Below are 57671 nucleotides of genomic sequence, written 5' to 3'. Positions count from 1 at the left end.
TCGTCACTTAGCAGTACTAATTCCTGTTGAATGGTTTCATTGGGATCATTTGGGTTTTGATCGGTTTGATAGTGCTGAGGCATACGGTTTGCGCCCTTAATGTGTATTTGGAAGTGTTGATTCAAGGCGGTCAATTGATTTAGTTGTGTGTTACTCAAAGGCCCTTATAAAACAATCTATTATAGAGTCATAGTGTTTTAAAGTAATAGTTAGTCTGTAGTGTTTCTACGACAAGCAAGAAGTTTGTAAAAGTAAATGGTCGATTCTTTGGCGACGCGTTTTTATGTTAAGCTTGGCGTACTTATTGCTCCGCTCTGGAGCCTGTATTTTACCTGATTTATTTTTATCTAACTTATAGTAACAGGATGGATGTGTTTTGGCTGAAGAAGTGAGTGAGTCTGGACGATCACCGGTTTGGAATGTGTTTGCCAAACAGGCGGCGTTCATTGCCGCTTTGTTGTTTTTGCTTTTCTTTGGTTTGGCAACGTACACATACAGTCCAGATGACCCCGGCTGGTTTTATTCTGGTAGCGGTGGGCCGATACATAATTCGATGGGGCCAATTGGTGCGCTTATCGCCGATTTGTTTTCAAGTTTTTTTGGCTCTTTGTTTTATTCATTACCGCCCTTGTTTTTGTGGGTAGTGATCATTTTATGGCGCAACCCTCATAAGTTGTTGGCGATTAATAATGCGCTGTTATGCACGATTGGCTCCATCCTGTATTTGTCTTTTGGTTCGATGCTTTGTTATTTACATACCGTGGGCAACACCTCGTTGCAGTATGGTACGGGAGGAATATTAGGGCGCGGACTGGGAAACCTGTTATATCGCTTTATTGGCTATGATGGGGCAACGCTAGTTGGGCTAGCTTTGGTTATTTTGGCGTTTACTCTGTTAACCCAGGTACATTGGATGGCAGTGATCGATGGCTTAGGGGCGAGAGTGTATAATCTGATCGTCAGGCTGAACGATTACCGACTGGCTAGAAAAGCGGCCAAAGCAGAGAGGCTCGCTCAAGAAGCACTGTTAACGCCAGATGAAACAGAGGTGAAAGCTTCCACCCCAAGTGCTTCCAAAGGGAAGAAGGCGACGCTGGATGTGCTTGATGATGAATTAGATGAGCCCGCTATTCTGCGCAAGCGAAGATTGGCCCGTGACAGCAAGGCGAAAGCTGGCGCTGAAAAGTCTTATGCGTCTCCTGTTGAGCCGGTTGAGGAAGAAGAGACGGAATCCACTGTTAAGAAGCGGTTTTCGTTGGCTAGGCTGTTCTCTCGTTCTAAATCATCAAAAGCCAAAGAAGAACATGATATATCCCATGAAGAGCCTGTTTTTGATGGCCTTGATGAACTATCTTGGGATGATGCAGATGTGCCTGTTGGCGACACCTTGTATATCGAAGATGACGAATCACAGGTGTTGCAAAGCGCTGAGCAGAAAAAGCGGGCAGATGAGGCGAAATACTCTCGAAATGATCAGGCTAAGAACTTGGCATTAGACGAGGAGATGGAAGAGCCACTTGATTTTACGTCTGCGCCCAAAGCCAGCCCGGGTGCTTCGGTGGCGATGACTCAAGAGAAAGCATCCAGTGTAGAGTCGGCTGCAGAAGAGCCTATATCACAGAAACGTGGTCAAGAGGCCGTTGTTGTCGAAGGGGCTAGTTCAACGCATCGTCCTGCGTTTCGCACTTTGTCTGAAGCCAAGCAGCTAGACAACATTAATGGGCCTTATTCGGAAGAAGAGTCCTCTCGTTCTCAACCAACCTACTCTTTGCCGGATCGTTCTGTATTGGCGAAACCCAGACCCAAACAGGGCGGATACACGGAAGATGAGCTGGTGGGCTTGTCTGAGTTGTTAGAACGTCGCTTGCAAGACTTTGGTGTAAAAGCTGAAGTGGTTGAAGTTAATCCCGGCCCTGTGGTTACGCGATTTGAAATACAGCCAGCTCCGGGGGTAAAAGTCTCACGGATTACGAATCTTGCTAAAGATTTAGCCCGTTCGATGAGTGTCATGAGTGTGCGGGTGGTTGAGGTCATTGCGGGTAAATCGACTATCGGCATCGAGATTCCTAACCAAGTGCGCGACACTGTGTATTTTTCTGAGGTGATTAATTGCGAGATGTACGATAAAGCCACCTCGCCTTTAACCTTGTCCCTTGGTCATGACATTTCTGGTGAGCCTGTGGTGGTGGATTTGGCAAAAATGCCCCATGTGCTGGTGGCAGGGACAACCGGCTCAGGTAAATCTGTTGGGGTAAACGCGATGATCCTGAGCATGCTACTGAAGTCTACCCCAGACGAAGTGCGCATGATCATGGTTGACCCTAAAATGTTGGAGCTATCGATCTATGAGGGGATTCCCCACCTGCTGACGCCCGTTATCACGGATATGAAAGATGCCGCTAATGGCTTGCGTTGGTCCGTTGATGAAATGGAGCGTCGCTATAAGCTGATGTCGAAATTGGGTGTACGAAATATCGCAGGTTATAACAAGAAAGTGCGTGAGGCCATTGAAGCGGGTAAACCGATTGAGGATCCGTTATGGCAGCCTGAGATGGCCATGTTCTCAGAGGATGGCGTGGCGAGAACCGTGCCGCACCTAGAGCCATTACCTTACATTGTCATCATAGTGGATGAGTTTGCCGACATGATGATGATCGTAGGTAAAAAAGTGGAAGAGCTAATCGCACGTATTGCACAAAAAGCACGAGCGGCTGGTATTCACTTGATTCTAGCGACTCAGCGACCTTCAGTGGACGTAATCACTGGATTGATCAAAGCGAACATTCCGACACGCATGGCGTTCCAAGTATCATCAAAAATTGACTCTAGAACCATTCTGGATCAAGGTGGGGCGGATCAACTGTTGGGGATGGGGGACATGCTCTATTTACCAGCAGGTTTGCCTACTCCGATTCGTGTGCATGGTGCATTTGTGTCTGACGAAGAAGTCCACGCCGTAGTGGAGGAGTGGAAAGAGCGCGGGGAGCCTGACTACATTAATGATGTGGTTGTAAACCCAGAAGATTTGATGTCCGGTGAGGGGACAGAAGACAAAGATGCTCTTTACGATGAGGCGGTGAAAATAGTCATTGAAACACGTAAAGCGTCCATTTCGTCCATACAACGGCGCTTAAAAATTGGTTATAACCGAGCTGCAAATCTCGTTGAAGCCATGGAGGCAGCAGGATTGGTGGGTCCAATGGGCACCAACGGACAACGTGATATTTTGATTCCTGAGTGACGGCTCAGGAAAAAATTCCAGGAGAGTATTTTGATTTATAGAATGATGCTAGTAATGGCAGTTGTGTTAACAGGATTCAGTAATCTTGCTTTCGCTGCCAGCAACAACGACAGTGCTGTGGCGCAATTGAGCCAACTTTTGGAGCATAACCGTAATTTAAAGGGCGCATTTCACCAAGAAACCTATGATGGGTCGGGTAAAAAAGTTCAGGAAAGTGAAGGTGTGTTTATCCTTGCCAAGCCTAATCGCTTTCTGTGGAAAAGTGTTGCACCTTATCCTCAGCGGATTATTTCTAACGGTAAAACCGTGATGATCTGGGATGTGGATTTACAACAAGCCACCAAAAAACCATTGTCTGGTGAAGTTGGGCGTTCTCCTGCTGCTTTGTTGGGAATGCCTGCGGCGAAAATTTTGCCAAATTACAAGGTGACGAAGCTCGATGCTAACCGTTTTCGTTTAGAGCCGAAAAACCAAGATGACAACATGTTTAAACAGCTCACCTTGTCGTTTAAAGATGGCAAAATTTCTGATATGAGTATTTTGGATGGCTTGGGGCAGACGACCATTATTCACTTTAAAGACGTGGAATTTCATACCGGTGAGCCTGCGAAGACATTTTCTTTAGCCGTTCCTGATGACGTGGACGTGATTCAAGAAGGGCAATAATGGAAGACCTCTTTGCCGATCAACAGGCGGGGTCTTATCAGCCTTTAGCCGCTCGAATGCGCCCCAGACAATTGAGTGATTATATTGGTCAATCTCATCTTGTGGGTGAGGGACGACCGTTGCGTCGCATGGTGGAAACAGGGCATTGCCACTCTTTTATTTTGTGGGGGCCGCCAGGCGTTGGTAAAACCACTTTTGCTCAGTTATTGTCCCATGCGTTAGATGCTCAGTTTATTGAACTATCGGCGGTGATGTCCGGCGTGAAAGATATTCGAGCCGCAGTAGATCAGGCGAAGCAAATGCGGATGATGCGTGATGTGCAAACGGTGCTGTTTGTTGACGAAGTGCATCGCTTTAATAAGTCCCAGCAAGATGCTTTTTTACCGTACATCGAAGATGGCACTTTCTTGTTTATTGGTGCTACAACGGAAAACCCTGCATTTGAACTAAACTCAGCGCTTTTGTCTCGTGCCCGTGTGTATCGGCTGAAAACCCCCTCTGTTGAAGATATCAAAGCGGTTTTGCTGCGAGCCTTGGCGGACTCAGAAAGAGGCATTGCACAAGCTGGTTTGCAACTGAGCGATAATGACTTGTCGATTCTGGCGCAAGCGGCGGATGGTGATATTCGTCGGGGACTGAATTTTCTGGAAATATTGTCGGATTTTGTTGAACCTGATGTGCCAGTCACCCATGAACATCTTGAGGATGTGTTGGGGGGCAGTGTGCGGCGCTTTGATCGTGGCGGCGATGCCTTTTATGATCAAATATCGGCGTTTCACAAGTCTGTCCGTGGCTCGTCACCAGATGGCGCATTATATTGGATGGCACGTATGCTAGATGGTGGCTGCGATCCTTTGTATATTGCACGTCGTCTATTGGCCATTGCCTCTGAAGATATCGGTAATGCCGATCCTAGAGCCTTGCAAATTGGTTTGAATGCTTGGGATGTTTTTGAGCGTGTTGGCCCCGGAGAGGGCAATCGAGCGATTGCTCAAGCCGCCGTATATATGGCATGCGCACCTAAAAGTAATGCTGTGTATAAAGCGTTTAACCAAGCCATGTCGGATGTTTCATCACAACCAAGTTATGAGGTGCCTGTTCACCTGCGTAATGCCCCAACGTCTCTAGCAAAAAGTATGGGGCATGGAGAGTCCTACCGTTATGCTCATAATGAAGAGCATGCCTATGCAGCAGGTGAAAATTATCTTCCTGAAGAAGTGTCTCAGGTCCGATATTATTACCCGACAGAACGTGGCCTTGAAAAGAAAATTGGGGATAAATTAGAATGGCTGTCGGATTTAGATGCGAGCAGTTTAATGAAACGTTATTCAGAAGATCATTAAGTGAGTGGCTTGGGTAGTACGCATTTTTAGACCCATTAACCACTTTTTTTTGTCTTTTCTTTAGAAATTGTCTCCTTGATTAATATGGACGCTTGGCTTAGTGCCGTAAGCTATTTATCATTGAGCTGCTTATTTAAAGATTGCCGCCATTGCTGGGGGATCTTTTTAGCGCATTGCTTTTGAATAGAGAGCTTTTCAATAGAGCATGTTTAAATAGAACGTTTTTAAGCAGGTTGAGATTGATCCCGTTATTTCGCTGATTGGTTTTCAATCAGGTTTTCGATCGTTATTGTTGATCATTTTTGTTAGAGGACGTAGTTGCACCGATGTTAGATATTAAAGCGCTTCGCGCTGATCCAGAAGCCATTGCGGCACAGCTTAAGAAAAAAGGTTATGAGCTGGATGTCGCTCATTTTTCTTCTTTAGAAGAGCGCCGTAAATCGATTCAGGTTGAAACAGAGCAACTGCAACAGTCCCGTAACTCCGTGTCTAAAGAAATCGGCCAAGCGATGAAAGCAGGCGATAAAGACAAAGCGGCAGAGTTAAAAGCACAGACGGCCAGTTTAGGCGATGATCTTGAAAGTGCGAAGGCACAGTTAAATCAAATTCAGGAAGAACTGGAGAGTCTGTTAGAGGGAATTCCAAATATTCCCCATGAGTCGGTTCCTGAAGGCACCTCTGAAGACGATAACGTTGAGATTCGCCGTTGGGGAGAGCCGACAACATTCGACTTTCAGCCTAAAGATCATGTGGATCTAGGGGCCGCTTTAGAGCAATTAGATCTTGAAACCGCCGTTAAAATAACGGGTTCCCGTTTTGTGGTTCTGTATCGCGAACTAGCGCGTCTTCATCGAGCCTTAACACAGTTTATGATCAATACTCATGCGGACCTTCACGGCTATTCAGAAGTATATGTGCCTTACTTGGTCAATGCCCATTCTTTAAAAGGAACGGGGCAGCTGCCTAAGTTTGAAGAAGATTTGTTCAAAGTGCCTGTGGATAAAGACAGTGGAAACAATGATTTGTACTTGATTCCAACTGCCGAAGTGCCAGTCACTAACCTAGTGCGTGATGAGATCCTCAACGATGTGGATCTGCATAGAAAGTTTGTTGCTCATACACCGTGCTTCCGGAGTGAAGCGGGCAGTTATGGCCGCGACACACGTGGTATGATTCGCCAGCACCAGTTTGAAAAAGTCGAATTAGTGCACGTCTGCCGCCCTGACCGTTCCGAGGCAGCACTTGAAGAACTTGTTGGTCATGCAGAAGTGATTTTGCAAAAGCTAGAGCTTCCTTATCGTACCGTCATTTTATGTGGTGGCGATTTAGGTTTCTCTGCTCATAAAACCTATGACATAGAAGTATGGTTACCGGGTCAAGATAAGTATCGTGAGATCTCTTCTTGTTCAAATATGTGGGACTTCCAAGCGCGTCGTATGCAGGCTCGCTGGCGTAACCCTGAAACAGGCCGTCCTGAGTTGGTTCATACCTTAAATGGATCTGCTTTGGCCGTGGGTCGTACTCTGGTAGCGGTTCTTGAAAACTACCAAAATGAAGATGGTTCAGTGCGTGTTCCTGATGTACTGGTGCCTTATATGGGCGGTAAAACAGTGATTGGCAAAGCATAAGCTTGATTTGCCAATATCGTACTCAGTGATCATGCATTGAGTGACATTGAATTGATAATGCAAAAAGCCTCTTTCTAAGGAGGCTTTTTTGTAAACGATAACAAGAGAAGAAATATGGCTGGTAAAGTCTATCTAGTCGGTGCAGGTCCAGGGGATCCCGATTTATTAACCATCAAGGCACATCGTTTGATTACCACTGCGGAAGTGGTGCTCTACGACCGTTTAGTGGGAGCGGATATTGTTGCGTTGATCCCAGACAGTGCTGAAAAAATGTATGTGGGTAAGGCGAAATCCTTGCATAGCCTCCCTCAAGAAGAGATTAATAGCCTGTTAGCGAAAAAGGCCAAAGAGGGTAAGGTGGTGGTTCGTCTTAAAGGCGGTGATCCTTTTATTTTCGGGCGTGGTGGCGAAGAGCTAGAAGAACTTGTAGAAGAGGGAGTGCCGTTTGAAGTGGTGCCTGGTGTAACAGCCGCAGCAGGTTGTGCGGCGTATGCGGGGGTTCCACTTACCCATCGAGACTACGCGCAATCAGTACGCTTTTTAACGGGGCATCTAAAAGACGGTACGACGGAGTTGCCTTGGGATGAATTGGTTCATCCAGCGCAAACCTTGGTCATTTATATGGGGCTAACAGGGCTTGAAGAAATCAGCCAATCGTTGATTCGATTTGGCATGAAACCTTCTATGCCGGTTGCGGTTGTTGAAAAAGGCACCACGTCAGAGCAACGGGTGTTTACCTCGACGATTCGCAGTATCCACCAAGTGGTAACCGATAATGGCGTGAAATCGCCAGCTTTGTTGATTATTGGAGAGGTGGTGACATTGCAAAGCAAGCTTGAGTGGCATGGAAAGTATTGATTAAGCAGGCTTTTTAAAAAGCCGTTTAACAAATAAGAAAAAGGCGCAAATAGCGCCTTTTTCTTATTGTTTTCTTGTTTTATAGACAGTTTGCTGGTTTGGGTAAACCTGCAATTTTAGCGGCTAGCTTGGGTGGGCTGCCAGGAAATAGCTTCATCAGATAAATGCTCTTGCCTTTTTCTGGGCCAAGCTCTTTTGTGACGGCTTTCACTAAGGGGCGCATGGCAGGAGAGACCTCAAATTGTTGATAAAAGTGTCGTAATAAATGGATGATCTCCCAATGCTCCGAGGACAGTGTTAGGTCTTCTTTGGCAGCGAGTTCTTTGGCGAGTTCGGGAGTCCAGTCGTCTAAATTAAGTAAATAGCCTTCTTCATCTAAGGCAAGATGATCAGAGTGATGTGTCATGTCTTTTACCAGCTAATGTTTGAATCAGCGCACAGTGTTATGTCCACCCATTGGGTATCGTCCAGAGCATTGCCAATATCGGGCGTGAGGCCATAAGCCTGAGCATCTGCTTGCAGATAATAAAGCGAGATACCTTGCTTTTCTATCAGTGACGTTAGCATTTTTTTCTGGTGGATGGTTCGCAAGATAGCTTCTTCGATGAGTACCAAGGCGTCGCCTTTTTGCAAACTATGTTGCCAAGTCTCTTCGATGGTTTCAGAGTAAATGTGCTGGTTAAGCTGATGCAGTTGCATGATTAAAACCTGAATACATGTTCATATTTGGAAAATAACGAGTGCCATTCTTCTTTGTTAAGTGCTTGAGTGTTTGGCCAAATCTCAGTTTTGTTGGTGAGTTTGTTATTTTCAATGAATACATTGTTGATGTCGTAGAATTCTAGGCCATCAAGTAGCTTATGGAGCTGTTTACCATGCTCGCTACTTGGATCCTGATTGACAAACAATAGGGCTGTAGCGGCATCGGAAAGACAAATATCGACCTGTTGCTCAAAGGTGCCTAGAACAAGAGCGAGATCTAACCCTTCCTTACAGGCGAGTCCTGTATAAGGTGAGGTGGTTAGGTGAATAAGTGTTTTTTTCATTGGATCACCGAAACTGAATCACTTTGTGGGTGGTGTTGATGAGCTCAACAAGTCTGCCAAGACCCTCTAGCTGAAAGCCGTCCGCTAGAGAGCTTTCAGTCAGCTCATAACGCTGGCTTTCTTTCTCATCAATAATGCCACGACGCACAGAAGCCGCTATACAGAGCGAAAGGGGGAGTTGGTGTTCTTTTGCGAGGCTTTGCCATGCTGCCGTTAAATTCAGCTCATCTCGGGGAGGTTGTGCCAGTTTATTGCCAATAAGCACTGCATCTTGATAGAAGAAAACACCTTCTAGAACATGATCTGAGTTGCTCAGTGCGGCTTTTAAAAACCGTAATGCGCTGTGGCAAGCCTTGCTTTGATAGGGCGAGCCAGTAATGAGGAGAGCATAACGCATGGTTGCGACCTTGGATAAATTTACTGGAATTTCGTCATAGGCAAGTTTAACAATAAAAAAGGCCGCATGCAGCGGCCTTTCCTAAAGTGTTTGACTAGCAAATTAATTAGTCGTCACTTGCCATGCCAAGCAATGATAGAACACTCAAGAACATGTTATACAAAGAGACGTAAAGGTTAACGGTTGCAATGATGTAGTTCGTTTCACCACCACGAATGATTTGACTTGTCTGTAACAAGATCACAGCAGCAGAGAACAGGGCAAAGCCTGCTGAAATAAAGATCTGCAGTGCGGGCATATGGATGAAAAAGCCAGCGATCATCGCGAATAACAAGACAAAGAAACCAACGGTTAAGAACCCGCCGAGGAAGCTAAAGTCTTTTTTCGATACAATGGCGTAGCCAGACAAGCCTAGAAAAGACAGGCCTGTGATGCCTAAGGCGCTCATGATTAAGCTTTCACCGTTTGCCATGCTTAGATAAGCGTTCAGAATAGGACCAAGGGTGATCCCCATAAAGCCCGTTAAGGCGAATACACACAAAAGACCAGCAGGGCTGTTCTTAAATTTATAGGTTAGGAAAAGCAAGCCGTAAAAGCCTACCAACGTGATAATAATGCCAGGATGCGGAAGGTTAAAAGCCAAGCTCATTCCCGCAGTAAAGGCGCTGAACAGTAAGGTTAACGATAGCAAACCATAAGTGTTGCGGAGCGTCTTATTGGCCGATTTTGACGAATGTGTCGAAAGGGCATCTGTGTAACGCATGAGTGGTACTCCTTCAAAGTTAATATACCTTACGACTCAATATGAGGCTGTTAGTTCCAAATTTCAAGTGGGGTTTTGTAGTGCATTCGTTAACGCATACAAAAAACACCGAGAAGTACCTCGGTGTTTTGATATGTCTTACTCTTAACAGAATGAGCTGCGAGAATGGAAGGCTAAGACGCTAAGAAACGACTGCCGCTTTGTGGGTGGCAGCGCTTTGTTTGGTTTTGTGCTTATCAATTTGTTTTGTTAGCTTGTCTATCATGGCATCTATTGCATGAAAGAGCCTATCTTCAGAGGAGGCGGCAGCGAATATCTCTTTGCCTGGAAGATGAAGAGTTGCTTCGGCTTTTTGCTTTTTATTGTCTTTTTGTAGCGTGACGTTCACCGTAGTGATTTGGTCTGTCAGCTTGGAGACTTTGCTAAATTTTTCAGTGATATGTTCTTTTATTGCAGGGGTGACATCAATGTGGTGCCCAGTAATGTTTATTGTATGCATACAACTTTTCTCCTCAGTAAAGTTGACTTTGGGGTGAAGACATTTGCTCTCCACATTTTCAGCATAGAAGTGGGTGAAGGGGCTGTCAATGGGAATTAATCTAATCGTCACACTCCTGTCATGATTCTATGTATGAAAGAAAAATCTATTGATTGCGGCCTGCCTTATGCGCAGGTTATCGTGCTTATATAATCAGCTTTTGCTAGACTGTCATGCTAAACGTATGAAGCGAGAATTATGTTAAATAACGATTATTCATTGCCGATTTCATTTTCTTTGGCTGCCCAGATCGGTCTGGAAGAAACGGTGTTGTTGACTTTTTTAAGGCAGCAAGCCTATATGTTCAATGCGCCTGCATTACGCATGGAGATTAGTCATCTTAATAAACAGCTGCCGTTCTGGACAGTGCCCATTTTGATGCGCTTGCTAAACAATTTACAAATGAGTCAGTTATTGCATTTTAGGCAGCAAGACCAAATCTTAGAGATTCAACTGACCCCTAAGAGTGCAGCAGGTTCTTCCAATACGAATTCTAGTGGGGTTGCCTTATCCGATTCGGTTAAACATGATGCTGCTCCTAGTTCTAATGCTCAGTCAGATGATAGATTAATGGAAAAAATGAATCGTCTGCATCAGGCATCCCGTGAAAAAGCCTCTTCTGGCTATTCCAATGGGACTTTAAGTCATCCGGCGGGGGGGAATTCTCCGCAGTCGCATTTTACGCCTAAACAGCAGACGACGTCTTATCCGGCTAGGAGTGCATCACGAGATCCTAACGCTCGATCACAACCACCTGTGGTGAATGATCGTCGTGGTGTAACCGATTTTGATTTGTATTTAGAGCAAAAAGAACGTGCTCGACAGCCAGATCAATGGCAACCTGAGGAGGCGACACTCGAACAGATTGCCCAATCGGGTATTTCGCGTGAGTTTGCTTTGTCTTTACAAGCAGAGTTTTTGTTGAGAATCAAAGAGCAGCGAAAGAATGTAAGAACCTGGAACAGTGAGTTTTTTAAATACGTAAAACGTCAGTGGCAATATAAACAATCGGATCGGTCTTCATATGAAGGAACCTCAAGCAGTTCAAAATTTAGTAAAACCTCTCGAGAACAAGTTAGCGACGCCCTCAGCAACATCCACGACACAGACTGGTGAGCAAGCGTCTTACCAATCTCAGCAGCAAGATGAGGCACAGCAACAAACGCGAGTCTTGGTGAATATGCTGTTTGCTCGGTTTAAAGCGATTTATACTCATAAATTCGCTTCGGCCTATAGCACCCCTGATGAAGTAAAGTTAGCAAAGCGTGAATGGGCGGTCGCATTAAAAGGTTTTCAAGAGCCGTTATTGGCGTATGCTGTAGAACGAACGAAAGAGGTTTATGCTTGGCCACCGACTATTTCTGAGTTTTTAAAGCTGATTCATACTGCCTATAAAGCATATGGCTTGCTGGAGCCTCGCTCAGCCTATTATGAGGCATGTCAATGTCGAAGCGATCCATTATCATATAAATGGACACATCCTGCCGTTTACTTTGCAGGTGCGCAAACAGGCTGGTATAAATTAAAAAATGAGGAAGAGCGCATTTCTTGGCCGCTTTTTGAGGCGAATTATCTTAAAATCGTAGACCGTGTTATATCTGGGGAGCGTTTAAGTATCCCTAAAGTATTTATGATAGAAGATAAACAGACACTAGACATCGACGATTTGATTCGCTCCATTTCGAAAGCGCTTTCATTAGCAGAGGAAGAAATTGCTCCGATGTTTTACTATATTCACAAGACGCCAGGGTCAGGTATCCGTAAACAATATCGCAAGATAAGCAAGGAAAAGCTTAAAGTCTTGGGATACACTGGTACATTGCCAGAATGAAAACGAGTGTTAAATGCTTGTTTTGAGGGAGTTTGGACGCGATAATGGAATGACACATAGTATTGAGTCTAGCTCTTTGATGACATCCATACTTCGCGGTCGCGGTAATGTAAAGAGAGTGGTGAGGTGATTTCTTGTTAAAAGTGCTGATTGTTGATGATCATGATATGGTTGGCTTGGGTATTAGTCGTGTACTACAAGACATCAAAGGCGTTGATGTGGTTGGTATCGTTCGCAGCGGTGAAGACGCGATTTCTCACTCAAGACAACTCTTACCAGACATCGTTTTGATGGATGTTCATATGCCCGGCATTGGTGGTTTAGGGGCCACCAAGGAAATTAAACGCATCCTGCCAAAAATTAAAGTGATTGCATTATCTGCTTTGGATGACAGCTTGTATCCCACTAAGTTGTTGGAGGCTGGAGCATCTGGCTATCTGACGAAGGGAACAAATACCGAAGAATTGCTAGAAGCCTTGGAAACGGTGCAAAAAGGTGGTCACTATATTTCAAAAAGCATCGCTCAGAAAATGGCGCTGTCAAAATTCTCCATTGATAGTAAAGGTTCTCCCTTAGAAGCTTTATCTGACCGTGAGCTGCAAGTGGCGCAAATGATAGTGGATTGTAAAAAGTCTACTGAGATTGCCGATCACTTAAATGTTAGTCCGAAAACGGTGAGTACTTATCGTACACGCATTTTTTCTAAGCTGAATATAGAAAGCGATGTAGAATTGATTCACTTGGCTGTACGCTACAACGTGCTAGGCATGGGGTAGTCAACGAGGTTTTTTTGAGTCCTATAGCGTTTGATCCAAAACATTTTGTCAGTAATCTAACGACTCGCCCAGGTGTTTACCGTATGTACGGTAAAGGGGAGTTGTTATATGTCGGTAAAGCAAAAAACCTTAAAAACCGTGTGTCGAGTTACTTTCGTGCCACGGGTCTAACCACTAAAACCATGGCGCTAGTGAGCCGCATTGACGCCATTGAAGTCGCCGTTACCCAAAGTGAAACCGAGGCGTTGCTGTTAGAGCAAACACTCATAAAACAACATCGGCCTCCTTATAACATCCTGCTTCGGGATGATAAATCTTATCCTTATATTCTTCTGTCTGATCATCGTCACCCAGCTCTATTATTTCGACGTGGCAATAAATCCGAAAAAGGCAAACTGTATGGTCCTTTCCCAAATGGAACCGCAGTGCGGGAGAGCCTGAGTACCATGCAAAAGGTGTTTAAAGTTCGTCAGTGTGAGGATGGAACCTACGCCAATCGTTCAAGGCCCTGTTTGCAATATCAGATTAAGCGCTGTTCTGGCCCATGTGTTGGCTTGATTGATGATGAGCAATATGCTGAAGATGTGCGTCATGCAAGAATGTTTTTGCAGGGAAAAAACCAAGAACTGACCAATGAGCTTTCTGATAAGATGAAAGCGGCTGCTATGGATATGGAATTTGAGCGAGCAGCTGAACTGCGTGACCAGATGATCCAATTGAAACATATTCAAGAACAGCAGCATGTGTACGGACAAACAGGTGATGCGGATGTGATCGCTGCATTAATTCAGCCAGGTGGTTTGTGTGTACATGTGATGATGGTTCGTCACGGTAAAGTGGTAGGCAGTAAGAGTTATTATCCAAAAATGCCGATAGAAATTACTGAGAGTGACTTGCTCTCGTCTTTTATTGCGCAATTTTATCTCAGTGGCATCCAAGAGTTGCCTAAAGTGCTGATCACCAGTCACGAGTTGGACGATGCACAAGTATTGGTGGACGGTATTTTTGCCACCACACAAAAACGTATTGAACTGTTGTTCCATGTACGTGGTCAGCGTGCTCGTTGGATGGACCTGGCTAAGCTCAATGCAGAGCAAGGCTTGCAGGCCCGTTTATCAGACAAGCGTAATCACTTTAGCCGCGTTACGGCATTACAAAAAATCTTGGGCTTTAAAGAGCCGCCAGCACACATGGAGTGCTTCGATATCAGCCATTCTAGTGGTGAGGCGACAGTGGCCTCTTGTGTTGTGTTTGGGCCAGATGGACCGGATAAAAAACGCTATCGATCCTTTAATATTGAAGGTGTTGAAGGGGGGGACGATTACGGCGCAATGAAACAGGCATTAACACGCCGTTACAAACGTGTTAAAAGTGGTGAGTTGGAAAAGCCAGATGTGGTTCTCATTGATGGTGGTAAAGGGCAATTAACGCAGGCGGAAAATGTACTTAAAGAGCTTGGTTTGGTGGATGTCTTTCTATTAGGCGTAGCGAAAGGCGACACGCGTAAGCCTGGCTTGGAAACCTTGTACATAGGTTCTAAAGAAGACGAGGTGGTATTGCCGCCCGATTCCGCGGCTTTGCACTTGATTCAACATATACGTGATGAGGCGCATCGCTTTGCAGTGAAGAGCCATCGTCGTCGCCGAGACAAAAAGCGCCGCCATTCTGTGTTGGAAGAGATTTCTGGGATTGGTCCTAATCGTCGTAAGGAGTTGCTTTCTGCCTTTGGTGGGTATCAAGGGTTACTGGCTGCGAGTCAAGAAGATATTTCAAAAGTGAAGGGGATTGGTGTCAAAAAAGCCGAAGAAATTTACCAGTACCTTCATAAAAACTAGCCAGGTTTTGTGTTGTACATCTTGTGTTTAAAATAGGAAGCAAATGAACATACCAAATATATTAACCTCTGTAAGGATCTTCATGATCCCTATTTTGGTCGGCATTTACTATTTGCCATGGGAAGGGCGCTACTACGCATGTGCAATTGTTTTTGCTGTTGCGGCTTTTACTGACTGGCTAGATGGTTTCTTGGCAAGACGCTTGAATCAAACCACTCCTTTTGGGGCCTTCTTTGATCCCGTGGCAGATAAGGTAATGGTTTCTGTGGCGCTGGTGATTCTCGTGGCGAATTATTCTGATCCGCTGATGACGCTCGCCAGTGCGGTGATTGTTGGTCGTGAGATTGTGATCTCCGCATTGCGCGAATGGATGGCCGAGATGGGCAAACGTGCCAGCGTGGCGGTCTCTTACATTGGTAAATTAAAAACAACGATGCAAATGCTGGCAATATTTATCCTATTGGGAACGCAGCCAGGTACAGAGTATGCCTTTATAGGCCAATCGGTATTGTTGATTGCTGCCTTGCTTACGCTTTGGTCTATGTATATTTATCTCAAAGCGGCTTGGTCAGACCTAATGCCGAAACATTCGGATAAAAAGTAATCAAAATGAAAAAAAGTGCCTAAGTAGGCTATTTATTTAGAATTTTTCCTTGACGTGAAAGCTCAAATACATAGAATAGGCACCGTCTTTTGAGACGCGGGAATAGCTCAGTGGTAGAGCACAACCTTGCCAAGGTTGGGGTCGCGAGTTCGAGCCTCGTTTCCCGCTCCATCTTAAAAGCGATCTGATAAAGGCCGGATGGCAGAGTGGTCATGCAGCGGACTGCAACTCCGTGAACGCCGGTTCGATTCCGACTCCGGCCTCCATATCAGACAATGCCCGGGTGGCGAAATTGGTAGACGCACAAGACTTAAAATCTTGCGATAGAAATATCGTACCGGTTCGATTCCGGTCCCGGGCACCACTTAGTGGTGCTTTTTTTTGCTTTAAATTTTCTTATCCCCTCCAAACCCCCGCCGTTTCTGGCTTGCATCGTTTTCTATATACTCCTTCAAATTATAAATTTTTCCGCTTATATGCTATGTTTTCTGAAATGAATTATTCAGGGATGACTAGCTACGCACCCCCGACTGGGTCAATAAAAACGTCGAATGCATCAAGGAATACGCCAACCGCACCTTCCTAGACGACTGGCCAATACCTTAGTACAAATAACAAGCACAAAAAGCCCACGAAAAGTGGGCTTAGTTGTTGTTTTTTATGGTGTTTGGGATAGGATGAAAAATAGATGAGCTTTTCATTCGACCCCAAATTGAAAATTTATGTACATATAGACAGTTTATTTTTGAAATGATCTCATTTTTGCGTGTTTAGCCATATTAAATAACTCAATTGTGCGCGATTTGTACTGGCAGTAAATAAGAAAGTCTTTTAGTATCAATGGATGTGTAAACTCGTACGCTCGTTTTTCCAGATTTATGATTTGTTAGTAATTTCATAAAGCTTTTTAAAATCAAATCGTTACGATAATTTTAAGAGCTTTTTAAAACTGCCTAAACACGCATGCGCACTATTAAAGAGTTATATTTTCGTTAGTTCATGGGAAGAATATGAAAGCGATATATAGAAAAGCCATCAGTTCAGATCTGGTTAAATGTTTTGAAATTAGAGGTGCTACCAATGACAACTCGTTTAGTCGGAACGAGCTTGCAGCAATCGGTATAACTGAAGAATCATGGTCACCTTTAATTGATAACGGTACTTATGTTGGAAATGTCGCAATAAAGCAAGATGAAGTTATTGGCTTCTGTTTCGGAAACACTGAAACTGGAGAAATATTGGTACTAGCAATTCTTGCTGGACACGAAGGCGAAGGGATTGGAAAACAATTGCTTAACCAAACAAGTGATGATTTATTTAGTGTTGGACACTCTGAATTATGGCTTGCTGCTACGGCGAAACCTGTAGTGAGAGCTTATGGTTTTTATAGAAGTGTTGGTTGGAACCCAACTCAAATATATGATGATAACGGCGATGAGATACTTCGGCACAGGAAAATATAGCAAGGCGCTCAAGAGGGACACAAACATGGCGCGCCTTCGGCATTATAGCGCCATATTTGTGCCCCTTAGCTAAGTGTTAAAAGTAAAACTATGTCATGGATTCAAGGTTACAACCCCGAATGGGTAGAGGACAAAGAAGCAGCGATAGAGCTGGTGAAATCCTATTCCAGAAAATGGATCGGTAATACCATAAGTTCGTCTTATGTTGGCTGGTTTTCGCCTGATAATGAGTGGGACGAGAATCTACCAATTGTATTGATAATTGGCGATGTTCAATATGAAATATGCTGGCAGAAATTTGATAGTCTAGCGATCACCAGCAAGCAAATAAACCTTTATCATTGTATTTGTAGTGGGGAGTTGACCCCATATAAAAGGAACTATCACGAGGCTATAAACAAATGTCTAGAAAAGGAAATTGTCTCGGTAGAGTTAGGCATGTCCTCTATGACTTTGGAAGGAAAGGTTTTGCCAATGATCAATAGTATAGATTTTCATTTGGTTGGTGGCTTTCTCACAATTTACAATGCGCTAGATGAAAATGGTCTAAGTAATGAGCCAGCCAACGTTTAACAAGGTTGTCAGAATTTGGGGGCAGATGAAAAATAGCGCCTAACTTTCATCGACCCCAAACAACTCAACGAGCAAAAACACCTTCCCGCCCCCTCAGACGACACCGCCGTACAAGAAGCCGAGAAGTACAAGTTGATCAACAACATCGTTACCTCCATGAAACTGGAAAGCAACCCCGTCGTCCTCCCCGCCAGCGACCTAAACGACATGGTACAAGCCATTAGAATGTACCAAACCCAAATCGCCCAGCTACACACCCCCGACTGGGTCAATAAAAACGTCGAATGCATCAAGGAATACGCCAACCGCACCTTCCTAGACGACTGGCCAATGCCTAAGTACAAATAACAAGCACAAAAAAGCCCACGAAAAGTGGGCTTTAGTTGTTACATCGACACTATCCTAAGAAACACATATAAAGCCATCAGTTATACCAAGCCGCCCCCAAGCCCCGTTACTACTATAAAAGCTAATGGTATAGAACTGGCCAGCACGACACACTGAACGAAGCAGCACTAACCTGAATTGTTACCAACACTCCAGTAAAAAGGGGTGTCGTTCTTACGTTTTAAAAGTTCTTTGTTTTCGCAATTTAACTTAGCTTATTAAGGAGTTTTGTAATGATGATAGAAATTATTTCTGCTGTATATGGAACAAAATCGGCAGGGCATGACGTAACGGCGATTGTGGCGAATATGGCGAATAATGGAGCTGTTAGAGTTTCTGTAAATAACAATACTATGGGAGGAGATCCAGATGTAGGTGTTCAAAAGAGATTTGGTCTTTTGTATATGTTAGAAGATGGAAGCATACAAGCTAGAGCTTGCCTTGAGGGCGAAACTATAAATTTTTAATCGTTTAGGTTTTAGGGGGCAATGAAAAGAGGGATTAAGCCGCTGAATTCCATACCCTCAATTTTGAGGTGATGGCAAAGCAGAGTACAGGTGTGTTGTTGTGGCGAGTGGAGTGGTTTAGGTATTTGTGGTGCCATAATGGCAACATATTGATTGTGTGTTTTTTTGGTGCCATAATGGCAACACTTAAGAGGCTTGTTGCCCAAAATGGTGGATGAAAGACTGTAAATACAAACAGTCTAGGAGATGGAGTATGCAGATTTCTCAAACGCACGAAAATGTGCGTCTCGTTGCGCGAGCACCAAAAGAGGTTCAAGAGATCATTATTAGCGCGGCGGAGCTGTCCGGTGCTTCAATGTCTCAGTTTATGATTGATGCCGCTTTAGAAAAAGCAAAAGAAGTGGTAGAGCGAAACAGGCTGCTGACGTTGTCTATGGAAGGGGCTAACCGATTTTTTGAAGCATTAGATAATCCGCCAGAGATTCAACATCTTGATGACGCTTATGATGCGCTAAAGGGTTATGAGAATGGCAGTGTCACCTTTAAAAGAAAGCCACAATCGTAAACGATTCGATTGTGGCAATGAACGAATTAACAAATTTCTAAAGGAGTCTGCGCACAGTGCAGCAAAGCGCAATCTGTCTAGGACGTTTGTTCTAGAAGGAAGCGATGAAACAGACATTGCGGGCTTCTACTCGCTCAGTAATATTGAGGTCAAAGTTCCTGTTCCTCATAAACTGTACAAGAAATACCCTAACCCATTGCCCGGCGTGGTACTAGCCAGAATGGGTGTGGATGAAGGTTACCAAGGGCAGGGCATCGCCAAAATCATGGTAATCGACGCAATGCGGCGGACTTTACTGATAAACGAACATATGGGCGTCGTTGGACTGTTTGTCGATGCCAAAGACGATGACCTCGTTACATTTTATCAGAATTGCGGCTTTATCTTCCTTCAGAAGGAAGAACACACCTCCAAACTTTGGATGCCGATCGACTCGATTGTGGTATTCTTTAAAGATCGAGAATAACTGAATTTGGGGAAGGCAATCGAGATGGGTTGTGGTCTATTACTGTGAACGGGAATTGGCGTATTACTTTCGAGTTTGTTGATGGTCATGCTTACATTGTTAAGTCGTGCCTTGAAAGTGTACCGCGTTGAGTTTTTTAAAAAACTGCACAAAAACAGCACCACTAATCGCCTAACTTATTGATACTAAATAATTAAATGATTCCTGTCTCGGGGCATCACTTAGTGGTTAGCGGTGTTTTTTTGCTTTAGACTTTATTATCTCCTTCAAACCAATTATGAAGAAACTACTATTAACTCATTGCGAGTTTGGTGGCGGGTGAAAGATTGCTTGTTTTGTCGGCCTCAAGCTTCCTAGAAAGCTGGTGTGGCGTTTTGTCAAATTCAATGCCTATGCTTACCTTTTACTCCATAGAAGCGTTACTGCTGTGCTGTGATGTTCGATGGCAAAGCTTGCGTGTCTTTGAGGTACGCGCTTTTGTAACAGGTAAGTTATCCATCTATTTTGGTTTGCCACCTGTGCAGGGCTTTTAGTTGTTCCAGTAGCAAAAATTTGTTGTTTGGCGTGAGTTCGCTGAACAGTTTTAGAACGGTTTGAGCATCGTTGTTAAGTAGTAACTGGTTGATGTTTTTTGCCGTCTTCTCCTCACTATCTTCTGTTTCTAAAAAGAAAAAATTGTCGTCTATTGGTTGTTCGCATGCGGCGTACAGCATAGATGGTGTGGTATTTAATGCTTTGGCAAGTTTGAGTAGTGCTTTTTGTGAGGGTTGCCTTTGCCCTTTTTCAATTCGTGAAATATTGCTGGTAGCCATATCAGCCTCCAGAGCAACTTGTTCTTGTGTCATATTGCGTTGAATTCGCAGTATTTTTATAACATGGCCAATCGTCATGGCAAGATTATCCATTTTGTTTTGCCTTTAAGGCAAAACCTATGGGGCAATTTGCTTGACTCTATTTGCCTATTAGGCAATATTGGTGAATCTTTATGTCTTAAAGACAAATGATCGGTAATGTCTTGTGGCTTCTGAAGCATGTTATAGAAGGGTTGGGTTGTGAAAAAGGATGATTTAAATGCTGAGCTTAATTCGCCAGAACTACAAGAATCGAATGATAGCTTAATTGTGTTAGATAGTAATGATTTGATTGTTTCTTGTAATGATAAAGCGAGGAAACTGCTTCTGCTATCACACTTAAGCGTTGATCAACCCTTACTTCTGGAGTGCTTTTGGTTTGAGCTCGGCATGCAAGTGTTTCACTTAAGTGAATTCAAACGTTTCACTGGAAAGACAATCAAGTTAATGCTGGTGTCGAATGGTTGTGAGGCTTATCATGTGAGGGTCTCAGTTGAAATATTCTATCTACTTGGTCAGCAGTACTACAGCCTACGAATTATTAAAGAGAGCTCTGGTAAGTTAGGGCGTGATAGGGAACTGTCGTCTTACTTAATGGCTAAAGCATTAAGGGCTGATTTGCAAAGTGATCAGTTAGAGCTCTACTACCAACCGCAAATCAATACATTGGATGGTCGGCTATATGGCTTGGAGGTGTTGGTAAGGTGGCATAGTAGGGAGTTTGGTCAGATTTCACCTGACGAGTTTATTGCACTTGCTGAAAATTTTGGATTCATCGCTGAGTTGGATTTGTGGGTTCTCCGCCATGCCTGCCAGCAGCTAGCAAGGTGGCGTAAACAAAAAATAAATATTCCTAGAATAGCGGTTAACTTTTCTCCTTTTAGTTTTGATTATTTTAATCTAATAAACATTATTCGTTTTGTTTTAAGTGATAATAATATTTCGTCTAATAACTTAGTCATTGAGTTGACGGAAAATAAGAAAATAGAATCAATGGATGCCTTTGTTAATACCATTAGAGCGATTCATCTTATGGGGGTGGGAATATCGATTGATGATTTTGGTGTTGGGTATTCCAATATAAAAAGGTTGCTTAGACTCCCTGTTTCGCAATTAAAGCTGGATCGAGTTTTTGTAAAAAATCTGCCAGGGAAAGTATCAAGGGATTTAAGTGAGTCAATTTTTTCTATCAGTCATAAAATAGGTGCTGTTTCAATTGCTGAAGGTGTTGAGACCCAAGAGCAATTTGACTGCTTAAAAGGAATAGGCTATGAAGTTATTCAAGGTTATTTCTTTTGTCCGCCATTATCGAAAATGAAGTTAGAAAAATGGCTTAGTCAATAAGTCAGTTAGTGATTATAAAAAAACTGCTTTTACACCTTACCTAATGTTCTTTCGATATAAGTTATCTTTTAAAATTTTCAGATGCAAAATTTGAATTAAATCGCCAGTCTATTTTATTTTTGAATGTATACAGTCTTATGAAGTAAAAGGAATTGATATGTTAAGAAATTTAGGTATAAGGTTACGTTTAATGATCTCCTTTTCATTGATGATCTTTCTGTTGGTGTTTTTAGGTATTCTTGCCATTTCATCTATGAAGGGGATACGCACTAATTCAAAAATTATTGAGGAGAAAGTTGTTCCCGCCATCATTAGCTTGGGAAATATGGATAGCGAGTTAATGAGAGTAAGAATATTTACCTTTCGGTTACTAAATGGTGGAGATAAAAAAGACAAAGAAAACACCTTAGAGAGTATTGAAAAGATAAAACGAAATGTCGCTGGCTTTGAAGGAACCTATGAAAAAACTCTTGATACGGAGAGTGAAAGACATTTATTTGAGCAATTTAAAAAGCAAAAAAATCATTATTATGCAATACAACATCAGATAGTAGCACTGGCAATGCAGGGCCAAAAAGCTGCCATTGCAGACTTATTGCCGAGTATGAATCGCTCTGCCGATGATATGGTTCGTTTATTGAAGCGACTGGTGTCTACGAGTCACAAAGGCGCGGATCAAGCCAGACTTGAATCTGTCAAAGAATACAATAATAGTTTTCTATTGATTGTTATTATTATTGCCGCTGCGGCCGCCATAGCCGCCACCATTGCCTTGGCGATCTCTAAGAGTATAAATAGGCCATTACAAGAAGCGGTTGATTCTGCTGAAAGTATTGCTGAAGGGGATTTAACGCATCTTGTCACAGTGCAAGGCAATGATGAGTTAACTCGATTGAGTCGTGCTGTAAAAACGATGCAGGAAAGTTTGCGAGAAGCTATTGTGCATATTGGGGATTCCTCTGGTCAACTTTCTTCTGCAGCGGAAGAATTGAGCAGTGTAACGGAAAACTCATCGAATAGTTTGATGTTGCAGAATAATGAGATCCAACAAGCGGCGGCCGCTATTACAGAAATGAGTGCTGCTGTAGATGATGTGGCGAGAACAGCACAGCAGGCGTCAGAGACATCGGCTGAATCGGCCAAGCTGGCCGCAGAGGGAAAAGAGCGTGTAGCACAGACGACGTCGGTTATTCTTGAGATGAACGACGAAATGCTCACCAGTTCTCAAGTGATTAATCAATTGGCCGAACAGATATCTTCGATTGGTAAAATTTTAGACGTGATACGTGCTATCGCGGAGCAGACCAATTTATTAGCCCTGAATGCAGCGATTGAAGCAGCCCGTGCTGGAGAAGCTGGCCGTGGTTTCGCTGTGGTGGCGGATGAGGTTAGAAATCTTGCTCATCGTACTCAAGAGTCGACGGAGGAAATTGAAACCATGGTGCATCAAGTGCAAATGTCGGCGAGTGAGGCGGTTGCTTCAATGGAAAGTACGGGGCAAAAAAGTAGTCAAGCTCAGACAGTAGCAGCCGAAGCAGTAGAGGTATTGGAACAGATTACCGCCCATATTATGTCGATTACCGACAATAGTCATGTGGTTGCTAGCGCCACCGAAGAACAGTCGCATGTTGCTAAAGAGATAGACAGTAATCTCACTACGATTAGCGATTTAGCGTCACAAACAGTGGTGGGGGCAAATCAGACGAGCGCAAGTGCGGCTGAGTTAACGCGTTTGGCAATCGAGTTAAACACTCTGGTATTGAAATTTAAAGTGTGAGGCATTTGCGATAGCGCAGCATTGCGAAGGCGACAACGTGATGAAGAACCACCAGAATAGGTGGTTTTTTGCATTCTAGGAGGGAGATTTTGTTTGTGATGCTTTCTTATGTCTGCCGCTTGTAAATTTTATTTGTTGTTTGGCATCCTTGAGCGATAATCTTGTCAAACTATACTCAGAGAGTCATAGCCGGGTACTGCTGTACTTACTGGTTACCATCAGGATAATTAAGAGAGACGTTAGATATGATAATGTGGATGAGATGCTTGTGGATATTGGTCTTTTCTTTCGTGTTGCAAGGTTGTGCTTCGGGCTCTTATCAACTGACAGGGGAGAAGCGTCCTGCTATCGAGGCAGATCAAGTCACCGTGTTTAAAGAAAAGCCCAGTTTCGATTATGAGGTGCTTGGTACGGTACGGTCGAGCAGTGAAAATGGCTTTTCAGCGGATTCAAGAAAAGAAAAAGCGATCAATGAATTAAAAGAGCAGGCTGCGAAAATAGGAGCCAATGGTGTCATTATCACAAGCGTCACGCAATCCTCCTTCAGAGGGACGGGCGTTGGCTTGGGGTTATCTGTGGGCAGTGGTGGTTTTGGTACAGGAATAGGGTCTGGCTTTGCGTTACCTGAGGCGGCGTTAACCGGACAAGCGATTTATTTTCCTGTTGAGAAGGGGGGCAGTAAAGAGTGATTCAGTGAAGAAGGATACAGCCACTAACCACCCAGCAACCAGTGGTTCTGCTTCTGGTAATAATGAGTAAAAATTGATGGGATGTCGCTGTTTTTTTCAATTGGGTATTCATTGTGTTTGATTAGTCGTTATATTTCCTTTGGATATTCGATAAATAGACTGGGCCTTTTGTGGTCTTGTGTTAACCTATAAGAAAATCAAATAGGCCTGTCGAGAGGGTGTTATGTCGGAAAAAGAAGAGAAAGCTAAAGGGCGTTTAACAACGCGAACGGTAGCCATGCCTGGGGACACAAACCCGGCAGGTGATATTTTTGGTGGTTGGGTTGTTTCGCAAATGGACACCGCGGCAGGTATCTGTGCTGGCCAGCGTGCTCAGGCGCGAGTGGTGACGGTAGCGTTAGATCAGATGAGCTTTATTCGTCCTGTCAAAGTAGGGGATGTGCTTGGCGTATATACCCGAGTCGAGTCAGTCGGTCGAACTTCCATGAATATCCATGTGGAATCTTGGGTACGTCGTTCGCGCATTGGGGTCCGTGAAAAAGTCACAGAAGGTATGTTTAAATTTGTGGCCATTGATGATCATGGTAATCCAACACCAATACCGGATCGTGCAGACTTGCCCGACTATGTGATTGAGCATCTAGGAGAAGAAGGGCTGGGTGTTATTATTTAGCGTGCTGCTCGCTTTGAAATTGAGCTAAAGAGTGAGTATCAGGAACCATGAAATGAAAAAAAAGCGCTTACCGAAGTAAGCGCTTTTTTTATGTTGGTACCAGTAGGCGGACTCGAACCGCCACACCCGAAGGCAACGGATTTTGAATCCGTCGTGTCTACCAATTCCACCACACTGGCCTTGAAAAGGTGTTGCGTATTCTATGGTTTTTTATAACCCTGTCAACACTTTAGATGGAAAAAAGTTTAACTAATTGCTCTTAGAACATCGTTTGACCAAATCATCGCATCTAAAAAGGCTCGATTGTATTTTGCTCTGTTCTCTTTGCTGACTGTATCTGGTACAGATGCCTGATTATTTTCTATTCCCAAGGTGATTTTTAGATACTCACCTAGCTTGCCTTTATAGTCGAAAATCGCATCGATGATATCTTGACCAAGTGATACCTGCTCTAAAATTAAATGTTTTTCTATGCCATATAACACATCAATGCCAGACATGGTGCCAGTGATAAACGCCGTATCGCTTAGGCTTTTCTCATCTTGCTCAGCAATTAGCTGACAGCAACGGCCCCGTGTTAATAACATCTTCATTAATGCTTCTGAGCTTGATGACGATGAAGCAAGTGTGATGAGCAAAGCCCAGCGTTTGATTTGCACTAAACCAAGAAAAATCACCGCATCCTTAATGGATTCAACCCGTTTGCTAATACCGCAAAGTGGGCTATTTAAAATACGCAGTAATTGAAAAGACAATTTGGGACTTTGGGCGACCAGCTCGGTTACTTTATTGATGCTAATGTCTTTATCTTGCAGCGCTGTCACTAGGCGTAAAGCGCTTTGTGTTGTTGAATCAATCTTCTTACCTTTGATAGGGGAAGGGGATTGTAAAAAACAGCCTTGGAAGAGATCAAAGCCAATGTCTTTGCAAAGCTCAAACATGCTTTGGTCTTCTATCTTTTCGGCCAATAAAATAAGTCCTCTTACCTTGAGCTGGTTAATCTGCTCGCTAAACAGATGAGGAGATGTCAGTTTCACATCAATTTTAATGACGGAGATAAAGGGAAGCAGTGCTTCGTACTCCTCACTGAATTGATAATGATCCAGAGCGAAACGGTAACCTGCCTGCCGCCAGCGTGAGACGGCCTCAATAAAGTCCTCGGAGATCGCTTGATTCTCAACAATTTCAATATAAAGCGTGTTGGGATCAATGGGAATAAAGGCATCTGATAGAATCAGTTCCGTTGTCATATTGACAAAAAAAGGCATGCGAATCTGGCTTTCAAGCTGATTGATGCCGATGCATAAATTGACCAACACTTGGCTGGTGGCACTGTTACCATCCGTTGGCTGTAGACCATCACTGGCTTGGGTCGTGTGATTATCATCGCGAAACAATAGCTCATAGCCAAACATCTCTCTATTTCTTTTGAAAATAGGCTGTTGGGCCATCATAAGCTCGTCTAGTGTGCTCGAAAATTCGCTCATAGGTTCTCTAAAACTACATCATTTGAAGAGAGGCTGTTGCACCATTTAATTAAATGGTGCAGGCCAATACTTTGTTAAAAATCGACTCTAGATGCTTTTATGGGCTTGGAAAAGTTGGCTCTAGCATCCTGCGTCGCCCTAAGACATACCTATATCCTTACCGATGTCTGATGTTTATTTTTCTACAGATAGTATAAAACCACGATAAATACTATGCAGCAATCAAGAAAGTTGTTGTTGCACGATTTATTCTTTTATGCGCCACGAAGAGAAAAAAGACAAGATCTTGTTTATTAAGGTATTAAAATGATTGACAGGGCGGTAAGTCATCAATAGAATCTTTCGCAGTTTTTTGGGGGTATAGCTCAGCTGGGAGAGCGCTTGCATGGCATGCAAGAGGTCTGCGGTTCGATCCCGCATATCTCCACCAACTTTTCTTCATAGAACATCTCAGGATACCTTATCCGATTTATTCGGGGCTATAGCTCAGCTGGGAGAGCGCTTGCATGGCATGCAAGAGGTCAGCGGTTCGATCCCGCTTAGCTCCACCATATCTTGTTATGAGGTGCTACCTCGCCTTGTCTTTAATGTCAGCACATTAATAGCTGTGTGTTTGTTCATTATAAGTAGACTTCAAATGAATGGGTTTTTAGCCAAACGTCAACCTCTAAATATACAAAGTGGTTTTTAGTCTGGTTTAGTAGGTAGGTTGCGTCCTTGCATGTAATTGGTTTCGCGGAGGTTAGTTCAGCCGTTTAAATATTAGTGATGTGTTAATTCCACCAAAGGCGAAGTTATTGCTCATGACGTAGTCGGTTTGGATTTCGCGGGGTTGGTGCATGATGTAGTCTAAGTCGCCGCATTCAGGGTCAACGCTATTCAGGTTGACGGTCGGGCAGAACCAACCCTCGCGCATCATTTCAATGCTCCACCAAGCTTCTAATGCGCCGCAGGCTCCTAGTGTGTGCCCTGTGTAGCTTTTGGTTGAGCTTATGGGAGTGTTTGCACCCATAATACGAGCAGTAGCGTTTGATTCGGCGATGTCGCCACGATCGGTTGCTGTGCCATGGGCGTTGATATAGCCAATTTTTTCCGGGTTAAGCTGAGCATCGTCGAGGGCCAATTGAATGGCTGCTGCCATGGTGTCTGTGTTTGGTTGCGTTACATGGCTACCGTCTGAGTTAGTGCCGAAACCGACAATTTCTGCATAAATTTTCGCACCACGAGCCTTGGCATGTTCGTATTCTTCGAGAATTAAAGTGCCACTACCTTCACCAATCACGAGCCCATCACGACCTTTATCAAAGGGGCGTGGTGTTAAGTGGGGGGTATCATTCACGGTGCTTGTTGCGTAGAGGGTATCAAAGACGGCTGCTTGAGTGGCGCATAAGCCTTCACAGCCCCCCGCAATCATTGCGGTTTGCATGCCGTATTTGATGGCTTCGTAGGCGAGACCAATGCCTTGGCTGCCGGATGTACAAGCGCTGGATGTGGTAAGAATGCGTCCTTTTACACCAAAGTAAACGCCAATATTGACGGGCGAGGTATGTGACATCATTTTGATGTAGGAATTCGCATTTAGTCCGTCTGCAGAGTTGTTTGTCAACATATTGCCAAAATCTATAAATGCTTTGGTGTCACCGGATGAAGAGCCAAAGGCAATACCCATTTGGCCGCTGCCAAGCAGTTCAGAGTTGTGCAATTCCGCATCTATTAAAGCTTGTTCGGTGCTGTAAACCGCCATTTTTGCCACTCGTCCCATGCTGCGTAAATGCTTGCGTGAAAAGTGCTTAGGCATAACAAAATCATTAACGGGTGCGGCGAGGCGAGTGATGAGTCCATCATATTTTTCCCAGTCATCCATGTGCACTATGCCAGTGTTACCTGAACGTAAATTGTTGCGAATGGTTTCCCAATTGCCTCCAATTGGAGATAGGCCAGCCGCCCCTGTGATAACTACTCGTTTCATTAAAACATTCCGCCATTTACTGAAATTACTTGGCGCGTAATATACGCTGAATCTTCGGACATTAAAAAGCTTACGGTTCCCGCCACTTCTTCTGGTAGCCCAGCCCGTTGCATAGGGATCATTTTCAAGGCTTCTTCAACCATAAGGTCATGGGTCATATCGGTTTCGATAAAGCCCGGTGCTACGCAGTTAACGGTAATTTTACGTTTTGCTAATTCGACGGCTAGGGCTTTTGTCGCACCAATAATACCTGCTTTAGCAGCACTGTAATTGACTTGTCCACGGTTACCCATTTCACCAGATATGGAAGATAATGTAACAATACGACCGGGTTTTCTGCGTCTGATCATCGGCATGCTGATGGGGTGGAGAACATTATAAAAGCTGTCTAGGTTAGTTCGCAGCACCATATCCCATTCTTCGCCAGGAATGGCCGGAAAAGCATTGTCACGGGCAATACCTGCATTACATACCACACCATAGTAAGCTTCATACTGTTCCATATCTTCTTCTAAGATCTGGCATGTTTGTGCCCTATCACTGATATCAAATTGTAAAATGCGCGCTTGCTGGCCCATTTCCCGAATTTGTTCGGCAACTTGTTCTGCATCATTAAGGCCATTACGACAGTGTAAAACTATGTCAAAGCCATCTTTTGCCAAGCGCAGAGCGATGGCTTTTCCAATGCCGCGGCTTGAGCCTGTGACTAATACACTTTTACTCATAGTGGTTTTCCTGTAAAAAGTCTGCGGCATTATCGGGCTGGAAGACATTGAGGCGTGCTTCAGCGTTGATGTTGCTGCCTGATAGGGTGCAATCGAAGGCACTTAATCCATTTTCTGCTTGGATATTACAGACGACCTCAAGGGTTAATGTGCTGCCAAGGGCGAAGTATTCGCAGTTACATTGGTACTTTCGGGTGCCAAGTAGAAAGCCTAATTTGGGGGCGCCACCTAGCACTCTTTCTTGATAACCCGCGTAAGCCCCAATTGCTTGGGCTAAGTACTCGACTCCTACCCAAGCGGGTACACCAAGTGCTTCATAGAAGGTGGAGTCTTCATTAATGTCTACTTGTGCGATAAGGCCATTTTCTTTTATTTGAAGAATGCGGGTCAGCAAGCTCATACGTCCCGAATGAGGAACAAGATCTTCAACCTGGTAAGTGTTCATTAGGATACTCGTGCTAAAATAATTGAAATATTGTTACCACCAAAGGCAAATGAATTACTTAATGCATATTTAATTGGGCTGGTGGTTTGCGCCTTGATAAAGGATAACGTCGGCAGTTCTGGATCGGGCTGTTGATCCCAGACGTGTTGAGGTAGCTTGTTAGAGACTAAAGCCCATGCACAAAAAGCGGCTTCTAAGGCCCCGGCGGCACCTAAAGTATGCCCAGTAAAAGGTTTAGTCGAGCTACAGGAAACACCCTCAGGGAATAGGCTATTCACCGCAATGGATTCCATTTGATCATTAAGCTGTGTCGCTGTGCCATGTAAATTAAGGTAGTCGATGGCAGAGACATCCAGTTGCGCATCTTGGAGTGCTTTTGACATGCATAAAATGGCACCTTTACCTTGTGGGTCTGGGGCTGAAATATGGTGTGCATCTGAGCTTTCACCTACCCCGACCAATGCCACTTGGCTAGGCGTTTTCGATAGCAAAAACAAGGCTCCACCTTCGCCAATATTAATGCCTTTACGATTGACGCTAAATGGGTTGCATATTTCATCACTAACCGCTTCTAAAGAGGAAAAGCCTTGAACGGTAAGACGACATAAGGTATCTACGCCGCCAGCAATCACCGCATCACACACGCCTGTACGAATGAGACGTCGTGCAGAAGCTAACGCTTTAGCCCCTGATGAGCAGGCCGTAGAAATACCAAAAGCAGGGCCGCCAAGGCCAAGTGCGGTGCTGATAAATTGTGCGGTTGAGCCCATTTCCTGAACATTGTAATGAAATGTTTCTGGTAGTTGGCCAGTACGAGCAAGGGCTTGTAGATGCTCTTCACTGTCGCTGATGCCTGAGGTCGATGTGCCAACAATAACGCCAATGCGGTGGGCGCCAAATTGGTTAATGGCGGCCTCTATTTGTGACTGAATTTGTTGCACTATTGTCCAAGTGACTTCGTTGTTACGGCTTTGCCATTTTATATCTGTTAGAGGCAGAGGGCTTAGTGGCTCGTGTATTTGCCCCATAAGCAAAGGTGTGCCACGGTGAAAGTCGTTTACAGGTGTTAGGGAAGGTATTCCCTGGTGTAGCTGATTGAGAGCAGTCTCAGGATTGCTTCCTAAACTACTAAGAGTGCCAATGGCATTTAAATAACAGCTTGTCATGGGCTTAATGGCTCTTTTTCGAAAGTTTTAATAATAACGCTATAGTGCCCCAGAACATGTTTTACTTTAATGGTGTTTTGGTCAATATCGACAGTCATATATAACCGACCATTAAAGTAAACTTGGCGTTTTTTGGGCGTTAAATGTACTTCCCAGTGTGGTTTTTGGTAAGCATGTTCTATTGCTTGGTCGGGCCATAGAGAGAATTGCATCATGGCAAAAATTTCTCGCTCCGGTAAGGGATGACCTGATAGATTCTTACTGTGCCAAGTTTTTCCATCATAAGACTGGGTTAAAAAGATCTGTCCTGTAGGGGCTAGGGCAATCAAAGTGGTATTGTCGGACGCTATTTTAACCAGTGTTATAAAGGTTTGTGTCTGTTCTTTTGTCTCTAATGTCAGCGCTTGTTTTAGCAGCTCCTTCGGCATAGCAGAGGAGGGAGCGATTAAGGCCAGTTCTGGTACAGTATCAGGCTGCAATTTAAAGAGAGAACAGCCAGATAATAGTATTAGGCTAAGTAATCCTATTGTTAGGTGAGAGGTTAGTCTTTGCATAATTGTGCTAACACTCCAAGGCGTTTGGGGTTGCTGACATAGGGGTTGTCTAAATCCCATGCATAACCTGCCAAAATAGAACAAATCATACCTTTTACATGATCTGGCTTTTCTTTGGCAAAAATAACATCTTGTAAGCCGCCATCGTACCAGCTTTCCACAAAAGCACGGAAGGTATTAATACCAAGTTGTAAAGGCTCGGCATATTCTATTTGCCAATTAGTCTGTTGCCCCTTGAGTTGTTTGTCTAACGTCTGTGCCGCAAGGATAGCGGATTTTAGAGCAATAGTGACGCCCGAGGAGAAAACGGGGTCGAGGAATTCTCCTGCATTGCCTAAAAGTGCGAAGTGCTTTCCGTACATTTGTTTTACATCGGAAGAATAGCCTGCCAAACGGCCAACTTGAGTGTCAAAGTTGGCATCGACTAAGCTATCCTGCATTTTTCCTGTACTGGCTATGTAGTGTTTTAGGGTGTCTAAGTCATCAGCCTCTTGATGGCTGTCATAAATCTCTCTTGGCAGAACCACGCCAACAGAAGCACGACTATTGCTAAATGGGATAAGCCAGTACCAGATTTGATTATTGTCTGGATGTACGCTAATTAAAATCTTATTGCGGTCAAAGTCTTTTAAGCCAATGCGGTCTTCAACGTGTGTAAATAGCGAAACCCGTTTTGCCAGAGTTGAGTCTTTTTCAAGATCTAGGAGCTTGGGCAATACGCGACCAAAGCCACTGGCATCTAAAACGAATGTTGCATTAGCATGATAGGTAACGCCATCACCAGAAACTTCTAAGGTGACTTTCCCATCATCGCGTTCATGGTATGTGTTTACTGTATGTTCATAGCGTATTAACGCGCCATTTTTTTCGGCACAATCGGCAAGAACCTTATCAAACTGTGCTCGTTGTACTTGAAAGGTGGTGCCCCACCCCGGAGTAAATTTTTGCCGAAAATCAAAATCGTCATATTGTTCTTGATGAGCGAATGCTGCACCATTTTTATATTGAAAACCCGCTTCAACAACCGCTTGCAACATACCTGCTTGTTCTAAAAAGGCCATGCTTTGAGGGAGCAAGCTTTCACCAATGGAAAAGCGTGGAAAGCGTTGCTTTTCTAGCACCAGAACCTTGTGCCCGCTTTGTGCAAGCAAAGACGCTGCAACAGCACCAGCAGGGCCTGCTCCAATAACAATGACATCAAACTGTTCATTTGCACTATTCATGTCACTTTTCTCCAGATGAAATAGGCTGAATAAGGGGAGTAAGCAACCAAACCATTAAAAGACCTGGTAAGACGACAACGCCAAAATCATAGAGGACAGGGGTATTGCTTAAAATCAGCAAACCAAAAGCAAGTAAGCTGGTAAGTGATGAGAGCGAAACCGCTAGCCAAGTATAAGAGTCCCCATCTGCTTCTTTAATAAAAATTCCCATATCTAACCCAATGCCAAATACCAGCATTAGTGCCATAAGGTTAAATAGGTTATAGCCGCCGTTGATGGCAATAGCTAAAGCAAAAGCAAGCGCGGAAGCGGACACCGGAGCGAGCATAATGCGCCATACCTGCCAACGATAACGTGCAAATAGGATCAGTGTGACAACAAGGTAAGCCAGTAGCAGCCATTGTGTCATTTGTACTCTGTAGTGTTTAAGCGTGTCACTTAATTGTCCTATTGGGTTGACAAGAGTGACGTGCTCTTTTTCGTCGCTGAGTTGTTGTAACTTCTGCCAGCCTGTTGTTGAAACAGCACCGACTAAATGAATAACTGATGAATATTGACCGTCGTCTTGATGGATTAACTGATTTCCTAAGGCTTGCCCGATAGATGTCTGACGCCATACAGCAGCCGTAAGATAGCGATGTTGTGTGGCTAAATAGAGAGATGCCTTGTCTGCCAAACTACTGGGGGCGCCAATGGTTCGAAAAAGGGAAGTAAGAGAGTGCTTATAGAGGTTCTCGACAAGCGCTAAATTTTGTTGTTGTCGAGCATGCGATGGTAGCGTTTGGCTAATGGCTTGATAATTATCAATTTTGCCTTCACTGCGCCATTGATCAAGTTTTTGTCTGAGCTTTTCTTCGCGTTCGAGTAGTGCTTCTAATGTTGGCTCCGTGACGACTAAAAAGGCACTTTGGTAGGGGTGACCAACAACTGATTGAACATATTTGTCTTCATCGAGCAGCGATTTAGGAGATGTTTGCAATTGTGCTAGACCATCGTTCGAAGCGCTTAGGCTAATATATAGCAGGCTTATGGCAACCAGAATAAGCAAAGTAGGCGTCACAAATCGGCTTGAAGATCTGGTTCGCACTTTGGTAATGAAACTTGCGCTCAGCAAGGCGTTTGGTTGAATGTCTAGTCTCTTATGTATAGGAAACAAAGGTAGCCATGTAAGTACTGTTATCCACGAGGCAATAAGTCCCAGAGCGGAAAATATTGCCATTTGACGCAAGCCCGGAAATGGCGTTAGCGCCAATGCTCCATAGGCGAGCACGCTGGATACTACTCCAAGGGTTAAGCTCACGACCAATGCCTTAGGGAGTCGATTGTTGTCGGCACTTTTAGGGCGGCAGACGTAGTGCATGGAATAATCCACGGCTATGCCTACAAGCCCTGCGCCAAACGCAAAGGTGATTAAATTGACAGAAGGGAAGAGCAATATGGTGCCAGTTAAAGCGACCAAAGAACCAATGGCAACAGGTAGGAGAATATAAACAAGGGGAAGAATACGGCGAAACACCCAGAAGATTAACAGTATAATGCCGACTAGTGATCCAATGCCAATTGTCGAGATTTCTGTTTTTGCCTGCTTTGTACCATGAGCTGCGTGTATTATTAAGCCCGAGTAATTAATTTTCACCTGTTGTTTTTTAGCCTCGACACTAAGCTTTTCAAGCACAGGCATCAACCGATTTTGTATGGGGACAGAATAAGCATTTTGTTGCAAGGTATAAAATAGAAGAAAGGTTGGCTTTTTAGGTTGGGTTGCACGTAATAAACCCTTTTGTGGCACGATATAACCACTTAAATTGGTGTCTTGTAGTAGACCTGCATAAAGTGAAAATGGGTCTGCTAACAGGTCCATTGGTACACTAGATATAGGGTTAAAAATTTGATTGAGCGCTTGAGATAACTGAGCAGAATAATTATGGTGTAACAGACGCTGACGAATAGTGTCACTCAGCACGGTGTAACGATAGGGTTTGGGTAAAAAATCTACCATTTGGTTAGGTGTGTTTTCTACTAATAAGTTACTGTGCTTAGCTAACGTTGAACGAACATTTTCAGCGCTTTGTCTTGCCGTTGCTTCTGTATTACTTTGGACTAAGATAATTAAGCGCCGAGCGAAGGCATCGGATTGCTGCTTTAATGCATTTTGTATATCTGGGTTTTGTTCTTCCAGGGGAAGCAGAGCCATAATGCTGGATTCAAACCTTGGTCCTTTCCACCAAGCACTGAAACAAAGAGCCACAATAACAATTAACCATATACCAGCAACAATTTTGCGCATTAAGGTGTCTCTACGTTGGAGGTTAGGTTGAAGAAGGTAATAGTGATTTGATTGCCGTTGGGCTCAAGCATCAATACCTTTTTAAGCTGTGGGTCACCTGTCAAGACGACTTTGCTGACGGCATGGGTAATCTGTGCATCATTTGGGGTAAGAGTGGCTTGCCACTTTTCTCCATTTACTTGAGGGGCAATGTCAAAGTATTGTCCAAGTAGTTGCCAATTAGCCGTCATTACGCCAAAGAAAATATCCGAGAAAATAGCAACCACAGGACTTTGAGAGGCACTCATTGAGTTAACAGTATGGCCATTTTGTTGACTGACAATTTTCCCTGGAGTGAGCGTGAGCGTGCTGTCGATAGGGGACATGGTATGCCAAACAATGGTCTGCTTATCAGCCTGATAAGAAAAATCGCCCCGAGAGTTGAGATGCGTTTCTAATTGAGCTATGTATTTGCTTTGCTCAAATTGCCCTGATAAGTGCTTGGCACTTGCTGCAATATGTTTTAAATCGTCCAGAGGCGCTGCCATTACTGGCAAACAGGTCATTGTGTAGAGCAATAATAGTGACAATAAATATTTCATGGGTGGACTCCGAGTTTATCGAAGAGTATTTGTGGTGAGAAAAATTGCATCTCACCATTGCTACTGTTGACAGCTACTTGCACCGTATGCGCTTTGGTTAAGCGCTTACCTGTTTCTAGATCGAAAATGGTGTAGACGATTTTGAGGCGATTTTCCCATTCAATAATCTTGGCTTTGATACGGATTTTTTGCTTAAAACGTAGTGGGTGGGCATAGCGGATATTCAACTCGATCACTGGCCAAACATAACCAGATGTCTCCATATCATCCACATTGTATTGAATGGTTTCTAGCAAAGCACAACGGGCAATTTCTAGATATTTTACATAGTGCCCATGCCACGCAATACGCATGACATCGACATCATGAAATGGAATTTCTAGCTCGATCTCGTGTTCTAACATAAGCAGTCTCTATAGAGAATAATAAAGTGGACACTATGAGTCTTTAAGGTGCCCAGTATCTTGCCAGAAGTGATAAAAATTAAACCACTGTAAGGGATGCTTTAGGCAGTAACTTTGTAATCTTTGGGCGTAATCGCAAACGGCTTGATCCAGCAATTTGCTACGTTGTTTGCGTGGAGCGGCTAGTATTGTCGCAAATAACTCAATGTAAATATGATATTGGTCTTGCTGTTTTAAGCAAAACATAAGATACACAGGGCACTTCAGTAAGTTGGCTAAGATAAAAGCCCCTTGCGGGAAATTTGCTAAGCTACCTAAAAAATTGACTTGGGTGGTGCGCCCATTGTTTTGTACAGGAGTACGATCACCAGCAATGACAATAAACTCCCCAGCTTCGACTTTTTCGGATAGATCCATGGCAGTAGCGGGAGACATATCGGTTACTTGCATCATGCTGATATGCTGGCAGTCTTTGCTCTTCTTTAGCATGCGATTAAATTTTTCCGCATGTTGGGTATAAACCAACATGGTGACTTTAACATCCGGCATTTTGTGTGCAATGGCGCTACAAATTTCAGTATTCCCTAGATGGGAAACCACAATAATACCGCCTTGTGCACGTCCTTTCATATGTTCAATGGTGTTGGGGGTTTCAAACACAATGTCTTGTTGCTTGATATGCCCCATCCACACTAGAAACTTATCTAAGAGTAACTCACCAAAGCACCATAAATGGCGAAAGGGCGTTAGAGTTGTACGCTCATTTACGCTCACAAAAGGGCTGATGCGGGAGAGATAATCTTTTGATGCACTTCGAGCACGAGAATTGAAAAGGTAAAAATAGCCAATGACGGGAAATAGAAAGACGCGAAAAATGGTTCGCCCAAACAATTGATAACACAGTAAAAGCAAGCGTATTCCTAAGCTAGACCCCGCTTCGCCTATTTTTGACCAATGTGTATTTGTGCGAGCTTTAGACACGTTTTCTACCTCTTGCATGGCAGATTTTTTTCTTGTAGCACTTGCGGTTTAACAGTTTGGGCAGACGATACAGCATGCCAAAAAACAAACGTGTATGCATCGCTGAAATCAAGATATTGTCGCGTACACTGTCGAAATGAGAGACGCCATCGATCGGGTAATGCACTTGAGTGGGGAGGTTTAAAATAGAACTCTCCTCGCCATACCCAGCGCACCAGTATTTCAGTATCAAAATCCATGCGATCACCACAGCTGTGTTCTTGTATCAAGGTACAACTTGCCTGAACAGGGTATACTCGAAAGCCACACATAGAGTCTTTGATGCTTAAAGACAGTGTATTAATCCATACCCAAACATGCGTTAGGTAACGGGCGTAAAAGCGGTGCTTAGGCACACTCCTGTCATAGATTGGGTAGCCAGTAATTAAATGCTTTGGAAGCTGTTCTGCGTTAGCGAACATATTCGGTATGTCGTCTAGGTTATGCTGGCCGTCCGCATCCACCTGTAATGCATGGCTATAACCATAGCTATTGAGGTGTCTAAGTCCAGCCTTCACCGCCCCGCCTTTACCACGGTTTTCGGGTAAACGAAGCAAGGAAACCTGAGCCGCTTTATACTGCTCAGTTAACTGTTCTAAGACTGTTTTACACGCCTCGAAGCTGCCATCATCAACGAGCAAAACGGGGTAACCATAAGCCAGTACCGCTTCTAACGTTATACCAATCGCATGCTCATGGTTATAAACGGGAATTAAAATGGCGGGATTAAAGTCCAGATTAGACATAGCAAATTCGACCACTAGAGTGGGTTCCCTTATCTGACGTATATTGAAAGGTCAGTTTTTTGGATTCGGATTGGTAAGCGAGAGTTAACGTCACTTCGCTATCAGGGAAAATAATTTTTTGAAATTTTAACGCTTCAATACGTGTGAAGCGGCCTTCGATGGCAAAGTTCCTGCGGCCATAAAACTGTGCCCAATGAGTTTGGGCAATACCCGGTAATATGGGTTGTTGGTCAAAATGGCCTTCGAAATAAATAAGTTCTTTGGGAATGTATAGGGTTAACTCAAGCTGCTTTTCTTGAGGGGATTTAAGTAGAATGACTGGCCACTTTACTTCGTTTTTATCAAAAAGAATGTTTAGGTTTTCCATGGAAACCTTACCTCTTGCGTCATAAGGAAAAGAGGATAGAAAGCGCCATCGTCTGGGCAGTAGCACGCTATCAAAAGATGATCTCAGTATCTGTTTAAGTTGCTGTATAAGCCACTTATTACCCTGTTTACATAGTACTTGTTTGCCTCTTTGGGAAAGCTCTGCGACCACCACTACCTCATCTCTTTTGCGTATTAAAAGCAGTGTCTTTGCGCTTTGGATCCATTCACTACGCTCAATGGTTTGCTCTAGCTTAGTCAGAGATAAGCGTTTGCCTTCTACCTTCACAATACGGTCTTGGCGCCCTAATAAACGAAATCTATGGTCGTCGATTTGCTCAATACAGTCTCCGATTTGCTCATACATTGGGGCGATATGAGCACCTTTGATTAACGTTTGATTGGGGAATACTTTTAAACTCAGGGTCGGTAAAAGCTGCCATAGATTGTTAACTTGTTGACAACGCCAAGCTACGGCGCCGGTCTCAGAGCTACCATAAATTTCCCAAATGGGCGTTGCTAATAAGCGGTTGGCGTATTGACTGTCTTCTAATGTAAGCGGAGCAGCAGAAGAGATAACAACTTGGCAGCGCGGACTCACACTATCCCAATCCAATTGATCGTTCAGGCGTTTTAGGTGGGAAGGTGTTGAAATTAAAGCGAAGGCGCTGCAATTTTGCGCGTAACGAAACACATCTTCCGTAAAAGTGCAGGAGTTTGTGAATAAAATTCGCCTAGTTAGTAGGGGCCAGAAAACTCGAAAAGTTAAGCCGAATAAATGCTGATGAGGAGTTGTTGCCAAAATGTGGGTGTGTTTTGGTAACTGCCACAATTGATTGATAACGCTGATTTCGTCTTCAATCATAGCTATTGTCTTTATAATGCTTTTGGGCGTGCCTGTAGAGCCAGATGTATAGATTTCGAACGCTGGTTGATCACGTTTTAGTGTTTTAAATTCAGTCTTTTGTGCTTGGTCTGTGGTGCAGGATTTTTGTGCATGGATACAGGAAATGTTGTCGAATTCACCAATAAAGCCGGCTACATTAGGAGCCAGTCGAGTCACGGTTTCATCACACACATCTGCAGGTAAGCAGGCGACACAGTCAGATTGCCATAGGGCAAACATAATGGCTAAAAACTCCAGTGTATCTTGATGGAATACCGCCCAGTGTTGCCCCGGTTCAAGCGTTAGGCTGGCTTGCCAAACGCGTACTCGATGACAAAAATCGCTGTGAGTATAGGAGTGTTGCAGTGAAGCGGCGACGACTCCTGATACGTCGTGTCGTAACCAATCTGATAGAGATATCACAAAGAGCTATCCTTTTTTTTCACATTCAAGCGAATGACCCATTCAACTGCGGCAAAAAATGCGATAAGAATATAAGCAATGAAACCGTTATACAGAGCCCATATTTCATCGCTCCCCCAAAATGTTGTCGCAAGGGCGATTGCGCCATTGCACAGGAAGAATATGGCCCAAGCTATGGTGACTTTGCGGGTGTAGCGTACGCCCGAAGCGGGTAACTGCGGTTCTTTAAGGCGTGCTAAACGCTCAACCGCACTTTGCCGGGTGAATAAAGAGGCGCTAAAGACGCACAACAAACTGGCGTTTACTAATACGGGGTAAAGTTTAACACCAATATCGCTACCACAGTAGACAACACAAATAACCAAGGCAATTGCGATACCCACCGTCACGGCAAGTGTACTGATAGTGCGGCTTTTCCATACTTTGAGTAAGAGCATGAGGGCGATAAGAGCCAGCACATACTTCATACCTACAATGCCGCTACCAAAATACACTAAAATGGGGTAGCACAGAGTCAGTAATGCTAGGCAAATTTTTATGCTCATTTGTCCTAAGCCATCAGTTTTTCAACTTCAATCACGACATCTTGTACAGTACGTACGGCTTTAAAGTCTTCCGGTCGTAACTTTTTGCCTGTTATCTTCTTCAATTCCACCACTAAATCGACGGCATCTATACTGTCTATATCTAAGTCTTGATAGAGGTTGGCATCGGGGGTGATGTCTTCGGCTGATAACTCAAATAGTTCCTGAAGCATGGCGGATACACGGTTAAAAATTTCTTCTTGGTTCATAATTCTTACACGTCAGTTGATTGGTGCTGTTGAACAAGTTTTGCTAGGGCATTGATGCTGGCGAAATGTGCTTTGGTTTCTTCCGAATCTGCTTTGAGCTTAATGCCGTAACGCTTTTGTAAAGCGAAGCCAATTTCCAAAGCATCAATGGAATCCAGCCCTAAACCTTCGACAAAAAGTGGCGCATCGTCCTCGATGTCATCGACTTCGATGTCTTCCAAATCTAAGACATCTATAATCATTTGTTTAAGTTCATTATTCAGTGCTGACATTAAGGTTGAGCTCCTGGTTGAAATAGCGGGTTAAGTTGGTTGATAGACGTCTAGCTGCCACAGATAAAGGTATTTCTTCCAAATAGGGATGAACTGGAATCACAGGGTTAATTGTAAGAGAAAAATGTACTCGTTTATGGGGAATCTGATACCAACGATCTTGCTTAGTCAGTGTTGATGGATAAGACTGAATGATTACTGGTGTAATGGCTGCTGGTACCCGTAGTGCTACTTGAGCCGCACCACGCTTAAGGGATAAGGGGGTGTTTGGAACGGATCTCGTGCCTTCAGGAAAGACGATTAAGGTATCCTTTTGTTGTAATGCATTACGCGCTAAATCCACCACGTTTTTATTTTCTTCATTAATAATGTAGCCTGCCATTTTGATGGGGCCACGGGTAAAAATATTACGTGTTAGCTTACCTTTAACGACGCAGTTAGCATTAGGTATAAAGGCGATTAAGAACACCACATCTATTAATGACGGGTGGTTCGCCAGTACTAGTTGTGCATCTTTTAAGCGCTCTAAATGTTGTATTTCATAGGTAAGTACGCCCAATAGGCGCATTATTTCAATATAAAAACGAAACGTCTTGTGAATCACTAGTTTGGCTATTTGCGAGCGTTGAGCGTCACTCACAGGTAAAAGCAATAAAGTAGGGTATACGATCAAACCTAGTAATACGCCGCCAACACCAAAGATAAAAAAGCTAAATACCGTAGCAAACCAGCGCCAGCTGAACTCAATATGTTTAAGCATAATTTAAACTCGGCTAAGCAGCCAACTGCCGCATGATGGAGAGGTAAAGAGGGTTTGCTTTGTATCTTGTGTTAGAAAGTCAATGATTTGATGCAACTCACTGGCAAAGTTTTCCGAAGACGCTTCTGTTTTATTATCAGCGGTTTCATGAGTCAGCGACAACTCAGCTCCTTCACTACGGCTTAACACCATGGCAATCGAATAAGAGAGCTCGCTCGATGTGGCGTAAAGGCGGTACAAATCAGGGAGCGGAGTATTACAGAGCAGGCATAAAACCTGCTCACTTTCTTGTAACTGTGTCGCTGCTTCAAGTAATGCCATTGGCAACATTTGCTCTGTGGCAGCGATTGCTGTGACTGCAGAAGTGTCTTTACGTGCAATGGAGAGCAGACCAACCGTGGCATTGTGTACCGCTAAACTAAAACCTGCAGGAGATAAAACTTCATCTTTTGCTATGTTTTGTAGCAGCGACAGGGTCAGGTCAATATCTCCATGACGCGATGCAAAAACAATAGGCATGGATCGATTTTCAGTTAAAGCCGATTGGGCTGCTGCGGCGATGATACGTCCCATTGGCGTGAAACGCCTACGTAGCATAGCGGGAATACTACTTAGGGCAGCTTTAATGTTATCGTCTTCTTTTTGCGGAAGGTTTTCGTTTCTAAGCCAAGTATTCCAGTCTTCACTGGAGGATAACCCAGGAGCGCAAGCGACCCATTTTTCCAGCTTAAAAATTAACACATTGATCCCTATATGTAAGATTTCTGACAGCAGACAACCTAATGCTCTGAAGAATAAGAGGTCCTTTTTACGCATTACTTGCGAATAAGGCAAAATTTTACCTGTTGATGAGATCAATGCAAGAGGAATTACATTTACTTCACGTTGTTGTTTCCCTTTATAATGTGCTTATTCATATTTAAACACAGGTTGTTATGAAAAGAACTTTGATTTTCCTAGGTATTGCTTTATGTCCATTGGCATCACAGGCACGTGATACCAGATATATGTTGACCATTAACCGTGCCATGCAATCAGACAGCTTTAAAGATAAGCTTGATCCTAGCATCGCGTTCTATTTTGGCGACCAAAGTCACCCTAAAATTACTAAAGAGCTTGGTAACTATACTGCTAATAAGAAAACTAATGCCTTTGCGAAAACGATGAAGGTGCTTGTAATTGGAAGTTCTTATTCGCTCTTTTATCTCTACAAAAACGAGTTAAGTTAGAAGGTGGTAACGCGGTTGTGAACATTGAGAGTTATTACAAAAAAGATAAGGTATCCAGTAATAGCGAGTTCGAATGTCATGTGGGTGCTACTATGGTAGTTGTTGCAATCAATGGTGATGTAGTTTCTATTAACTACCCCAATTTCCTTGCTTAATTAAATAACCGTGCTGTCTATCTATCTGCTCGATACAAATTCTTCTGTAATAAGTCTTCCTGATTACTGGCAGAAAGGGTTATTGCCAGAACAGCAAGAAAGGCTGTCTCAATTTGCATCCACAAAGCGTAGAAGAGAATATATTCATAGTCGTTTACTAATTAATCATGTTCTATCATATTACTATCCAGAGATTGAGCTCAGCTTCTATCGAGAAGGTCATACAGGCCCTATCCTACCAAATGCCCGCATTGTGCTTTCTCTGTCCCACAGTCATGGATTAATAGCCTTAGCTATAATGTCTAAGACAGGAATAAAAGAGGACTCTATTGGTGTAGATATTGAACGTTGCCAAATTCGGAATAATCTTAATGAACTGGCGCAATATTTTATGCTGGAAGAGGAACTAGAAGGTTTCTTAGCCTCTTCAGAGAAAGAAGCTTTGCCGACCTTTTATCGGATTTGGACTAGCAAAGAAGCCCTTTATAAATCCTTTCCCTTGCAGCAACAGCAAGCATGCTCCATCAGTACAATTAGCACCTTGTACCCAGAAAAGTATCAACGCCTTATACAGTCGCAAGCGCTGGTAGGGCAACAGTATTATCTGTCCTTAAGTACTTCCAAACCAATGGGGAAGGAGATCGTATACTTTGCTCTTAATTCTATAGATGGCTCTCTAATAGAGCTGGATGAAGCAAGTTTTATTAGATCAAGAAAACACACCTCCTAAGAAAATAAAATCAGTTTAAGCGCTGCCAACATAGACATTATCCTCTTATGAACACATACTTTTCGCTTTATACTTTGATACGGTAGATTACCCAAAGAAGCGTCCTTCAACATCCCTTCCCCCTGTGTCAAAATCCGGAATAATTGGTGTTCGCCATTTCTGTCTGTTTCTTCAATCCATATAGACACTCAATTTTCTGCTTTAAAACGCGCAAGGTTGGGCGATTTTTTCTATACTGTTTGCTTCGTTGTTTGTGTTAAATGACTGTTATTTCCTGAAAAAAGGGTTTGTGCATGTTCCAGCTTTACACCGGAAACCGTCTTGAAGATTTAGCGGTGCTTCTGGCGAAGATTCTCGCGCTGTCTCCCCCGGACAATCCGTTTGAGGATGAGCGTATTCTTGTGCAAAACCCTGGCATGGCCCAGTGGTTGAAGATGTTTTTAGCCGAGCAGCATAGTATCGCGGCGGGCATTGCCTTTCCTTTACCCTCTACCTTTGTTTGGCAAAGTTTTGCGCAAACTTTGTCTGATATCCCCGAGCAAAGTGAGTTTAATAAGCCTTTTTTGGTTTGGCGTTTGATGCGTTTGTTAGATCGACGCCTTGCTGAGGAGGAATTTCAGGCTCTTAGTTGGTATCTCGAAGAGGACGACAGTCAAGTACGTCGTTTTCAGTTGTGCAGTAGCATTGCGGATATTTACGACCAATATTTGGTGTATCGTCCAGATTGGATCAAATCTTGGGAAGGCGGGGAAGCGCAAGATCCGAAGCTAAAAGCCATCTTTGAGCAGCAACCTTGGCAAGCGATTTTATGGCGGGATCTGGTGGCGGATGTAGCGGAACGCGGAACGTCCTTATATCACCGTGGTAATTTGATTGAAGCCTTGGCGGAGGCGGCCAGTTCTCGCCCACGACCAGAAGAGATGCCGTCGCGTATTTTTATCTTTGGTGTGTCTTCGTTGCCGCCGAATACGTTGGAGTCGCTTCGTGTGCTCGCGTCATCCGGTTGGATCGATATTCATCTCTTTCTGCAAAACCCTTGTCGTTTTTACTGGGGCGACGTGGTGGATAAACATTACATAGGTCGGGTGATTAAGCGCCAGACCCTGAAGCCTGGGTTGAGTATCGATACATTGCATTTGGAGGCCAATCCACTGCTCGCTAGTTGGGGGCGCCTTGGCCGTGATTACATCGCGCAGTTACAAGACATCGCCGATGGTGAGGTGGAAGTCTTCGAGGATTATCAATCCTCTCAAGCGGATGAATCTGCCGAAACAAGTGGCTTATTACAATGGGTACAGCAAGATGTGTTGACCCTAGAAAACCATGGATCGAAGGAGGAGAGACAGCACGACATAACAACCGCAGATTATCGCCATATGATTGCGTCTGACGATAAGAGTGTGCGAGTTCAGGTTTGTCATAGTCCGCTGCGTGAAGTGGAAGTGCTGCATGATCAGCTATTGGATATGTTCGAAAGCGATCCGACGCTGACACCGAAAGACATTATCGTCATGTTGCCTGACGTGAATACCTATAGCCCGTTTGTGAAGGCCGTCTTTGGGAGCGAAAAAAAGAGTGGTCATAGAAAAGGGCATGCTCAGCATATTCCTTTCGCCTTGATTGACCAGGCGGGCGGCATGGAAAACCCCATTGTCGATGCCTATTTGTATCTGCTTGGCTTAGGCGAAAGCCGCTTTACACTTTCTGAATTAATCAGCGTGTTAGAAGTACCAGCGGTTCTGGCACGGTTTGAATTAGAAGCCCATGAGCTGGAGCGTATACGCCAATGGGCAACAGAAGTGGGCATTCGCTGGGGCTTGGATAAGCATACGGCAGAGCGTCATGATTTGCCTCGTCAGGAGTCGCATACGTGGCTGAATGGAGTACGGCGGATGCTACTCGGCTACGCCATGGGACACGATCATATTTGGGAAAATACCTTAAGTTATGGCGATATCGAAGGGTTAGAAGCGTCTGTTGCGGGTAAGTTGGCGGAGTTTTTAGCGGCCATCAATGAGGCGCAAAGTCGATTAATGGACTCACTCACCCCCAAAGAATGGATAGAGACCTTATATCATTTGTGCGAACGCTTCTTCTTGGTGGAAGAGGATGATGCGTTTCCTACTTTGCTCAGTAAACAATTAGATACACTGACATTGCAGTGGCAGCATGCCTATTTTACCGAGCGATTAGAGCAGCAAGTGGTCCGTCAGGTCTTGTCCCCCATGTTGCAAGAAGCACAAGGCGGACAACGCTTTTTGGCGGGGCGGGTGAATTTTTGTACCTTGATGCCCATGCGCTCTGTGCCATTTAAAGTCATTTGTGTATTAGGCTTGAACGAGGGAGATTACCCCCGCAGTGTGGCGCCTATGGGGTTCGATTTGATGGTAGGGGATTATCGCAGTGGTGACCGAAGTCGTCGTGAGGACGACAAATATCTGTTTCTTGAGGCGCTGATGTCGGCCCGTGAATGTTTTTATCTAAGTTATGTTGGGAGAAGCATTCGTGACAACAGCGAGAAAAATCCTTCTATTCTCGTGAGTGAATTATTGGAATATATGACACAAAGCTGCGTGTTTGCTGGGGATGAATTATTGCCCCCCGATGAGGCACAAACGGCCTTTTTAGAAAAACTCGTGACTGAGCATCCGTTGCAGCCGTTTAATGCTCTTTATTACCATGATGGGAGCCAGCACGCACGATTTTACAGCTTTAACGAGCAGTGGCTGCCCGCGTTGTTGCATCGTGCCCAAGAGAGTCAGCCTTTGTCCTTAGCGCCGTTGGCGGCACAGGAGCAACCTCGTCTTGAATTACCATTGGAGGAGTTATCACGTTTTATTGCCAATCCTGCTCGATATTTTACCCAAAGAAGGCTCAAGGCTTTTTTGACTCTTAAGGAAGAAAAGGAGTTTGAAGACGAGCCGTTTGCGCTAGAAGGCTATCAACTGCAATCCGAGATGTTAGAAGCGATGTTAAAAGGCGAAGAAGAGAGCTTTTTTGAGCGTTTGCCACTAACTGGCGTATTGCCTTATGGGGCGTTTGGACGCTTGTCCTTGGCTCATTATCGCCAACAGTGCCAGCAATTGGTTGATGTATTACGGGGTTACGTTTTAGAAGAAAGCATTGACCAAGAGGCCATTTCGCCACTTGAGGTGAGTGTGAAAATAGGATCGTTTGAGCTACAAGGTTGGCTGAAGTTGGCGACACCGACAACACGTTTATCTTATCGAATAGGCGATCTAACCGCGAATCAGAAAATGCAGACGTGGATCGAGCATCTGGCTTTGTGCGCACAGGGCACACCAAAACAGCATCATCTGATTAACTTATCAAAAACGGGCAAAATGACGCAATATGGCTTTATGATGCTGTCTCCCGCTGAAGCGACAGCGCACCTGAATTCGCTATTGGAACTATTGCAGCTGGGCTTGTGCGAGCCCATACCTTTGCCCGCCAAAACAGCGGATGCTTGGTGCAAAAGTTATTGTGCCCCGAAAACGGCGGAGGACGAACAAATCGCCTGGGAGCAAGCGGTGAAGCTTTATCAAGAAAGCAGCAGTGCGTTTACCAAGAGTGAAGTAGAGGATGCTTACTGGCAGCGTTATTTCCCTTCTTTGCTGGAGCAAAAAGAACGCTTTACGCATTTGTGCGAACAGGTCTGGTTGCCCATGCACCGACATTTGGAGGTGCTGGAATGAGCGATATGCCGTCTGTACAAGCGTTAGATGCGTTGGCCTTTCCTTTGTATGGCAAGCGTTTGATCGAGGCCAGCGCAGGGACGGGGAAAACCTACACCATTGCCAATTTGTATTTACGCTTGTTGGTGCCCACTGGGCTGGAAGGGGACTTGGTTAAGCCTCTGACAGTGGATCAAATTCTGGTGGTGACCTTTACCGAAGCGGCCACAGCCGAGTTAAAAGCGCGTATTCGTGGGCGGATTCGAACGGCCCGTAAGGCTCTGATGCAAAACGAGACAAACGATGGCTTTTTAAAAGACTGGATCGAGCAAATGAGCCCTACGTTGCAAGCCGATGCCATCGAAAAGCTGCTATATGCTGAAAAACAAATGGATGAGGCGGCGGTATTTACCATTCATGGTTTTTGTCAGCGTATGTTGAGCCAGAATGCTTTTGAAAGTCGCATGCTGTTTCAGCAAACCATCGAGACAGACGAGCAAGCGCCTCTTTCTATGGCGGTCAAAGATGTATGGCGCAGTGAGTTTTACCCACTGGATGATGACAAGGCGGCATTAATTAAACCCATTTGGTCATCGCCGGACGCGTTACAAAAAGATTTATCACTATTGCAGAACCAGCCTGACGCCAAACTGGTGTCCCCTGATTACGACTGGCAAGGGGCTTTAGTGGCGGCTCAAGAGGCCATCGAAATAGTACGGGGAATGTGGCGCGAACAGTCCCAAGATATTATTAATGCGCTTGAAAACAGTGGTATTAAACGGACGTTTTGGCGCAAAGACCCTTCTAAAGACATCCAGGCCATGACGCAATGGGCTCATTCATCCCGTTTTGAGTTGGATAAATGTCTAGAAAAGTTTGATACCCATGAACACGCGACGCGGTTAAGTAAAAATGGCTCATTGCCAGCCCATCCTTTTTTCAGCGATGTTGCGCGGTTGCGAGAAATCTTCCCAGAGTCTGGGCGGCTGAAAGCCGTGTTGCTTGCCCAGTTGTGGGAGAAAACCAAAGAGCGCATGCAGCAATGGAAGCGCAGTACTCAATCGCTGACGTTTACCGACTTGCTGACTTCGTTGGATGTGGCGTTAGCGCAAGATACTACGGGCAAGCTGGCCGAGCGAATTCGCCACTTGTATCCGATTGCTCTGATTGATGAGTTTCAAGATACCGACGCCGTGCAATATCGAATTTTCTCAAATGTTTATAAAGATGCTTCGCCAGAGGATAACCGACTTGGCTTGATTATGATTGGTGATCCCAAACAGGCCATTTATGCGTTTCGGGGAGCGGATATCTATACCTATTTGGCGGCCAAAAGAAGGGTCGACAATGTGTATTCTTTGGCGACCAATTACCGCTCGTCGGCGGCGATGATTCAAGCGGTGAATGCCTTGTTTTCCACGCAGGACGAGCCGTTTCGAGTAAACGGCATTCCGTTTGTGCAAGTTCAGGATCGGGGTATTAAGGGAACCTTTATTCGCCAAGGCCAATCTCAAGCGGCGTTGCAATTTTTATATCAGCCAAGCGACGAACCGGTATCCAGCGCGCAATATCGTGCCATTATGGCGGAATCTTGTGCGGCCCATTTGCATGGGTTGTTGCTTGAAGGGCAAAGACAGCAAACACGGATTGGTGACCAAGGGCTACGGCCAAAAGATGTGGCGCTTTTGGTGACGAATTTTAATCAAGCCAATGCCTTGAAAGAAGCATTGCGCCGTCGGGGCATCCCCAGTGTTTATTTAAGTGATAAAGGCTCGGTGTTTGATACCGTGGAAGCGCGGGAGCTATTGATCGTGCTAACGGCGATACTTTCCAATGGACAAGAAATGAAAATGCGCTCGGCTTTGGCGACGGGCTTGGTTCGTTGGAGTTTAGAGGCGTTGGATACCCTTAATCACGACGATGTGGTGTACGAAAAGTGGGTGCAATCTTTTCAAGCGTATTTAGAGATTTGGGATAAGCAAGGGTTACTGCCAATGTTGCGAGAGTTTATGCAAGACGTGGATCTCGCGCCGACCATGCTGGAGCAAGTGGGAGGCGAGCGACGTTTAACGGACTTTTTGCATCTGACGGAAAAACTGCAACAAAAATCCCTCGAACTGGATTCCAAAGAAGGGGTGTTGCGTTATTTACGTCTGTCGATTCAAAACCCGAACGGGGACAGCGATGAGCAGAAAATTCGCCTTGAAACTGATGCGGAGCTGGTGCGTATTGTCACCATTCATAAGAGTAAGGGCTTGGAATACCCGATTGTCTATTTACCCTTTGCATTAACGCCGTTTCAAGACAGAGGCAAGTCAGCGCTTTACCACGATGATCAACAACAATTGTGGATTTCGATTGATCCCGATGAAGAAGAAAGCGAGCGTCATAAAGCCGAGTTGTATGCGGCAGAGATTCGTTTGGCCTATGTGGCGCTTACGCGATCTAAAGAAGCGTGTTTTATTGGGGCAATGGAGGTCGGTAAGGGGGCGACGCAGAAACGAGAAGCGATTTGCGATGTGCATTTGAGCGGTGTCGGAGCCTTATTGTGTGAGGGAGAGCCGTTGGCGGCGGGGGATTTGCGATTGACCCTAGAGCGCTTATGCACGAGCTTCTCTCAAGAATCCCAAGAACATCAAGGGAGCCAAGCAGATCAAGCGCAAATGGCCCTAGTGACTTTACCAGATGACGCGCCAGAGTTGCCGCGCTTTGAAATGCTTCAAGCGGAGGTTAGTGGCCCCCATGCCCGTGAGTTTCGTGGTCGCATTGAGCGTGATTGGTGGGTGGGCAGTTATTCTTCCTTGGTGGTGGAGGCAAAAGAGCAGCACGATGAAAGCTTACCCGGTTTGGATGAAATGGCTCGCTTAAGCGATGTGTTTGAAGAGGATTTACTCATTGCCGATGAGCCAGTTGAACCTGTGCAAAACCGCTTTAGTTTTCCCCGTGGTGCCCAACCAGGGACCTTTTTACACGATACGCTAGAAGGCAAAGCCCTTCATGAGGTGATCTCCGCCCCGAGTTTTAAAGACCTGCTGAAAGTGACCCACCAAGGTTTGATGGAGGGCTATTTTCAGCGGCAAGGTTTCGGAGAGTGGCAAGCGGTGTTGATGGACTGGCTATCCGACATGGTTAACACTGAGCTAATGCCAGGCGTGAGCCTTGGCCATTTAACGCCAAAGCAGTGTCGTAAAGAGATGGAATTTTTTATGCCCGTCAGTGGTATGAATGCTTTGCAATTGGATCGGATTGCGCGACGTTATGATCGAGTTTCTCAGTCGGCACCGAGCATTCAGGATCGACCCCTAAAAGGCATGCTAAAAGGCTTTATTGACCTGTTATTCGAATGGCAGGGGCGTTACTACGTGCTGGACTATAAATCGAATCATCTTGGTGATGCCTTCACCGATTACGAGGCAGATGCCTTGGAGCATGCCATTGCCGAGCACCGTTACGACTTACAGTATCAGCTTTATACCTTGGCTTTGCATCGTTTACTAAAACAGCGTTTGCCCAATTACGATTATGACACTCACATTGGTGGGGTGGTCTATCTGTTTTTACGAGGCATGACGCTTGGCTCGAATACCGGCATTTTTACAACGCGGTTAACGCGAGAGCATGTTGACGAACTGGATGTGTTATTCAGTAAACCGGCGACAAAAGAGGAGGGGCAGCTTGGACTCTTTTAACCAGTTAGACCTATTGGTGTCATTGGATGAGACGACAAATGCTGAGCAAGATGTGCCGCAAACGCTTGGTTTGGCTCTGTGGCAAGAGCGTGGCGTCTTGCGGCCCATCGATCGTCAATGGATAGAACAGCTGGCACGACATGCGGGGGAAGATCACTATCCGTTACTGGTTGCTGGGGCTTTATGCAGTGCGTTTTTAGGGGCAGGACATATTTGTATTGATCTGGCGAAGGTTTGGAAAAAACCACCAGAAGGCATCACCGCAGGACAGCTGCAGGCTGAATTGGCGCAAAGTAACGTTCTGTCACTCGCGTCTTGGTGTCAGGTCTTATCGTCGAGCGCGTTAATCGCGACATCAACCGACGGTTCTGTGCCTGAGGGGGCCGAATGCCCCATGGTGCTCGCGGGTACTCGTTTGTACTTGTACCGTTACTTTCATTATGAACAGCAGGTATTAGCGTATTTACAACGACAGTCCAATGCGGAGCCGTTTGAGCCCGATGCCATGCTGATTGAGCAATTGTTTCCCGAGAAAAGCGCTGAGGTGAACTGGCAAAAGGTCGCCGTTGCGAACGCCGCCAGTTTGCCCTTTTCTGTGATCAGTGGTGGACCAGGGACGGGGAAAACAACTACGGTCACAAAATTATTGGCCCTGTTGGTGGCTCAGTCGGCGGCGCAAGGTAAGCCGCTACGAATTGAATTGGCCGCACCTACCGGGAAAGCCGCAGCACGCTTGACGGAGTCCATTTCTAACGCTAAAGCGGACTTGCCATTAAGCCATGAGATAAAACAGGCGATTCCTGAGCAAGCCAGTACCTTGCATCGTTTGTTAGGCAGCGATTTTGGCCGCAGTCGCTTTAAGCACCATAAAGAGAACCCTCTGCATTTGGATGTGTTGCTGGTGGACGAAGTTTCTATGGTGGATTTGCCTATGATGGCAAAGTTGATCGATGCCATGCCACCCCATGCCAGATTAATTCTACTAGGTGATAAAGATCAGTTGGCATCGGTCGAAGCGGGGAGCATTTTGGGGGATGTGTCCCTGGGAATCGAGACCGCTTATTTCCAGCCAGATTGGGCGGCGCGTTTAACGCAACTCACCGCAGAGAATGTCAGTCAATTTGCAAACCCCGCCGCACCCCCAATCAGTCGGGCATTGACCTTGTTGCGAAAAAGCTACCGATTTGATGCGAATAGCGGCATTGGCAAGTTGGCGAAGTCGATGAACTCGGGGGATGTCAAAGGAGTGTTGTCGTGCTTACAGGCCAATTATCACGATGTGCATTGGCATGTGCCAGAAGAAGGACAAACCAAGCCGAATATCGCCGCCTTAGCGAAAGGTTATGATGCCTACTGGGAGGCGGTACGACAAAAATTGGATATCGCGAGCTTGTATAAGGTGTTTTCCTCTTATCAGGTACTCACTGCCGTACGCCAAGGGGAGTTTGGTGTAGAACTGGTGAACAAACACATTGAGCAATATTTCTATCAACGAGGTCGTGTCCCGGATCCCCATGTTTGGTACCCGGGAAAAGCGGTGATGATCACGCGTAACGATGCGGGATTAGGATTGTTTAATGGGGACATTGGATTGTGTATGCCGGATGAGTCCCAGCGATTACGGGTCTGGTTTATGCAGCCGGACGGCTCCTTTACAGGGTTACTGCCGAGTCGTTTGAGTGAATTTGAAGTGGTGTTTGCCATGACGGTTCATAAATCGCAAGGGTCTGAATTTGAACGGGTTTCACTTTTATTGCCGATGACACCTTCTCCCGTTTTAACACGAGAATTAATTTACACTGGTATCACACGGGCGCGACAAGAATTTTCTTTGTGGGGCGGTGCTAACTTAGTGATGGCGGCGGCTCAGACGCGTATTGAACGAAACTCTGGACTGCCTGAAGAACTTTGGTCGCATGCTTGATATTGGAAAAAACAACTCCATTATCTGATTAATGCCCTTGGATTGAGGCAGGTATAAACGAATTTGAAATTGGGCGTTAACGTTCTTGATATAGCCTTTTTATGGTAGGGTTAGCGCAGTTTTTATTATGATTGAGTAGGAATAATGGCAAAAGAAATCGTTTTAACAGGTATTACAACTTCCGGCACTCCACACCTAGGTAACTATGTTGGTGCGATTCGACCTGCGATTGAAGCAAGCCGTCAAGAAGACAACGATGCTTACTTTTTTTTGGCTGACTATCACGCTTTGATTAAGTGTCAGGATCCCGCACGTGTTCAGCAATCTCGTCAAGAAATTGCCGCTACTTGGCTAGCATGCGGTTTGGACCCAGAGAAAGTAACGTTTTACCGTCAATCCGATGTGCCAGAAATTGCCGAATTGAATTGGCTACTCACTTGTGTCACGGCGAAAGGCTTGATGAATCGTGCCCATGCTTATAAAGGCGCGGTGGATGCGAACACGGCAGACAATCAAGATCCTGACTTTGGTATCACAATGGGATTGTTCTGCTATCCTATACTCATGGCGGCCGATATTTTGGCCTTTAATGCCAATAAAGTGCCTGTGGGGCGTGACCAAATCCAACATATTGAAATGGCTCGTGATATTGCTGGGCGTTTTAATCATTTATTTGGTGAGCATTTTGTGTTGCCTGAAGCGGTGGTGGGTGAAGAAGGATCCATACTAAAAGGTTTGGATGGCCGCAAAATGAGTAAGAGTTATAACAATACGATTCCATTGTTTGAAACAGAGAAAAAATTACAAAAAGGCATTAATAAAATCAAAACGAATTTATTAGAGCCCGGTGAGCCGAAAGATCCAAATGACTCGACGGTGTTTGATATTTACAAGGCTTTCGCGACCCCTGAACAAACAGAGCAAATGCGTAAGCATTTTGCGGAAGGAATTGCATGGGGCGAAGTGAAGAAAGAGTTGTTCAAGCTTGTGAATGATCAATTGGCTGAACCGCGTGAAAAATATTTAGAGCTGATGGCAAACCCTGCTCATGTGGAGCAGGTGTTGCAAGCAGGTGGAGAGAAGGCGCGTGTCCATGCACGCAAGCGTATCGCCGATTTGCGAAATGCCGTTGGTTTAGTGAATTTTAAATAACCGGAGAAGTTCCATGAAAACATCTGTATATGCCTTATTGATGGCATTTGTTCTGGCATTAGGCGTCGGTGGCTTTAGCGCCGACGCATATGCTAAAAAATTTGGTGGCGGGGGAAGTTTTGGTAAAAGCTTTTCCAGTTCTAAATTCAAAAGTAGTAAAAACTCAGACGGGGCTTTCAGCAGTAATAAATCAACCAGCAATAATACCCAACAAGGTAAACGAGGTGGCTTTTTAGGCGGCCTTGGTGGTGGCTTGTTAGGTGGGTTATTAATGGGTGGTTTGTTTGCGTCTATTTTTGGCGGTGCCTTTAACGGTATCTCTTTTGGCGATATCCTGTTGTTTGCCTTGATTGGCTTCTTGATTTACAAGCTTTTTATTGCACCAAAACGTCGTGCTGCACAAGAAGCGGCGGGTAACAACATGTACCGTGATAGCTATAATGGCTCACCAGGTGGTGTTCAATCTGGCCCTGGTGCCATGGGTGCAGGGTTTTCTGGTGGACCAGAGATCCAATTGCCACCAGGTTTTAATGAACAGGCGTTTGTCGCAGAAGCTAAAAATCACTACGTAGTGTTGCAAAAAGCATGGGATGATAATAACTTCAATACGATTCTTGATTACGTCAGCCCTGAAATTTACAACATGCTGGTTAAAGAAAGGGCTAAATACGGCGATAACAAACCTCGTACTGAGGTTGTGTCTTTGATGGTAGAATTGGTTCGTGGTGAAATAATCGGCCCTGTGGCTTCTATTTCCTTGAGGTTTACCGGCTGGATTAAAGAAGGCGATGAAACTTCTGATACCAATGAAATTTGGCACTTAGAAAAAAATATGTCAGACGCAAGAAGCAATTGGACGATTGTTGGTATCCAACAAGATCACTAAACAAGATAACCAATTGTTACATGAATCTGCACGAAAATCTCAGCCGATGTGTCTAAACTAGACATATCGGTTGTTTCGTTTACTACCTTAATTTAATTGTATATGGATGTGAGCCATGTCTGAATTAGCGCCTATTAAAGAGTCCGGCAAAAACATTGCAGTGGAAGGAAAAAAAGGGGAATTACTACAGTACCTTACCTTTAAGCTTATTGACGAGACCTATGGTATTAACGTCATGCAGATTAAAGAAGTACTTCGTTACAGTGAGATTGCACCGGTACCAGGCGCACCTTCCTATGTACTTGGTATTGTGAATCTACGCGGTAACGTTGTAACGGTGGTGGATACCCGTGTTCGTTTCAGTTTGCCAGAATGTACCATTACAGATGACACGCGTATTATTATCGTTGAACACGATGGTGAGCAGATTGGTCTTCTGGTGGATGCTGTTCAAGAAGTCTTTTATTTATACCAAGGGGAAATCGAGCAAAGCCCAAGTGTGGGTAACGATGAAGCCTTAATGTTTATTCAGGGTGTTTACCAAAAAGATGAAGAATTGGTAATCTTGCTGGAATTGGACCGTATGTTTGAACGCAATGATGCCCTTGGCATCGAAGCCATGTAATAACACAGCGATTAGACAGAGAGTTCACGTCATATTAGGTGACATAGATAGAAACCATGCCGACCAAGCATGGTTTTTTTATGCCCGATGTTTATAGGTAGGCGCCATAGCGGGATGACTAGAGATTGCTTCAATCTAAAATCGTTTATTCGATGCAACGAAGTTGCACGACGGTACGGCGCTGTATAGCTGTATCCGCTAACCTTTATCTAACTGACAAAACAGCTCAACACCTTACGATATCGAGCATCTAGCGAAACATATTGTTAAAAAAGAAAATGAGATGTTTGGGCTTTAGCCCGATAAAAGCTCTTTTGCTTTCCCCTTCAAGATAAGTTTTGCAGCGTTTGGCAAAAGTTACCCGCTCAGCAGAGCGGAAGAACGCTCATAAATACAAGGCGATTGAGAGACAACAAACAGAACAAACCCATCCTAGACCCCTTGAATAAGGGGATGGAACCTCGTTCATATCGATTCAATAGGGAACGACTTAACGTTCCCAATAAGCTTCTTCTAAGCTGTCTTCTCTTTCTGGTAAACCACGTGATAAGCGCGGCGCGTTTTGCGCCAAAATTTCATAGCTGACTCGGTTGGAATATTTACAAATTTGCGCAAAGGATGAATACGCTAAGAAGGGCGCGGTGTGTTTGCTGGAATTGGGCAAGGTTTCTCGATGGAAATGATTGGCTGAGATATCGTGCAATAAGGCAGATAACGCGCCGTCACCTGCGCCGTTAGTGTTACGTATTTTTTCGGGCCCTCCCATGTATGGGTCAATGTGTGAAAACACCTTAACAGGGTTCTTACAGGCTTTTAACGGCATCGGACGACTGAACTCCCAGCGATTAAAATCCGCTATGCTGCCCGATTTAATGGGGTTAGTGGTTTCGCGCTTCAAATCGCTTTCTGTGTGGCCACATAGATACAAACCTTCCGGCCCCGCCGTGAGCAAGACAATATCGACGTAATCCAGAATCGCATCAGCGGCTTTGAGCGGATCAGAAAAGCCAGTGAGAGCTTCTGCTTCTAACTCATTCATGGCAAGAACGTTCACGTACTTTTTGATGATCTCAAGCAGTTCATCGTGATGCTCGACCACCACATGCTTCGTCCCTAGGGTCAACACGGTTGGTGTATCATGGCGATGGGCGTACTCTAAGGCGGTTAACATGGCTTGCTTAATGGGTTTGCCTTCATGGCGAAGTGGGTAAGCACAGCTCACAAAAGCGGCTGCCCCTGCAATGATTTGCTCGGGAATATGGTCTACGTCTAGCTCATCCATATCGCCAGGGGCTATCGCGAAGGTGCGTTCCCCATCCGGGGTAATCAAGGTAATACCGCCACCAATGTTGCCAGATACGCCTTGCAGATGGTTCATGTCTACTTTGCTGCTGGTATGACAAATGTAGTGATAGGCTGGGGAGCCAAGTTTGATATTGGATGACATCACGCCTAATAAGACAGACTTATCATCCGCCAGAACCGAATAGTTGTGAATGGTGTTGCCAATGGTGCCGCCAGCAAAATGATCTGAAATGCACTGCTTTTCAGTTAGCTCATGGTAGATAGCCGTTGCCGTTTTTTCGTCCACAAGGTTGGATAATCCCTTATGGATATTAAATTTGTCCAGGAATTCGTCAGGAACACTGGCAATAACATCGACAATGGTTTCATCTAGCCCGACAATATAGGTATCTTTGTCGGGACGCACCTCGGAAGTAGGCAAGACGGGTTTGGTTTCAGAAACGGGAAAGTAGTGTTTGATCTTGCGTCTGCCAGGAAATTTCATTTAGGTGTCCGATGGTTAAATAAGCCCATAATTTTAGCAAAGTGTAAGGGAAAAATGAACGAATCTCAGCTTGAACGCTACAGTCGACAGCTACTATTAAGCAATTTTGATGTGGAAGGGCAGATGGCCCTTTTTGAATCGACCATTTTAGTGATTGGTCTTGGCGGGTTAGGAAATATTGCGGCCACCTATTTGGCCAGTGCTGGGGTCAAAGAATTGATATTAGCGGATGGCGATACGCTTGAGTCCAGCAATTTGCCTCGTCAGGTACTCTATGCTGATACGCAACTAGGGTTAAATAAGGCGGCGGCCGCCAAGGCTCAGTTGGCGGCGAAAAACGCTGATGTGACGCTTACCGTTTTACCCGATCGATTAGAAGGTGAACCATTACATCAAGCCATTGAGCGTGCCAATGTGGTGTTGGATTGTACGGATAATTACACTGCGAGACAGGCCATTCATCGTGCTTGTTTAGCGGCTAAAAAGCCACTGGTGAGCGCTGCGGCGATTCGCTGGGAAGGGCAGTTAGTGAGTTTTTTATACGATCAGAAAACGTTTCCCTGCTACGAGTGTTTGTATCCAGACATGTCAGACGCTCAGCTCAATTGTAGTCAAAGTGGGGTAATTGGCCCTGTGGTTGGTTCCCTTGGGGTGCTGCAAGCCTTAGATGCGTTAAAAATAGCCAGCGGATGCGGCAAAGTCGAGCATGGTTTATTGAAGGTATTTGATGGTTTTGCAGGGCACTGGCGTGAAATGCGATTGACAAAAGACCCTCAATGCCAGACATGCCAATCTTGAAAACACATAGAATGCCCCTATGTTAGTTATTAACAATTTTTGCTAATAGTTTTGTTCTATATTGGTTAGAATTCGTCACATGAAAAGATGCTGGTTCAATAACTAGCAGGATGTCCGTTTACAGGAGCA

General features: G+C 44.7%; 56 protein-coding genes and 6 tRNA genes (1 of these 62 only partly in view). 34 read left to right on the top strand and 28 right to left on the bottom strand.

Annotated features, from left to right (window positions below):
• On the bottom strand, positions 1-83 hold the 5' portion of the coding sequence (gene aat / locus AC0VYG_RS17210; RefSeq protein WP_475449869.1) for a leucyl/phenylalanyl-tRNA--protein transferase. The gene continues 694 nt to the left of window position 1, outside the view; 83 of the gene's 777 nt are visible here — the first part of the coding sequence; its start codon is at positions 81-83; its stop codon lies off the left edge, out of view.
• 293 nt (positions 84-376) lie between these two features.
• On the opposite strand from aat, the gene AC0VYG_RS17205 reads away from it, so the two are divergent.
• From AC0VYG_RS17205 to cobA, 5 genes are all read left to right on the top strand, one after another.
• Positions 377-3241: a DNA translocase FtsK gene (locus AC0VYG_RS17205; protein WP_475429146.1), complete on the top strand. Its 2865-nt coding sequence runs from the start codon at positions 377-379 to the stop codon at positions 3239-3241.
• 54 nt (positions 3242-3295) lie between these two features.
• Positions 3296-3907 carry an outer membrane lipoprotein periplasmic chaperone LolA gene (lolA, locus tag AC0VYG_RS17200; protein WP_475449868.1) on the top strand — a complete coding sequence of 204 codons (612 nt, stop codon included), beginning with the start codon at positions 3296-3298 and terminating at the stop codon, positions 3905-3907.
• Entirely contained in the window at positions 3907-5250 is a 1344-nt protein-coding gene (locus tag AC0VYG_RS17195) for a replication-associated recombination protein A (protein ID WP_475429144.1), read from the top strand. The genes lolA and AC0VYG_RS17195 overlap by 1 nt, the downstream gene beginning before the upstream one ends.
• 326 nt (positions 5251-5576) lie before the next feature.
• The gene (serS, locus tag AC0VYG_RS17190) at positions 5577-6878 is read left to right on the top strand and encodes a serine--tRNA ligase (RefSeq protein WP_475429143.1); all 1302 of its coding nucleotides are present in this window, start codon (positions 5577-5579) and stop codon (positions 6876-6878) included.
• Between the two features lie 114 nt (positions 6879-6992).
• Entirely contained in the window at positions 6993-7736 is a 744-nt protein-coding gene (gene cobA, locus AC0VYG_RS17185; RefSeq protein ID WP_475429142.1) for a uroporphyrinogen-III C-methyltransferase, read from the top strand.
• A 79-nt stretch (positions 7737-7815) separates the two neighbouring features.
• Here cobA and AC0VYG_RS17180 read toward each other — a convergent pair whose 3' ends face one another.
• From AC0VYG_RS17180 to hpf, 6 genes are all read right to left on the bottom strand, one after another.
• Positions 7816-8142, bottom strand: coding sequence for a TusE/DsrC/DsvC family sulfur relay protein (locus AC0VYG_RS17180; RefSeq protein ID WP_475429141.1), 327 nt, complete (start codon positions 8140-8142; stop codon positions 7816-7818).
• 5 nt (positions 8143-8147) lie between these two features.
• The gene (locus AC0VYG_RS17175; protein WP_475429140.1) at positions 8148-8435 is read right to left on the bottom strand and encodes a DsrH/TusB family sulfur metabolism protein; all 288 of its coding nucleotides are present in this window, start codon (positions 8433-8435) and stop codon (positions 8148-8150) included.
• Positions 8436-8437: 2 nt separating this feature from the next.
• Positions 8438-8782, bottom strand: a complete 345-nt coding sequence (locus tag AC0VYG_RS17170) for a DsrE family protein (RefSeq protein WP_199474474.1) — start codon at positions 8780-8782, stop codon at positions 8438-8440.
• A gap of 4 nt (positions 8783-8786) precedes the next feature.
• Complete coding sequence (gene tusD / locus AC0VYG_RS17165; protein ID WP_475429139.1) at positions 8787-9179, bottom strand: sulfurtransferase complex subunit TusD; 393 nt, start codon at positions 9177-9179, stop codon at positions 8787-8789.
• A gap of 106 nt (positions 9180-9285) precedes the next feature.
• Complete coding sequence (locus tag AC0VYG_RS17160; protein WP_475429138.1) at positions 9286-9942, bottom strand: Bax inhibitor-1/YccA family protein; 657 nt, start codon at positions 9940-9942, stop codon at positions 9286-9288.
• 181 nt (positions 9943-10123) lie between these two features.
• Positions 10124-10441, bottom strand: a complete 318-nt coding sequence (hpf, locus tag AC0VYG_RS17155; RefSeq protein ID WP_475429137.1) for a ribosome hibernation-promoting factor, HPF/YfiA family — start codon at positions 10439-10441, stop codon at positions 10124-10126.
• Between the two features lie 237 nt (positions 10442-10678).
• Here hpf and AC0VYG_RS17150 point away from each other — a divergent pair, with 237 nt between their 5' ends.
• From AC0VYG_RS17150 to AC0VYG_RS17085, 14 genes are all read left to right on the top strand, one after another.
• Positions 10679-11596: a DnaT-like ssDNA-binding domain-containing protein gene (locus tag AC0VYG_RS17150; RefSeq protein WP_475429136.1), complete on the top strand. Its 918-nt coding sequence runs from the start codon at positions 10679-10681 to the stop codon at positions 11594-11596.
• Positions 11505-12311, top strand: a complete 807-nt coding sequence (locus AC0VYG_RS17145; protein ID WP_475429135.1) for a replication protein P — start codon at positions 11505-11507, stop codon at positions 12309-12311. The genes AC0VYG_RS17150 and AC0VYG_RS17145 overlap by 92 nt, the downstream gene beginning before the upstream one ends.
• Positions 12312-12445: 134 nt before the next feature.
• Positions 12446-13087: a response regulator gene (locus AC0VYG_RS17140; RefSeq protein WP_475429134.1), complete on the top strand. Its 642-nt coding sequence runs from the start codon at positions 12446-12448 to the stop codon at positions 13085-13087.
• 14 nt (positions 13088-13101) lie between these two features.
• Positions 13102-14922 (top strand): excinuclease ABC subunit UvrC, encoded by a 1821-nt coding sequence (uvrC, locus tag AC0VYG_RS17135; protein WP_475429133.1) that lies wholly within the window; start codon positions 13102-13104, stop codon positions 14920-14922.
• Between the two features lie 43 nt (positions 14923-14965).
• On the top strand, positions 14966-15526 hold the full coding sequence (pgsA, locus tag AC0VYG_RS17130) for a CDP-diacylglycerol--glycerol-3-phosphate 3-phosphatidyltransferase (protein ID WP_475429132.1): 561 nt from the start codon (positions 14966-14968) through the stop codon (positions 15524-15526).
• Between the two features lie 96 nt (positions 15527-15622).
• Positions 15623-15697 (top strand) — tRNA-Gly (locus AC0VYG_RS17125).
• A 21-nt stretch (positions 15698-15718) separates the two neighbouring features.
• A tRNA-Cys gene (locus AC0VYG_RS17120) sits at positions 15719-15792 on the top strand.
• Between the two features lie 11 nt (positions 15793-15803).
• Positions 15804-15890: transfer RNA gene (locus tag AC0VYG_RS17115), tRNA-Leu, on the top strand.
• Positions 15891-16536: 646 nt separating this feature from the next.
• Complete coding sequence (locus AC0VYG_RS17110; RefSeq protein ID WP_475429131.1) at positions 16537-16989, top strand: GNAT family N-acetyltransferase; 453 nt, start codon at positions 16537-16539, stop codon at positions 16987-16989.
• A 90-nt stretch (positions 16990-17079) separates the two neighbouring features.
• On the top strand, positions 17080-17562 hold the full coding sequence (locus AC0VYG_RS17105) for a hypothetical protein (RefSeq protein WP_199478758.1): 483 nt from the start codon (positions 17080-17082) through the stop codon (positions 17560-17562).
• Between the two features lie 132 nt (positions 17563-17694).
• On the top strand, positions 17695-17910 hold the full coding sequence (locus AC0VYG_RS17100) for a hypothetical protein (protein ID WP_475429130.1): 216 nt from the start codon (positions 17695-17697) through the stop codon (positions 17908-17910).
• Positions 17911-18182: 272 nt separating this feature from the next.
• Positions 18183-18416 carry a hypothetical protein gene (locus AC0VYG_RS17095; RefSeq protein ID WP_475429129.1) on the top strand — a complete coding sequence of 78 codons (234 nt, stop codon included), beginning with the start codon at positions 18183-18185 and terminating at the stop codon, positions 18414-18416.
• A gap of 253 nt (positions 18417-18669) precedes the next feature.
• On the top strand, positions 18670-18981 hold the full coding sequence (locus AC0VYG_RS17090) for a type II toxin-antitoxin system TacA family antitoxin (protein ID WP_475429128.1): 312 nt from the start codon (positions 18670-18672) through the stop codon (positions 18979-18981).
• Positions 18944-19447, top strand: a complete 504-nt coding sequence (locus tag AC0VYG_RS17085; protein ID WP_475429127.1) for a GNAT family N-acetyltransferase — start codon at positions 18944-18946, stop codon at positions 19445-19447. The genes AC0VYG_RS17090 and AC0VYG_RS17085 overlap by 38 nt, the downstream gene beginning before the upstream one ends.
• 491 nt (positions 19448-19938) lie before the next feature.
• Here AC0VYG_RS17085 and AC0VYG_RS17080 read toward each other — a convergent pair whose 3' ends face one another.
• A complete protein-coding gene (locus tag AC0VYG_RS17080) occupies positions 19939-20352 on the bottom strand; it encodes a helix-turn-helix domain-containing protein (RefSeq protein WP_475429126.1) in 414 nt (137 codons plus the stop codon).
• 147 nt (positions 20353-20499) lie between these two features.
• Here AC0VYG_RS17080 and AC0VYG_RS17075 point away from each other — a divergent pair, with 147 nt between their 5' ends.
• The 4 genes from AC0VYG_RS17075 (at position 20500) to AC0VYG_RS17060 (ending at position 24781) form a co-directional block, all read left to right on the top strand.
• Entirely contained in the window at positions 20500-21642 is a 1143-nt protein-coding gene (locus tag AC0VYG_RS17075) for an EAL domain-containing protein (protein ID WP_475429125.1), read from the top strand.
• 157 nt (positions 21643-21799) lie between these two features.
• Entirely contained in the window at positions 21800-23419 is a 1620-nt protein-coding gene (locus tag AC0VYG_RS17070) for a methyl-accepting chemotaxis protein (RefSeq protein WP_475429124.1), read from the top strand.
• A gap of 251 nt (positions 23420-23670) precedes the next feature.
• Entirely contained in the window at positions 23671-24108 is a 438-nt protein-coding gene (locus AC0VYG_RS17065; RefSeq protein WP_475429123.1) for a DUF4156 domain-containing protein, read from the top strand.
• A gap of 223 nt (positions 24109-24331) precedes the next feature.
• Positions 24332-24781, top strand: coding sequence for an acyl-CoA thioesterase (locus AC0VYG_RS17060; protein WP_067013990.1), 450 nt, complete (start codon positions 24332-24334; stop codon positions 24779-24781).
• A gap of 94 nt (positions 24782-24875) precedes the next feature.
• On the opposite strand, the gene AC0VYG_RS17055 is transcribed toward AC0VYG_RS17060, so the two are convergent.
• Together AC0VYG_RS17055 and AC0VYG_RS17050 are read right to left on the bottom strand one after the other, a co-directional pair.
• A tRNA-Leu gene (locus AC0VYG_RS17055) sits at positions 24876-24960 on the bottom strand.
• Between the two features lie 66 nt (positions 24961-25026).
• The gene (locus AC0VYG_RS17050) at positions 25027-26268 is read right to left on the bottom strand and encodes an EAL and HDOD domain-containing protein (RefSeq protein ID WP_475429122.1); all 1242 of its coding nucleotides are present in this window, start codon (positions 26266-26268) and stop codon (positions 25027-25029) included.
• A 354-nt stretch (positions 26269-26622) separates the two neighbouring features.
• On the opposite strand from AC0VYG_RS17050, the gene AC0VYG_RS17045 reads away from it, so the two are divergent.
• Positions 26623-26698, top strand: a tRNA-Ala gene (locus AC0VYG_RS17045).
• A 45-nt stretch (positions 26699-26743) separates the two neighbouring features.
• Positions 26744-26819, top strand: a tRNA-Ala gene (locus AC0VYG_RS17040).
• Between the two features lie 191 nt (positions 26820-27010).
• Here AC0VYG_RS17040 and AC0VYG_RS17035 read toward each other — a convergent pair.
• Genes AC0VYG_RS17035 through AC0VYG_RS16955 form a run of 17 tightly spaced genes read right to left on the bottom strand, consistent with a single transcriptional unit; the run spans position 27011 to position 41629 of the window.
• Positions 27011-28237, bottom strand: coding sequence for a beta-ketoacyl-ACP synthase (locus AC0VYG_RS17035; protein WP_475429121.1), 1227 nt, complete (start codon positions 28235-28237; stop codon positions 27011-27013).
• A complete protein-coding gene (gene fabG / locus AC0VYG_RS17030; RefSeq protein ID WP_475429120.1) occupies positions 28237-28962 on the bottom strand; it encodes a 3-oxoacyl-ACP reductase FabG in 726 nt (241 codons plus the stop codon). Before fabG ends, AC0VYG_RS17035 begins: the two co-directional genes overlap by 1 nt.
• Positions 28955-29407 (bottom strand): hotdog family protein, encoded by a 453-nt coding sequence (locus tag AC0VYG_RS17025; protein WP_475429119.1) that lies wholly within the window; start codon positions 29405-29407, stop codon positions 28955-28957. Before AC0VYG_RS17025 ends, fabG begins: the two co-directional genes overlap by 8 nt.
• A complete protein-coding gene (locus AC0VYG_RS17020) occupies positions 29407-30573 on the bottom strand; it encodes a beta-ketoacyl-[acyl-carrier-protein] synthase family protein (protein ID WP_475429118.1) in 1167 nt (388 codons plus the stop codon). The genes AC0VYG_RS17025 and AC0VYG_RS17020 overlap by 1 nt, the downstream gene beginning before the upstream one ends.
• A complete protein-coding gene (locus tag AC0VYG_RS17015; RefSeq protein ID WP_475429117.1) occupies positions 30570-31127 on the bottom strand; it encodes a DUF3261 domain-containing protein in 558 nt (185 codons plus the stop codon). The genes AC0VYG_RS17020 and AC0VYG_RS17015 overlap by 4 nt, the downstream gene beginning before the upstream one ends.
• Entirely contained in the window at positions 31115-32350 is a 1236-nt protein-coding gene (locus AC0VYG_RS17010) for an NAD(P)/FAD-dependent oxidoreductase (RefSeq protein ID WP_475429116.1), read from the bottom strand. The genes AC0VYG_RS17015 and AC0VYG_RS17010 overlap by 13 nt, the downstream gene beginning before the upstream one ends.
• Position 32351: 1 nt before the next feature.
• Positions 32352-34637 (bottom strand): MMPL family transporter, encoded by a 2286-nt coding sequence (locus AC0VYG_RS17005; RefSeq protein WP_475429115.1) that lies wholly within the window; start codon positions 34635-34637, stop codon positions 32352-32354.
• Positions 34637-35218 carry an outer membrane lipoprotein carrier protein LolA gene (locus tag AC0VYG_RS17000; protein ID WP_475429114.1) on the bottom strand — a complete coding sequence of 194 codons (582 nt, stop codon included), beginning with the start codon at positions 35216-35218 and terminating at the stop codon, positions 34637-34639. The genes AC0VYG_RS17005 and AC0VYG_RS17000 overlap by 1 nt, the downstream gene beginning before the upstream one ends.
• Entirely contained in the window at positions 35215-35622 is a 408-nt protein-coding gene (locus tag AC0VYG_RS16995) for an acyl-CoA thioesterase (RefSeq protein WP_475429113.1), read from the bottom strand. Before AC0VYG_RS16995 ends, AC0VYG_RS17000 begins: the two co-directional genes overlap by 4 nt.
• 33 nt (positions 35623-35655) lie before the next feature.
• Positions 35656-36603 (bottom strand): lipid A biosynthesis acyltransferase, encoded by a 948-nt coding sequence (locus tag AC0VYG_RS16990; protein WP_475429112.1) that lies wholly within the window; start codon positions 36601-36603, stop codon positions 35656-35658.
• 5 nt (positions 36604-36608) lie between these two features.
• Entirely contained in the window at positions 36609-37403 is a 795-nt protein-coding gene (locus AC0VYG_RS16985) for a glycosyltransferase family 2 protein (RefSeq protein ID WP_475449867.1), read from the bottom strand.
• Entirely contained in the window at positions 37381-39063 is a 1683-nt protein-coding gene (locus AC0VYG_RS16980; RefSeq protein WP_475429110.1) for an ApeI family dehydratase, read from the bottom strand. The genes AC0VYG_RS16985 and AC0VYG_RS16980 overlap by 23 nt, the downstream gene beginning before the upstream one ends.
• Positions 39060-39608, bottom strand: coding sequence for a COG4648 family protein (locus AC0VYG_RS16975; protein WP_475429109.1), 549 nt, complete (start codon positions 39606-39608; stop codon positions 39060-39062). Before AC0VYG_RS16975 ends, AC0VYG_RS16980 begins: the two co-directional genes overlap by 4 nt.
• A 5-nt stretch (positions 39609-39613) precedes the next feature.
• On the bottom strand, positions 39614-39856 hold the full coding sequence (locus tag AC0VYG_RS16970; RefSeq protein WP_475429108.1) for an acyl carrier protein: 243 nt from the start codon (positions 39854-39856) through the stop codon (positions 39614-39616).
• Between the two features lie 5 nt (positions 39857-39861).
• Positions 39862-40128, bottom strand: a complete 267-nt coding sequence (locus AC0VYG_RS16965) for a phosphopantetheine-binding protein (protein WP_475429107.1) — start codon at positions 40126-40128, stop codon at positions 39862-39864.
• Positions 40112-40888, bottom strand: a complete 777-nt coding sequence (locus AC0VYG_RS16960; RefSeq protein WP_475429106.1) for a lysophospholipid acyltransferase family protein — start codon at positions 40886-40888, stop codon at positions 40112-40114. Before AC0VYG_RS16960 ends, AC0VYG_RS16965 begins: the two co-directional genes overlap by 17 nt.
• A 3-nt stretch (positions 40889-40891) precedes the next feature.
• Entirely contained in the window at positions 40892-41629 is a 738-nt protein-coding gene (locus AC0VYG_RS16955) for a beta-ketoacyl synthase chain length factor (protein WP_475429105.1), read from the bottom strand.
• 194 nt (positions 41630-41823) lie between these two features.
• Between AC0VYG_RS16955 and AC0VYG_RS16950 the strand changes: the two genes are divergently transcribed.
• The 8 genes from AC0VYG_RS16950 (at position 41824) to AC0VYG_RS16915 (ending at position 54955) form a co-directional block, all read left to right on the top strand.
• Entirely contained in the window at positions 41824-42117 is a 294-nt protein-coding gene (locus AC0VYG_RS16950; RefSeq protein ID WP_475429104.1) for a hypothetical protein, read from the top strand.
• A 237-nt stretch (positions 42118-42354) separates the two neighbouring features.
• Positions 42355-43002 carry a 4'-phosphopantetheinyl transferase family protein gene (locus tag AC0VYG_RS16945; RefSeq protein ID WP_475429103.1) on the top strand — a complete coding sequence of 216 codons (648 nt, stop codon included), beginning with the start codon at positions 42355-42357 and terminating at the stop codon, positions 43000-43002.
• A gap of 293 nt (positions 43003-43295) precedes the next feature.
• Positions 43296-46700: an exodeoxyribonuclease V subunit gamma gene (gene recC, locus AC0VYG_RS16940; protein ID WP_475429102.1), complete on the top strand. Its 3405-nt coding sequence runs from the start codon at positions 43296-43298 to the stop codon at positions 46698-46700.
• Positions 46697-50368 carry an exodeoxyribonuclease V subunit beta gene (gene recB / locus AC0VYG_RS16935; protein WP_475429101.1) on the top strand — a complete coding sequence of 1224 codons (3672 nt, stop codon included), beginning with the start codon at positions 46697-46699 and terminating at the stop codon, positions 50366-50368. The genes recC and recB overlap by 4 nt, the downstream gene beginning before the upstream one ends.
• Positions 50355-52292 carry an exodeoxyribonuclease V subunit alpha gene (gene recD, locus AC0VYG_RS16930; RefSeq protein ID WP_475429100.1) on the top strand — a complete coding sequence of 646 codons (1938 nt, stop codon included), beginning with the start codon at positions 50355-50357 and terminating at the stop codon, positions 52290-52292. The genes recB and recD overlap by 14 nt, the downstream gene beginning before the upstream one ends.
• A gap of 144 nt (positions 52293-52436) precedes the next feature.
• On the top strand, positions 52437-53444 hold the full coding sequence (locus tag AC0VYG_RS16925; protein ID WP_475429099.1) for a tryptophan--tRNA ligase: 1008 nt from the start codon (positions 52437-52439) through the stop codon (positions 53442-53444).
• A gap of 13 nt (positions 53445-53457) precedes the next feature.
• Positions 53458-54330, top strand: a complete 873-nt coding sequence (locus AC0VYG_RS16920; RefSeq protein ID WP_475429098.1) for a Tim44 domain-containing protein — start codon at positions 53458-53460, stop codon at positions 54328-54330.
• Between the two features lie 115 nt (positions 54331-54445).
• A complete protein-coding gene (locus tag AC0VYG_RS16915) occupies positions 54446-54955 on the top strand; it encodes a chemotaxis protein CheW (protein WP_067014012.1) in 510 nt (169 codons plus the stop codon).
• A gap of 490 nt (positions 54956-55445) precedes the next feature.
• On the opposite strand, the gene AC0VYG_RS16910 is transcribed toward AC0VYG_RS16915, so the two are convergent.
• On the bottom strand, positions 55446-56744 hold the full coding sequence (locus tag AC0VYG_RS16910; protein ID WP_475429097.1) for an inosine/guanosine kinase: 1299 nt from the start codon (positions 56742-56744) through the stop codon (positions 55446-55448).
• A gap of 54 nt (positions 56745-56798) precedes the next feature.
• Between AC0VYG_RS16910 and AC0VYG_RS16905 the strand changes: the two genes are divergently transcribed.
• On the top strand, positions 56799-57542 hold the full coding sequence (locus AC0VYG_RS16905; protein WP_475429096.1) for a HesA/MoeB/ThiF family protein: 744 nt from the start codon (positions 56799-56801) through the stop codon (positions 57540-57542).
• Positions 57543-57671 lie beyond the last annotated feature (129 nt).

The sequence above is a fragment of the Marinomonas sp. 63XJN7_7_ISO-PGPR-S23-202 genome (assembly GCF_056173505.1).
This window is presented reverse-complemented; position numbering and strand designations above follow the sequence as displayed.

What these genes read in the sequence shown, in the direction of transcription:
- AC0VYG_RS16950 (WP_475429104.1), top strand. Translation starts at nt 41,824, where the DNA reads ATGAAAAGAACTTTGATTTTCCTAGGTATTGCTTTATGTCCATTGGCA.
- AC0VYG_RS17085 (WP_475429127.1), top strand. Translation starts at nt 18,944, where the DNA reads ATGGCAGTGTCACCTTTAAAAGAAAGCCACAATCGTAAACGATTCGAT.
- AC0VYG_RS16920 (WP_475429098.1), top strand. Translation starts at nt 53,458, where the DNA reads ATGAAAACATCTGTATATGCCTTATTGATGGCATTTGTTCTGGCATTA.
- AC0VYG_RS16960 (WP_475429106.1), bottom strand. Translation starts at nt 40,888, where the DNA reads ATGCTTAAACATATTGAGTTCAGCTGGCGCTGGTTTGCTACGGTATTT.
- AC0VYG_RS17095 (WP_475429129.1), top strand. Translation starts at nt 18,183, where the DNA reads ATGATGATAGAAATTATTTCTGCTGTATATGGAACAAAATCGGCAGGG.
- AC0VYG_RS17025 (WP_475429119.1), bottom strand. Translation starts at nt 29,407, where the DNA reads ATGAACACTTACCAGGTTGAAGATCTTGTTCCTCATTCGGGACGTATG.
- AC0VYG_RS17090 (WP_475429128.1), top strand. Translation starts at nt 18,670, where the DNA reads ATGCAGATTTCTCAAACGCACGAAAATGTGCGTCTCGTTGCGCGAGCA.
- AC0VYG_RS17175 (WP_475429140.1), bottom strand. Translation starts at nt 8,435, where the DNA reads ATGCAACTGCATCAGCTTAACCAGCACATTTACTCTGAAACCATCGAA.
- AC0VYG_RS16905 (WP_475429096.1), top strand. Translation starts at nt 56,799, where the DNA reads ATGAACGAATCTCAGCTTGAACGCTACAGTCGACAGCTACTATTAAGC.
- recB (WP_475429101.1), top strand. Translation starts at nt 46,697, where the DNA reads ATGAGCGATATGCCGTCTGTACAAGCGTTAGATGCGTTGGCCTTTCCT.
- AC0VYG_RS17105 (WP_199478758.1), top strand. Translation starts at nt 17,080, where the DNA reads ATGTCATGGATTCAAGGTTACAACCCCGAATGGGTAGAGGACAAAGAA.
- AC0VYG_RS17080 (WP_475429126.1), bottom strand. Translation starts at nt 20,352, where the DNA reads ATGGATAATCTTGCCATGACGATTGGCCATGTTATAAAAATACTGCGA.
- AC0VYG_RS17195 (WP_475429144.1), top strand. Translation starts at nt 3,907, where the DNA reads ATGGAAGACCTCTTTGCCGATCAACAGGCGGGGTCTTATCAGCCTTTA.
- pgsA (WP_475429132.1), top strand. Translation starts at nt 14,966, where the DNA reads ATGAACATACCAAATATATTAACCTCTGTAAGGATCTTCATGATCCCT.
- AC0VYG_RS17005 (WP_475429115.1), bottom strand. Translation starts at nt 34,637, where the DNA reads ATGCGCAAAATTGTTGCTGGTATATGGTTAATTGTTATTGTGGCTCTT.
- AC0VYG_RS17150 (WP_475429136.1), top strand. Translation starts at nt 10,679, where the DNA reads ATGTTAAATAACGATTATTCATTGCCGATTTCATTTTCTTTGGCTGCC.
- AC0VYG_RS16965 (WP_475429107.1), bottom strand. Translation starts at nt 40,128, where the DNA reads ATGTCAGCACTGAATAATGAACTTAAACAAATGATTATAGATGTCTTA.
- AC0VYG_RS16995 (WP_475429113.1), bottom strand. Translation starts at nt 35,622, where the DNA reads ATGTTAGAACACGAGATCGAGCTAGAAATTCCATTTCATGATGTCGAT.
- AC0VYG_RS17170 (WP_199474474.1), bottom strand. Translation starts at nt 8,782, where the DNA reads ATGAAAAAAACACTTATTCACCTAACCACCTCACCTTATACAGGACTC.
- AC0VYG_RS17000 (WP_475429114.1), bottom strand. Translation starts at nt 35,218, where the DNA reads ATGAAATATTTATTGTCACTATTATTGCTCTACACAATGACCTGTTTG.
- AC0VYG_RS17160 (WP_475429138.1), bottom strand. Translation starts at nt 9,942, where the DNA reads ATGCGTTACACAGATGCCCTTTCGACACATTCGTCAAAATCGGCCAAT.
- AC0VYG_RS17145 (WP_475429135.1), top strand. Translation starts at nt 11,505, where the DNA reads ATGAAGGAACCTCAAGCAGTTCAAAATTTAGTAAAACCTCTCGAGAAC.
- fabG (WP_475429120.1), bottom strand. Translation starts at nt 28,962, where the DNA reads ATGAGTAAAAGTGTATTAGTCACAGGCTCAAGCCGCGGCATTGGAAAA.
- hpf (WP_475429137.1), bottom strand. Translation starts at nt 10,441, where the DNA reads ATGCATACAATAAACATTACTGGGCACCACATTGATGTCACCCCTGCA.
- recC (WP_475429102.1), top strand. Translation starts at nt 43,296, where the DNA reads ATGTTCCAGCTTTACACCGGAAACCGTCTTGAAGATTTAGCGGTGCTT.
- AC0VYG_RS16975 (WP_475429109.1), bottom strand. Translation starts at nt 39,608, where the DNA reads ATGAGCATAAAAATTTGCCTAGCATTACTGACTCTGTGCTACCCCATT.
- lolA (WP_475449868.1), top strand. Translation starts at nt 3,296, where the DNA reads ATGGCAGTTGTGTTAACAGGATTCAGTAATCTTGCTTTCGCTGCCAGC.
- AC0VYG_RS17060 (WP_067013990.1), top strand. Translation starts at nt 24,332, where the DNA reads ATGTCGGAAAAAGAAGAGAAAGCTAAAGGGCGTTTAACAACGCGAACG.
- AC0VYG_RS17035 (WP_475429121.1), bottom strand. Translation starts at nt 28,237, where the DNA reads ATGAAACGAGTAGTTATCACAGGGGCGGCTGGCCTATCTCCAATTGGA.
- AC0VYG_RS17020 (WP_475429118.1), bottom strand. Translation starts at nt 30,573, where the DNA reads ATGACAAGCTGTTATTTAAATGCCATTGGCACTCTTAGTAGTTTAGGA.
- AC0VYG_RS17070 (WP_475429124.1), top strand. Translation starts at nt 21,800, where the DNA reads ATGTTAAGAAATTTAGGTATAAGGTTACGTTTAATGATCTCCTTTTCA.
- tusD (WP_475429139.1), bottom strand. Translation starts at nt 9,179, where the DNA reads ATGCGTTATGCTCTCCTCATTACTGGCTCGCCCTATCAAAGCAAGGCT.
- AC0VYG_RS16910 (WP_475429097.1), bottom strand. Translation starts at nt 56,744, where the DNA reads ATGAAATTTCCTGGCAGACGCAAGATCAAACACTACTTTCCCGTTTCT.
- AC0VYG_RS17110 (WP_475429131.1), top strand. Translation starts at nt 16,537, where the DNA reads ATGAAAGCGATATATAGAAAAGCCATCAGTTCAGATCTGGTTAAATGT.
- AC0VYG_RS17065 (WP_475429123.1), top strand. Translation starts at nt 23,671, where the DNA reads ATGTGGATGAGATGCTTGTGGATATTGGTCTTTTCTTTCGTGTTGCAA.
- AC0VYG_RS16970 (WP_475429108.1), bottom strand. Translation starts at nt 39,856, where the DNA reads ATGAACCAAGAAGAAATTTTTAACCGTGTATCCGCCATGCTTCAGGAA.
- AC0VYG_RS16925 (WP_475429099.1), top strand. Translation starts at nt 52,437, where the DNA reads ATGGCAAAAGAAATCGTTTTAACAGGTATTACAACTTCCGGCACTCCA.
- serS (WP_475429143.1), top strand. Translation starts at nt 5,577, where the DNA reads ATGTTAGATATTAAAGCGCTTCGCGCTGATCCAGAAGCCATTGCGGCA.
- AC0VYG_RS17050 (WP_475429122.1), bottom strand. Translation starts at nt 26,268, where the DNA reads ATGAGCGAATTTTCGAGCACACTAGACGAGCTTATGATGGCCCAACAG.
- AC0VYG_RS17010 (WP_475429116.1), bottom strand. Translation starts at nt 32,350, where the DNA reads ATGAATAGTGCAAATGAACAGTTTGATGTCATTGTTATTGGAGCAGGC.
- cobA (WP_475429142.1), top strand. Translation starts at nt 6,993, where the DNA reads ATGGCTGGTAAAGTCTATCTAGTCGGTGCAGGTCCAGGGGATCCCGAT.
- AC0VYG_RS16915 (WP_067014012.1), top strand. Translation starts at nt 54,446, where the DNA reads ATGTCTGAATTAGCGCCTATTAAAGAGTCCGGCAAAAACATTGCAGTG.
- AC0VYG_RS17180 (WP_475429141.1), bottom strand. Translation starts at nt 8,142, where the DNA reads ATGACACATCACTCTGATCATCTTGCCTTAGATGAAGAAGGCTATTTA.
- AC0VYG_RS17015 (WP_475429117.1), bottom strand. Translation starts at nt 31,127, where the DNA reads ATGCAAAGACTAACCTCTCACCTAACAATAGGATTACTTAGCCTAATA.